Below are 49728 nucleotides of genomic sequence, written 5' to 3'. Positions count from 1 at the left end.
TTCAACTGTGGTAAATAGTGCAATAAAAATAAATAAAAGCCCCAGTACTATAATAGTTAAACTATCAAAAAGTATATTTTTAAGTTCTAGATTGTTTTTCTGCATCTTTAGCCTCCAATCAGAAAAGTTAAAAATCCAGATAATTATAGCTCAAAAAAATATCAGCTTTAATTATCTTCTTAAATATTATCTCATTAAATTAGTAAATATTGCTGCAATTTCTGGATCAAATTGAGTTCCGGAACAGCTTTGGATTTCATTTAGGGCTTCTGCTTGCGAAATAGCGCTGCTGTATGGTCTTTCATTGGTCATTACATCATATGCATCAATAATTGTTATAATCCTTGCCAAGTATGGAATTTCTGCTTCACTTAATCCTCTAGGATAACCATTACCATCCCATCTTTCATGATGGGCCAAGATTTCTTCAGCAACTCCAGAAAATTCCTGGGAAGCAGAAGCAATTCTATAACCCTTTTCAGGATGTTCCCGCATAATCTTCCATTCTTTTCCTGATAGCTTATCTGTTTTGACCAATATTTCTTCTGGAATAGTAACTTTTCCGATATCATGAATTTTTGCTAAAAGTGCAAGCCGATTAAGTTCTGAATTCGATAAATTTAATTCTTCTCCTAGCTGAAGAGCTAATTTTTCCATTCTTAAAGCATGTTCTTTACTTTCTTTAGTTTTTGTACCCAAGGTATTTAATATATTTTCTATAACATTACTCTTGCTGCTCCTGCTTTCTGAAAGCTTATTTTGATACATCCTATCATCTGCATTTTTCAATACTTGATTTAAGGACTGCTGGGGTGCGTTTTTAGTTGCAGCACCAAGGCTAATAGAAAGAGGTAATTCTTCATTTTCTGCTGCTTTAAAAGCTGCTTTTATTCTTTTCAATACTTTTTCTGCTGCTTCTTTGCTGGTTTGAGGAAGCAGAATTAAGAACTCATCACCCCCATAACGAGCTAAAATATCTTCTTCTCTAATAAAAGTATTTAGCAGTTGAGCAGTTTCAATCAAAAGCTGATCACCTTCTTTATGGCCAAAACTATCGTTGATGAGTTTTAAGCCATTTACATCTGCCATGATAATACTTATTGGCAGCTGCCTTTCTGTATCTAATCTTTTCATCTCTTCTTCTAAAAATCTACGATTATATAATCCGGTTAAAATATCTCGATATGATAAATATTCAATTTTTTCTTCCTGCATTTTGCGTTCAGTGATATCTACCTGCATAGACAAAATGCCTTTTTCTCCATCAGGAAGAATTATACTTGTTTCTTTTAAATGTGTATAAAGAAAATCCCCATTTTTAGTAGGAGTTTTAATATCAAATTCAAGGTCTTCACCATTAAGGATTTTTTGAATATTATTTTGCGCAATTTCTCTATTCTCTTCTAGAACAAATTTGTCAAAAATATTGCTGGACTCTAGTTCTTCTTTTGTGTAATCAGTTAATTCACATATAGCTTCATTAACTTCTAAAATATTACCTTTTTGATCTTCAATTATTATAGCTATTGGTGCAGATTCAAATATTGTACGATAACGTTTTTCACTCTGTTCTAAAGCTTTTTCCTGCTTTTTTCTTTCTGTGATATCATAAGACAAACCATCAACTCTAATCAGTTCATTTTTATTGTTTTTTATGGGAATGATATAATTTTTAGTCCAGATAACTTCTCCATTTTGTTTATAGACCCTATATTCTTCTTCTGCTATTGATTTTTCTTTATAGCTTTCTTTTGAAGTTTCTACCTTTATTTTATCTTCAGGATGAATTATTTTAAACCAAAAATTAGAATTATTATACCAATCTTCAAGTGGATAACCATATAATTTTTCAGTTGAAGGTGAAGCTTCAATTAATTTTTCATTTTTTATGTCAACTGACCAATAAGCTATACCAAAATTTTGAAAAATATTTTTAAGTTTTTGATCTTTTTGTCTTTCAACAGTTATATCCTCAGCAGAGCAAACAAGAAATTCAACTTCTCCTTTTGCATTTAATTTTGGTATTCTGCTAATTGATAGTAATCTTTCTTCACCTCTATGATTTCTAACCCATCTTTCTTGTTTTACTTTCTTTTTTTCTGCAAAAACTCTTTTATTGTTTTCTATGAAGTTATTTGCCTCAGTCTCAGAAAAGAAATTACTTATTTTTTTATTTTCAACTTCTTCTTTTTTAGCACCAATAAAGTCAGCATGAGCTTGGTTAACCTCTCCATATTGATCAATATCTGTTAAGTACCAAATTTGAATATCAATATTATTTAAAAGTTTCCTCTGTTTATTGTTAATTATATCTATTTCATCTTTAGCTTTTTGTTTGTGATAGCTAATCAAATAAGTGAAAACAGCTGTTGATAAATAGACAAAATAATATAAGAGGCGATATTGAGGTGATAATTCTTGAGCCATTGTCAAAGTTATGCCAATAAAAACAGCTGAAAATAAATTACAGTATAATAAAATCTTCTTACCTGCAAAAAACAAATTAGCAATTACAAGTACCGCAATTAAAGTTGCAGCAAGATTATAAGAGAATGAATTCAAATAGCTAATATAAGCCAAATGCATAATCCCTGCATAAATTAAAATATAACTTAGCTCTTCTATCTTTGTTTTTATCCATTCATTAAAAAAAGATAAAAGAAAAACAGTTAAAAAGATTAAAATTATAATTCCTCTCTGCATTAAAGAAATTGGATCATCTATATTGGCAGAGTTATAGAAAAATAAGCCAAAAACAAAATAAAAGTAGGGAACTATAAGCATAATTATTCTATAAAATTTAAGTTTTTTATTTTTCTCCTCTTTTTTTTCTGCTTCAGTTAATCTTATTTCTTTATTCATCTTAATATCCTTTCGGGCTACTATTAATTATTTTATTATAGTAAAAATTCAAAAAATTAAATTCAATCTAAAGCAAAGTGCTTATTATTATAGTTTTGACATAAAAAGCTCATTTCCTGCCATCAGAAGCCTTTTTAATGATAAAAAAGAAAATGGCGGCAAATGCCACCATTTAAATATTTATTAGATTTTATTAAGCTTTAATCTATTATTTCCACAAGAACTACCCTTCTATTTAAAGCTCTTCCACTCTCAGTTTTATTTGTGCTTTCTGGTGCTAAAGGACCAATTCCAGCAGGTACCAAACGATTAGTAGATATTTGATGATTATCAATTAAAAAATCAACAACTGATTTGGCTCTTTTTTCAGATAAATTTATATTATATTCTAATGATCCCAGATCATCTGTATGACCAACCACATATAATCTTAGTTCTGGATTTTCAAGCAGTAGTTCAGCTATTTCAGCCAATACAGCATGAGAATCTACTAAAATCTGAGCACTGTCAAATTCAAAATTAATTCCATAAATTGCTACTTTACCGCTTCTACTGAGATCATCCTCCATATTCTCAACACTTACTAATCCTTCTTCCATTGGTGCTAGCTCTACAACATCAAGCTGGATTTTAGCTTTAGCACCAGTAGAAGGAGCCATAGCAAAACGATTTGCTGTATGAACATATAAAGCTACGTAAATATCACCTTCTGCCCTGTCCATTCGAGCAGCTAAATATCTAGGGTTTTCTGGTGCATCTAAGTAAGTATGTCTATTATATCCTCTGGCAAAATCTAATTCATATGGATATTTTCTACCATGCCAGTCACCATAATATCTAATCTCATCACCACTACTTTGATATATTATTTCAAAACCAGCACTTTTTAATTCCATCTCATAATTGCGAAATATTTCTAAAGAAGATCGCTCTTCCGGAGCTAAATAAGTAATTTTAGTAACCACTCCTTCAAGCTTTTTATGTTCAGCAGGAAAACGCTTATTACTACCTCTTACTACTTCATGTTCTGCTAAGGCTTCACCTTCATTTATTGACTCAGTAATAATAGCATCTAAAGCTAAAATATATTCATCATAAGAAACCCTCTCATAACCGATGATATAAGAACCACTAAAACGAGAAATCAAAGGATGATCACTACTGCCTTCAACATCTTCTCCGGCAAAAGCCACACCTGTCAAGATTAGACTAAAAAATAATAAAATCATCAGACTAAAAACAATTTTTTTATGCATAACTATCCCCCCTGTTATATTATCATTATGTCTTAAATTTCGACATAAAGATATAAAGTCCTGCAAGATGGGGTTTGAGATAGTTTTGCTATTTTTAAGGCAATTCTTCTGAAAATAATCTGCAAAGAACTTTTGCTACACCATCCTCGTTGTTATTAGGTGCAATCAAATCTGCTCTTGCCTTTAAATCATTAGAGTTTGTGTTAGCCATTGCTACCGAGGTTCCTGCAAGTTCTAAAAGCTCAAGGTCATTATTACCATCTCCAAAAGCAATTGTATTTTCTAAACTTGTTTTGAATCTTTGAGATAAAAATTTTAATGCAGTACCCTTAGATGTAGCAGCTGCATTAATCTCTAAATTAAAATTACCCGAAGTAGTAATTTTAACTTTGCCTTTAAATTTATCACTAAGTTCTGAATAAGCTTTTTTTAATTTATTTTCATTTCCCATAACATATAATTTTTGAATAATTAGCTCTTTTTGTCCAACAAATTTTTCCATATCTTTCTTTACACTTATAGAAAATAATTTGTAATTATTAATTAATCTAAAAATACTATCTACTGAAAATAATTCTTTAATTCCATCTATTAATAGAAGGTTTTTTAGTATTTTGTATTTATTTTTAGCAAAAATTTTGTCAGCAGAACTCAAATAATAGCTAAGACCATTATATTTTTCTAAATTTTTAATGAGTGGAGCTAATAAGCTCTGATCTATAGAATTATTAAAAATAACATTCCCTTCAAAATCAACAATATAGCTGCCATTGGTTGTTATGTAAGCAAGCCCTTCAATATTACTTGTTAATTCTAATGCTTCCTTATAATTTCTACCAGTTGCAATAAAAACTGCATAATTTAATTCTATTAACTTTCTTAACATGGCTTGATTTTTTTTCGATATTGTAGAGCGTGAATTTAATAATGTTCCATCAAGATCTATTAAAATCATTTTTTTGAAATTCTTCATTTCTCTTAGACTCCTCATTGAAGCTACTTGTGATTTAATTATTTATATAAATAATTAAAAAACTATTAATAACTCAAACTTCACACAAATTATTTTGTGCAAAGTTTGAGTGTAATTGTCATATGATTTATTGTGAATATACTTTAAAGATGCTTTCCATTACTTTCTATAACATCTTTATACCAATGAAAACTCTTCTTTTTTATTCTGCGCATATCTTTTAAGTCAAATTCATCACGATTAACATAAATAAAACCGTAACGTTTATTAATACCTTGATGAGTACTTACTAGATCAATTGCTGACCAAGGACAATATCCGAATAATTCAACTCCATCAGTGATAGCTAACTGAGCCTGTTTAATATGTTTTTTTAAATAATCAATTCTATAATTATCATTAATTTTGTCATTTTCTTCTAATTTATCATAAGCCCCAAGACCATTTTCTGTAACAATCAATGGCAGGTTATATCTACTATAGATTTCTCTTAAGGTTGTTCTAAATCCTATTGGATCAATTTCCCAACCAAACTCTGTTTTTTCAAGGTGTTCATTTTGATGACGTCTATATAAACCTTTTTCATTATCTACAACCTGTTGATCACCTTCATAATTGCTTTCTTTTTTTTCATCTTTAAAATCACCTTCTACTGAAGCACTTGTATAGTAATTAAAAGCTATAAAATCAGGCTTGCCTGCTTTCAAAATCTCCATATCTCCATCTTTTATTTCTGGAATTATGCCTTTTTCTTCCATAAAGCTCCAAGCAGTTGCATTATATCTTCCGAAAACAGCAGCATCTAAATACAGCCAATTTCTTATAGAAGAATAATTATTAGCGGCTAGCACATCTTCTGGTTTAGATGAAGCAGGATAAACAGTAGAAATGTTTGGTGCTGGACCTATTTTTGCAGATTCAAGCTTTTTATGACAGAGATCAAATACCATTGACTGGGCTACTAGCATATGATGATTAGACTGATATAAACCTTTTTTTACATTATCTGGATCACCTTCTAATAATCCTAAAGCATCACCATGCAGGATCATCATATTTTGTTCATTAATAGTCAGCCAATATTGAACACGATCTCCAAATTCATCAAATAAAACTTCTGCATAATTAACAAAAGCATCAACTGTTTCCCTGTTTTCCCAACCCCCTTTTTTCTGTAGAGCAAGTGGTAAATCAAAATGATACATTGTAACTAATGGTTCAATATCATATTTTAAAAGTTCATCAATTAGATTACTGTAAAACTCTATTCCTTTTTGATTGATTTCCCCAGTTCCTTCAGGAATAATTCTAGTCCAGGCTATTGAAAATCTATAAGTTTTAAAACCCATTTCTGCCATTAAAGCTACATCTTTTTTATAGTTATGGTAATGGTCACTTGCAACTTTAAAATCTGTTACATCTTCTGGGTGGTTCCCGACATCCATTACTGAAAGACCTTTACCATCTTCATCCCATGCGCCTTCTACTTGATAAGCAGAAGTGGAAGCTCCCCACAGAAAATCATCTGGGAAGTCTTTTAATTCTTTACGAATCATAATATTCCTCCTCAAGTAATATTTAATCAAATTTTTAAATTTGAATTATCTTTGAAACTGAGGCAAATAATCTATATTCTCAGTAATTATATCATCTAATAACTCTTTAACAATACTTCCTTCAACTAGAGGATGAATTGTTAGTGCTTGATAGGCAGCATTATAATCCCCGTGTACTCCTGCTTCAATAGTTAAGGTTTCATATTCATTAACTACCTGCAGTAATCCTTTAACTTGTGGTGGAAGAGCTTCTACATTTAGTGGATATGCACCATCTGCTCCTATATAAGAGGTTCTTTCTATAACTGAATCATCAGGCAAACAGTTAACTGTTCCGTTATTTTTAACATTTACATAATGGAGTGTTCCTTTATCATTATAGATTGCACTTATTAAATCACAAGCTGCATCTGAGTAATATTGGCCTCCCCTTGACTCTAATTCTTCTGGTTTTTGTTTTAGGTCTTGATCTTTATATATTTCAAAAAGATCTTTTTCTAAACCTTTAACTACCTCACCTCTGGTACCTTCACTTTTTGCAGCTTCAATTTCTTCCTGCAGCATCATATCTGTTAAATAGTAATATCTATGATAAGGACAGGGAAGCATTCCTAAAGACTGAAGTAACTCTTTACTCCATTTATAATCAGGAATATTTTCAACATCAGAAAAGTCACCTTCTGCTAATTTATCTAGAAGCTCTGATATCTTGTTTTCACCATTTAAATAAGCTTTTCTACCCCAGACTAAATGATTTAAACCTACAAAATCCATTTTGAGATCTTTTTCATCACTTTCTAAAATCTCTGCTGCCATTTTATGCATAACTACTGGCACATTACATAAACCTAATACTTTAATATCACTGTACTTACTTAATGTTTCTGTAATTATTCCACTAGGATTTGTAAAATTTATCAGCCAAGCATCTGGTGCAAGCTCTTCCATATCTTTTGCAATATCTAAGATTACCGGGATAGTTCTTAAGGCTTTAGCCATTCCTCCTGCACCTGTGGTTTCTTGACCTATAACATTATGTCTTAAAGGTATTTTTTCGTCTCTAATTCTGGCATCTAATAAACCTACCCTAAATTGAGTTGTTACAAAATCTGCATCTTTTATTGCTTCTCTTCTATCTAAGGTTAAATGAACTTCCATATCAATTCCAGCTTCTTCGACCATTCTTTTAGCAAGACTACCTACAATATCTAATTTCCATTTTCCTGCTTCAATATCAACCAAATATAATTCTTTAACAGGTAGTTCATCATGCCTTTTTATAAAACCTTCTATAATTTCTGGAGTGTAACTACTTCCCCCTCCAATTGTAGCAACTTTTATTCCTTTTTTATCTTTCAATTTATTTCTACCTCCTAATTAATTACGCAGCTTTTGTAACTGTTTTTGTGTTTCAATCATTTCTTCTACTAGATCTTTGGCTAATAAAGCATTCATAAGGTGGTCTTGAGCATGAACCATTAAAATACCTGTCTCTTTTTTACCACCCTTTGCTTCATCTGTTAATAAACTTGTCTGCTCATCATGAGCTTTATTTAAACTTTCATCAGCTTCACTTAGCTTCTTTTCAGCCAACTGAAAATCTCCATTTCGAGCATGGCTTAGTGCTTCAAAAATTAAAGCTTTACCATCACCTGCATTTGATATTATTGTAAAAACCAACTGTTCATAATTCATTGTTTATCCTCCTACAATTTTATATTCTTTTGCTTATGCTGCATCAGCTTCTGCTTGAGCAGCTCTTTCTTCTTCTAGTTTCTTGTTATCTAATACTTTCATAAATGGATAATATATCAATCCTGCTACTGTCATTGTTATCAACTGCAATATAATTGCTCTCCAGTCACCTGTTGCCAGAAAACCACTAATCAGTGGTGGTGTGGTCCATGGAATTAAAGTATATGGTCTTGCTACTAGTTCAAGTCCCATTGCAATATAAGTTATAGTAGCTGCTGATAATGGAGCTAATATAAATGGTATTAACATAACAGGATTCATAACTATGGGAAGCCCAAAAATAATTGGTTCATTTATATTGAAAAGACCAGGACCTAAAGAAGTTTTACCTATAGCTTTAAATTGTTTTGATTTCGCTGCAAAAATTAATAATAATGCTAAAACAAAGGTTGAACCCGAACCTCCCATATGGACAAAAATTTCAATAAAAGGCTGATTAACAATATTAGGTAAAACTTCCATCCCTGCTGCCATAGCATTAGTATTCTGATCTAATAATGTTAAAAGTACTGGGCCAGCAGTTCCAACCACAAGACTGGAACCATGAATACCAACAAACCAAAAAACACTAATTGCCAAGAGCATAACCGCAACTCCAGGAAAAGTTCCACCTAATCTTAAAAGTGGTGCTGTTACTATATTGTTAATTAATTCAGGTATAGCATAAGTAGTAAAGGCTAAAGAAATTTGATTAAAAGCCCAGAGTGATGACAAAATAACGAACCCTGGTATTAAAGCTGTAAATGATCTAGCCACATTAGGTGGTACAGAAGCAGGCATTTTAATTACTAATTTTCTCTTGACGACTAATCGCTGAACTTCTACTGAATATAATGCAGCTAAAATTGCTATAAATAAACCATCAGAACCCATCCAATTAGATGGAATATTTCCATTTTCAGTTGCAGGAATTAATAATATAAAGGCTGCAAGACCTAAAACTGCTGATTCTAAGGGGTTCATATCATATTTCTTACTTAATGAATAAGCAATAGTAAATGCAGCAAAAAGCCCCATCATTCCAAAGGTTGCTCCCTCAATCATCAATATCCTACCTACATATGGATCAACAAGTTCCTGTAATGCAGGTATTGGTGGGAAGGCAACAATTAAAGCTACAGACCCAATTATAAGCATAGGTAAAATTGCAATTAACCCATCACGAACGGCTTGTAAATGTCTTTGCTCTCCGACTTTTCCTGCTACAGGAAGAAATTTTTCTTCTAAAAAGTTAAATAGTTTATTACTCATTTTTTTCACCCTTTTCATTTTTTTGATTTAATTATTTAATATTAAATTAACTATTATTTTATAAGCTTAATTGCCTGTTCCAGAGCTTTTTCACCATCAACCATTCCATAAGCAACTGAATCAACTACATCAAGTGCTGTTCCTTTTTCTTCAGCTAATTTTTTAAATGTTTTTTCTTTATATTTAATTTGAGGTCCTAATAATACAACATCATAATCTTCAACTACATCTTTAAACTTTCCAACCGCTTCTGCTTGAATAGAAATTTCCATTTCTCTTTTTTCAGCTGCTTCTTTCATCTTTTCTACCAACATACTTGTACTCATTCCTGCATTACAGACTAATAAAATATTCATCAAGTTTCCCCCTAGTATTTTAATTTAAATTATTTAAAAGTTTTTATTAAATTTTTTAGTTTTTTTAAAGCTTCTTCTTCATCACTTCCAGTTGCTTTAACTTTAATTGAGTCTCCGTAAGAAGCACCAAGAGTCATCAGTGACATAATACTTTTCCCATTTACAGTTTGTCCTTTTTTTTCAACTTCGATATTGGCTTCAAAACTCTGAGATGCTGCTACAAATTGTGATGCTGGTCTTGCATGAAGACCTGATTTGTTTTCAAGTTTCATTTCAAGAACTTTCAAACTAACTCCCCCCTTTATTCAATAATATTATTTTATTTCTTTCACCTATTATATTATGCATAAAGGATGCCAAAGTATTATTTTTTTTATTATTTTTTCTTTAATAACTGTTTAACCCCTGTCATAACAAGGTTTATTAAAAATAAAAAAATATCTATTTGGGCAAAAATAAATGCTTTTAAACACAAAAAAATAGTGTGCAATTATTTTTGCACACTATTAAAATAATTATTAAATTTTTTAGTTGTTTTTAAACATTTCAAGTATATATGCATATTCATCTTCTGTTATTTGGATATTATATTTCTCTTCTAATTTTTTTATTATACTTTTTATTTCTCTAAACTTCAGTCTGTTTTCTTTTTTATATTCTCCTAAGTTATCAAATTTAACTGTTCTACCTCCAGCCATCAGATTATCAATCATATACACCATATGCAATAAAATACCAATTTCAACCCCGGAGTCTATGCTTTTATTTAAATTTTCTTTAATTTCCTTGATTATTGTCCTAATATCTTCTATAATTTCAAAGCTTTCCAACTGTTTTAAATACTTATTTATTGATTTTTTTATTTTATAATACATTTCTTCATTTTCAACTAACTTTTTTATTTTTTCTATTCCATCATCAATTAAGATCTCAGAAGCTGAAAAAGAAGGGATACTATCTATTTTATTATTGATATTAGTGATAATAGATATTATTTTAAAATCTTTTTTTAATTTCTCTATATTTTTTTCGAATTCTTTTTCTTCAAGCAAATTCAAATTAATGAATTTGATCTCTAAAGAACTTTCAATTTCTTTTTCTAATATTTCTTTTATCTCTACTGCTGCTCCATCTCCAGTAAAACAGGCTGTAATAATAGCAAATTTTTTCTGGTATTCTTTTCGGGTGGTTACACTTTTTTCAGGCCTTATATCAAAGTCTTGCTGATAACTTTCTGCACTTATTTTATTTACAGAGCGAATTATATCTTCAATGCTTTCTCCTAAAACTGCTTTTCGGCAGGCCTCTAAAACCTGAGGAGTACTAGCCATTGTAATAGTTTTTGTTTTTATACCAGTTTCATTATTGATCATCTCTGCAAAAGTGTTTAAAGAACCCATATCTACCATTAAAACTATACCACTACCATTATCAAGTTTTTGAGCCTCACTTTTAGCCTTGTGATACACCTCTTGTGGATTCATTTCCAAAGGCATGTTGATAGAAACTGCATGCTTTTCTCCAATTAAATTATTTGCTACCTCTGCAATACTGCTTGCCGTTGAACTGCCGTGCATAATAACTATAATTCCGACTTTATTAATTTTATCTTCTCCATTAAAATTATAGGGCCTTTCAGTTAAAAACATTGTTAGATAACCAATTTCATCAAGAGGAGTTTCTATATTAAATTCTTTATCAATTATAGAAGCTATCTCCATAGCTGTAATAAATTCTTGAGGATAGTTGATTCTAATTTCATTTAATTGAGGATGATATATTTCTTCGCCATCTTTAATTCTAGCTATACTTCTTTTTAAATGTAAAGCCAATCCATAGTAAATTTTTTCATCATAATCCCTATTTAATCTATTTCTAGCAAGAGTCAAAATTTGTTCTATAATTGTAACAATATTTTCACCAACGATCTTGTTGATTTTGCTTTTTTTGAAGTTTTTTGTGATATTCCCAATATATTTCTGGAAGTGTTTTTCTATATCAATATTTAAAATTTCACTAATTTCTTCTCTTTTCATCCCACTTTTTTCTAAAGAATTTATTTTCTCTTCAATATTATCATAAAAATAATATTCTTCTCCTGAATCTAATTTATCTTTTTTGAAATTATTAATTTTTTGCGTTTGATCTGTAGTAAAAGATATTAAATTACCTTTATCAGCTATTAAATCATTTATTTCTTCTCTCTTTTCAGGCAAATTCATTATTCCCTTTTTGACATGATAGGGAAGTTCTTCCTGACCAATTTTTAAAATATCACACTTTTTAGTTTCTTGAGCTTTATAATTTAAAAAAGCTTTTGCACAGGCAAGTTGAATATCACTCTTTAATTGACCAATATTATTTGGACAATCATAAAGCAGAAAAGATTTTAAAGCATTTTTATAAATATAGATATCTTTATTAACCCTTTGTACTTCATTTTTTATAAATTCGTCAATCAATTTATATCTTTCCATTAAAGTTCTAGCTTCGAGAGGAGGTAGTTCAATAACCATTGGAATTCTTCTCTGAAATGTCTTTAATAAATATGAACCAGGTGTTTCTGTGGTAGCAGCAATTATTTTAAGCTCAGCAAATATTTTTTGATTTGTTTCTCCTAAGGGCTTGAAAAAGCCATTGTCTATGAAAGTAAATAACATTTCCTGGCCTTGAGGAGGGAGACGATGTACTTCATCTAAAAATATAATTCCTCCATCTGCCTTTTTCAATAACCCAATTTTATCTTTATCTGCACCAGTATAAGCTCCTTTTTTAACTCCAAAAAGCTGACCCATTAAAAGCTGTGGATTATCTGCATAATCTGCACAATTAAACTGAATAAAAGGAGCATCTGACTCAATTACCCTTTCATTTGCAGCAAAATTATACATCAACTTTGCAAACATAGATTTACCTACACCAGTTTCACCCAATAATAATGTATGCAATCCTTTAGGAGGATATAATATTGCTGCTTTCGCCTGCTGAACCGGAATCTTCAAACTGCTTTGAGCACCAATCACATCTTCCAAACTATTAATCTTTGTATTTATAACTTCATTACTTGCTTTATTTTTCGTCTTATAGATTACAGGTCTCCCATTGCTTTTAACTATTTTATCTTCTTTTAATAATTTATTTAAATAACGACTTGCATTTGAGCGAGAAATATTTGCTTTTTCTGCGATTTCTTGAGCTGTTAGACCTTTATTATCTTTTTTTTCTGATAATTCCATAAATAGCTTAAATATCTTATCTTTTTTCTTAATCTTCTGCACCTCCAAAGATATATTGTAATTTAGTATATCATTTTTGGAGTTAGATTTCATTATAAATCAAAAAAAGAGGGGATTACTCCCCTCATAATGTTATCTATTAAACTAAATTTATCGTTAAGCAAGATCATCTCTTGCACTATAATTTCTAAAAATATAATAACCGGCTGCCATGGTTAATAAACCAATTAAACCGATAGCCCATGCACCTAAACCTGTAGCTCTGACTAATATCCATGTTAAAGGGTTAGCTCCATCAATAAGACTGGAAATCATTGCTGCTCCTTCTGGAAAATCAAAGTTTGCTGCGTGAGCTGCGGCAGTATGTAATTCTGCCAATCCAGTGGAAATATATAAACCAACTGCAATTACCAGAGTACCAATTATAGTAGAACGAAAGATATTACCCTTGGTAATTGGAATAATCATTACTACAAGAAAAGGCAGTGAAGCTAAATCACCAAAAGGAAGAACTGAATTCCCTGGTAAAATAACAGCTAATAATATAGTTATGGGAACCAAAATTAATGCTGTGGAAATTGCAGAAGCATGACCAATGGCTATTGCAGAATCAAGTCCAATATAAATTTCGCGATCTTCAAATTTTTCTTTCATAAAGTTTTTAGCTGCTTCAGAAAGTGGTGTCAAACCCTCCATTAAAATCTTTACCATCCTTGGGAATAAGAGCATAACTGCCGCCATTGTAACTCCTAAATTAAGAACTTCTTGTGCACCATAGCCGGCTAAAATACCTAATGCTAATCCTAAAATTAAACCCATAATTATTGGTTGACCGAATATACCAAATTTATCCTGGATAGTTTCAGGATCAGCATCTATCTCTCTAAGTCCCGGAATTTTATCCATTAAATTATTTAATGGTATTGCTATTGGAACATAAGCTGCAGAAAAACCATGTGGAAGAGAGATATTGGGGATATCATAAAAATCCTGTACCATAGGTGCTGTCCAATCTGCCATTACAAGAACTATTGCTGCATTTATACCAGCCGCTACTAATCCCCAAACTAAACTATCTGTTAATCTTGCAACTAAGGCACCAGTAAAAGCAAAATGCCAAAAATTCCATATATCAACATTAACAGTTTTAGTTAATTTAAATAAAATCATAATTATATTAACACCCAAAGCTATGGGTATAATTAAAGCACCAACCTGGCTACCAAAAGCAATTGCCGCTGAAGCTGGCCAGCCAACATCTATAATTCCTAGTTCAATTCCAAATCTCTCAACCATTGCCTCTGCTGCCGGCCCTAAATTACCTACCAAAAGATCAAGAATTAAATTAATACCAATAAAACCTACTCCAATCAGTAATCCAGAATGAAAAGCCTTGCCTATTTTTTGACCAAATAGAATTCCTAAGATGAATATTACTATCGGTAGCATTACACTTGCACCTAGATTGGTTAAAATCTCAAAAAATCCTGCTAAAACTTCTAATATTTCAATCATTTTTTTAAGGCTCCTCCTTTTTTATTCAATTATTCTTTTAGTTTAGCTATTATTTTCTCTTCTACTTCTTCTTCTCCTATACCACTTATCATAGCAGTTGCATTAATTACCGGAAGATCAACTTTATAAGAAAAAGCAGTAGTTGTCACTAGAAAATCATAATTACTATTTTCTATTTCCCTTTTAGCTTCTGTAACTTTTGCTTGATTAATATCTACTTTTACCCCTGCTTTTTTAGCTAAATTTTTTATTTTTTCGTTTACCACTGTTGAAGTTGCAATCCCTGTACCACAAACTATCAAAACCTTTTTTTTCATTTACTATACCTCCCCAAATTATTGATTCAATAGAGCTAAATAACTTTTTTCACCTCCCTATTTAGTAAAACTGTTTTATCATCTAAAGTTATTTTTGATATGCTTAAATACTTCTTCTTTAGAACTAGCTTTTTGTAAATCCCCCAAAAAATTTGGGTCTTTAAAGGCAGAAGTTAAATTACTGATCACTCCAACCTGGTTTTCTTTTTCTTTAATTGCCAGCATAAAAATTATATTTACATCAATTTTTTCTGAAGCATCATCCATTCTATAAAATTCAACCGGTTTTTTTAATACTGCTACAGCAATCGCAGCTTTATTCACATGCTCACTATCGGTATGTGGAATAGCTACATTTCCACCAACTGTTATTAGACCTGTGGGAAAGCTTTCTTCTCTGCTAATAATACCATCATAAAAATTTTTTTTAACATATCCTTTTTCATATAAGAGTTCACTTAGCTTTAATAAAATATCCTCTTTTTTAATTGCTTTTTCAGAAAAAATGATTAAGTTTTTATCAATCATATCTTCTAACTTTACTTTTTGAGTCTTTGCCATTCCTTTTAAACCTCCTCAGCCAAAAAATTATTATTTTTATTGTTTTTCAGAAATACTTCCTAAGAATATATCTCTAATATCTTTTTTAGATTTAGCTCTTTTTAAACTTTCTAACAATTTATTATCATCTATAATACGAAGATAGTTTTTGAAAAATATTTCTGCTTCTTTTTTTGATTTAAGAGCTATCATAAAAATAATCTTTACTTTCCTCTCATCCCACTGGACGTCTTGAGCTAAATTGGCAATTATAACTTTTGAAGAATTAATATACTTTTTCTCAGCATGAGGAAGAGCTATTCCCTTACCCATCTCCGTAGATGTTAGTTTTTCTCTCTTTAAGACAGAATTTTCGAAACCCACTTTTACAATCCCTCTTTTTAACATTTCTTTGCTGAGAAATTTTATTATCTCTTCTTTAGAATTTAAATTTAAGCTGCAGAATATCAAATCTTCATCTATTAAATTATCTAAAATATCATTTCTTGAATGATTTTGCTTTTTATTTTCTTTAATTAAACCATTCATTTCCTGCTGAATAAATTCAATATCCTCATCTGTACAAAGAGGACTGATTTTGATTATTGGCACTATATATTCTTTGTTCAATGGAATCGTACTGATTATTAGATCAATATCAGCAAAAGAAAAATCATCTAATTTATGAGCAGCTATCACTCCTTCTATCTGAAGTCCAGATAATCTCCTTTTTAATCTTTCTGCTAATAGTTGAGCTGTTCCACCTCCACTTCCACAAACAACGAGAACTTTTCGGTTTTTGGTTAATCTTTCTAATGCAGCGCCTAAATGGAGAGCTATATAACCAATTTCTTCTTCACTCACCTGAATCCCTAAATGCTTTTCATAAACTATACTGCTGCTCCAAGCTGCGGCAAAAACATCTGGATAATTATCTTTAATTTCTTCTAATATTGGATTTCTTAAACTTAAACCATATTCTAACCTATTTAAAACTGCTCTAAAGTGTAAAATTAAACCCATCAAAACTTCTCTATCTCTGCTTAAATCAACTTCTAAAACCTTTGCTGCAGTATCTATTATTTCTTTAGCCATATTAACAATTTTAGAATTACTTTCTTCCACTATATCTTCTAATTTAGCTTCTTTAATACTTTGTTGATATTTAGCACCTAAAATATGAAGGGAAATATAGGCAATCTCCGCTTCAGGAATAGGAACAGAAAACTTATCTTCCAATTTTTTAGCTATAAAGGCTGCTATTTCAAATTCTTCTTTCTTTTTTAGCTTATTAAACTGTTCTTTATTCATTTCTATATCTTTGCCTTGCTCTAGTCGTTCTAAACTAATGGCAAGATGGACAATCAAACCAATTAATGTCTCATCTGTGAATAAAAAATTAGCCTCTCTTTCAGCTTCAAGCAATATATCTTCAATTTTTTTAAAATCTATATTAGCAAATAATAGTTTAAGATCTTGATAGGTGTTTAAATCAATTCTACTTTCTTCTAGATTAGAAATTTCATCTTCTCCTAAAATATGTTTTAATTCTTCACTACCCTTTAACAAAGTTAATAAATCTGCTACCGCTTTGCGCCAATTTTTTTCTTCTCCTTTAATCTTGAGACCATATCGTCTTTTTCTTTCTAATTTCAAATTATATTTATTTAGCCATGCTTCAACTTTATCTAAATCCTTATATACAGTAGTTCTGCTTAAATAAAGTTTGTCAGCTAATTTTTGGATGGTATAATTTTTATCAGATTGAAGCAACCATTTTAATATAAGCTGTCTTCTTTTTTCCGGAGAATAAGGATCTCTATAATCCAAAGACTTAGAAAATTTTTGTTTAAGCATTTTTCTTTTTTCTTCAGATATTTTCAGACTAACACCTACACCTGGTTTTATGGAAAGAACAACATCTTCTTTTTCTTTTAACCAAGCCTGTAATTTTTTTAAGTCACTACGGATTGTCCTGGCTGAAACCGAAAGCTTTTCGGCCAATTCAGCTGTAGTAAAGGCTTGCTTTGATTCTAATAAAACAATTAATAAATTTGTAGTTCTTTGTCCTAATATTCTTAAAATTTTTACCACCTTCTTTTTAAAGTCAATTAGAGATATCTTCATTGACTTAAGTTTATAATAAAACATTCTTTTATTAAACTCAATCAACCTTTTTGCCGTTTCAATGTGGAAATATTGTACTAGTGAAGTAAAAACAACAATCCCTACATAAAAAAATGCAGGGATTGTTGTTTAGACATAAATACAAATTATTATTATAGATTTACTTTTTTAAGCCGATAAACTTCATTACTAAACTTTTCCGCTTTAATTACAAAGTCAAATTTATCAATGTTAAGACAATAATTAAAATCCTCTTCTGGCATATCTGACTGAGTGCTGCTATTAAAGAATTTATCTCCTGCAGGACTGTAAAGCTTTTTCCTTAATTGCTCTTGATTTAAATTTTCTTTGCCTTCTAATTTGTTTTTCAAATATTGGGCCAGAGCCATATCTTCTTCTGCAGTTTTTTCTGCATTAACGCCCATGGCCACCAGTGAAATCTTTTCAAAATCTTTCTTTTCAATATAATTTGCTGCAGCTGAGACATTAACAAAACTTCCAGTTATAATTTCTTCAGCTTGAGCAGCATTAATAATACCCTTTGTACCTGCACTTGTGGTTAAAATTATATTTTTCCCTTTGAAGTTTTGCTTAGAAATTAAATAAGGTGAGTTCCCATAATCAAAACCAGCTAATTTAATCCCATTTCTTTCTCCAACTAAAACATTATTTTCAATCTTTTCAGCTAACTTTCTAGCTTCATCTACTTCAGAAACCGTGTATATAGCCTGAGCACCATTAGCAAAAAGATAAGCAGATGTAGAAAAAGCTCTAAAAACATCAATTATAACTGCTAATCCCTCTGCCTTTTTTGCACCTTCTATGAATTGATATATATTAATTTTCATATGTTCCTCCTTTAGATTGTATTATACAAAACTAAGCAACAATTCTCAAAGATAACAGCAGTTATTTAAAGATAAAGTGAATATATAATTGCAACTGCTAGAGAAATAAATGGTGCTATCATTGTCACAATAAAATAATCAAAATATGTATCTTTAAACTTTAGTCCTGTATAAGCAAGCATTGCCAAATAAGCACTATTGTGAGGTAAAGTATCTAAACCAGTAGAAGCTATCAGAATAACCCTGTGTAAGTTTTCCGGATCAACAAATTGAGTAATATTTTCACCTACTGTACTGATTGTCAAAAGCATACCTCCTGAAGCACTACCTAATAAACCGGCAGCAATATTTGTAATTATGCCTACTAGAAGATAGGGATGTAAAGGAAGGGTTAATAAGTTTCCCAAAAAATTTTTAAATACATCCAGAGATGAAATAACCTGACCAAATCCCATTGCAGAAGCGGCAAACATTAGTGGAGCTACAGCATTAGAGATACTGCTGTTTAATACCTTAAGTAATTTTATCTTGTTAATGTTTTTGATTATCGAAACAAGGACTCCCAGTAATAATGCAATTACAGGTGGTTTTGCTAAAACTGCCAAGAAAATAAAAACTGTTAGCAATGGTAATACAGAAAGCACAAAACTTTTGAATTTTTTTGGATCTGCTTTTTTGAAAATACCGCTCTGAGAAGCATAATATTGCTCCCCTAATAATTTTTTTGTTCTGAATATTAAATAATAGACCGCAAAAGCAGAAGCAATAGTAATACTTATAATTCCTACCCCTAAACCAGCGACAGCAGATGTAGAAAGAAAATCCATCATAATCAAATTATGAATCTGAGGGCTACCAGGCATCGGCATCCCGATAATTAAACTACCACCAACTATAGAAGCTAATATCAGTGATTTAGATAAATTAACTTCTTCAAAAACTGATTTTGCAATAGGATAAATGGTAAAAATTAAAACAAAAGCAGAAATCCCTCCATAGGTTAAAACAGCACTTGCAAAAAATATGCCGACTGCAGCATATCTATGAGAAATAACATCTAGAACAAATTCTCCAATTGCAGCTGCATCTCCAGAATCCTCCATTGTTTTACCTAAAATTGCACTGAGCAAAAAAATCAGTAGATAATCCTGAACAAAGTTAGCAAAGCCTGCTAAATATTGGCTGTTTAATAGCTCGAGTATATTTATATTATTCAGCAAAGCTATTACAGAAGCAGAAATCGGAGCGACAATTACAATATTCACTTTTAAAACAATTAGAGTAATTAAAATTATAAATCCTATTAAAATACTTAACAAAATAACTCTCCTTCCAGACTTTAGAATATTTAGCTTAGAAACATAGCTTTATTTTAACCTTCATCAGCATTTTTGTCAATTTGAAAGCTTTTTATAATATCTTAAAGGACTATATTGTCGTATCTTGAATTATTAAAATAAAGCACAGTGATTAAATAAAGTTTTTGCCCAAGTTGAAAGAAGGTGAAATATTTCATATTATGATGCTAATAATAGATAATTATGATTCATTCACTTATAATTTAGTAGAATATTTTAAAATATTAAAGCAGCAAGTAAAAGTTGCTAGAAATGATGCCATTATTATCCCTGAAATCATTGACCTCGATCCTGAGACGATTGTTATTTCACCAGGGCCATGCACACCAAAAGAAGCAGGTATTTCCAAAAAGATTGTCAGAGAATTAAAAGCTGATTATCCCATTCTTGGTATCTGTCTTGGTCACCTAGCTATAGCAGAGACTTTTGGGGCAGACATTATAAAAGCAGTTGTTAATAAGTCTAATCTACCTGCAGAATTAGAAGTCAGTGCTCGGAGTGAGCAGGGAGAAATAATGGGTATTCGGCACAAAAATTATCTTGTAGCTGGTGTTCAGTTTCATCCAGAAGCTGTTTTAACCGAACAAGGTTTAAAATTATTAAATAATTTTTTAAAGGCAGGTAAAGAATATGCTAATTAAAAAACTCCAAATTAAGGGAGGTTAATCCTGCTCCATTTGCAGCTTATCTTGATTTTGGAGATTACCAGATTCTTTCTTCTTCCCCGGAAAGATTTATAAGGTCTAAAAATAACAAACTTTTCACACGGCCAATTAAAGGAACTAGGCCAAGAGGTAAAAACAAAGTAGAAGATTTGAAATTAAAAGTAGATTGTATAAAAAATATTTTCCCCGGTGGTTCAATTACAGGTGCACCTAAAATTAGAGCCATGGAAATCATAGATGAATTAGAGCCTACTCAAAGAAATATTTATACAGGATCAATAGGCTATCTTGATTTTAATGGTAATATGGATCTTAATATAGTCATCAGAACTATGCTAACAAAGAATAAAAAAGTCTATTTTCAAGTAGGTGGAGGAATCGTTTGGGATTCTAATGCTGCAGCTGAATATCAAGAATCATTAGATAAAGGTAAAGCACTAGTGGAAGCACTCAAAAGATAATAGAAGGTGAAAATATGTATTATATTTTTAATGCTGAGCATATTCAGCGTCTGCGCCAAAGTTCTGCCGCATTAAATATTGACTTAAATTATTCTGATCAAGAAATCAAATATTATCTTAAAAAATTAATTGAAAAAAATGCTTTTAATGGAGCTATAAAAATATTATTGGCTAAAAATATTAATTCCAGCGATTTAATTATCACAATGAAAGAAAAAAATATCAACCTGAAGATTATCAAAAAGGCTTTAATTTAAAAATAAGCCAAGTTTTAAGAAATTCAACTTCAAAAATAATCAAACATAAAACAACTAATTATCTTGAAAATATATTGGAATTCAGAAAGGCTAAGGCTGAAGGTTTTGATGAAGTAATATTTTTCAATGAAAAGGGTTATTTAGCTGAAGGGGCAATTTCTAATATATTTATTGTAAATGAGCAAAAAATATATACACCAGGACTAGAAAATGGTTTATTAAATGGAATCTTAAGAAAAAAAGTGTTATCACAAAACTATTATCAAGTAGAAGAAAGAAATATTGGGCTTGATTTAATTAATGAAGCTGATGAAATTTTTATCACAAATTCATTATTAAAAATTATGCCTGTTAGAGCTATTGCAAATACTCAATTTAAAAACAGCAATTTTAAGTTTAGAGAAAGAATAGCTAAAATCATATAATTGAAAGGAGATAATTAATGCAATATTTATTAGACACAGCAGAAATAGAAAGTATAAAAAAAGCTTTTGAGCTTTATCCATTAGATGGGGTAACCACAAATCCCAGTATAATTGCCAAAGAAAACAAGGATTTTATTTCTTTATTAAATCAAATACGCAATATTATTGGTGAGGATAAAATGCTGCATGTTCAGGTATTAGCTAAAAATGCTGAACAGATGATAAAAGAAGCTAAATACCTTAAAAATAAAATTGGTGGTAATATTTATATTAAAATACCTGTCACTGCTCAGGGTATCAAAGCTATCAAAAGCTTAAAACCTCATAACTACCAAATCACTGCTACTGCAATTTTCACTCCTCAGCAGGCTTTAATGGCAGCTAAAGCAGGGGCTGATTTTGTTGCTCCTTATGTTAATAGAATCTCAAATACAAATGTCAGTGGAATTAAAGTAGTAAGAGAAATTATCCACTTATTAAAAGAAAATAATTTAAAAACAAAGGTTTTAGCTGCTTCATTTAAGAATATCCAGCAGATCCATGAAGTTACTCTTAATGGAGCTCAAGCTATTACAGCTCCAGTAGAGTTAACTGAAAAGCTTCTGGAACATTCCGGGACCAGCAATAGTGTTGAAGAGTTTATAAAAGATTGGGAAACTATATATGGAAAAGGAAATTTAACATATGATATATAATTTCATTTAAAATATTGCTATTTATACAGACAAAACCGCATCTTTGGCTTATCAGTCAAAATGCGGTTTTTGCATTAATTTATAATTTTAAAATCATTAATTAATATTTTATCAATAAAATTAAGGGACTAATACCTCATCTATTACATGGATTACTCCATTACTAGCTTCAATATCAGTTGCAATTACTTGAGAATCATTGATAAACACATTGCCATCCTCAACAGTAACTCTTAGATTTTCACCAAGCAGGGTTGGTACTTCTGCGCCATCAAGGGTTACTACATCTTCCGCCATTACTTTTCCTGATACTACATGGTAAAGCAGAACATCTGCTAAAGCCTCTTTATCTGCTAGCAAGCTTTCTAATACTCCCTCAGGTAGATTGGCAAAGGCTTCATCTGTAGGAGCGAAAACTGTAAATGGTCCCTCACCTTTTAAAGCGAAAACAAGATCTGCTTCAATAACAGCAGTAACTAAAGTGTTAAAGTCATCTGCTTCTAAAGCAACTTCAAGTACATCGGATCTATTTATATGACCATGGGCAAAAACAGCTGAAGTAAAGACCAAACTCATCAAAACTGCCAGGACAAGGACCCCAACTAAAACAGAAGCATTTCTAAAAAATAATTTTTTCATTACAAAAACCTCCTTGATAATATTTACTTTTTGCGATATTTTAATTTAATATTATTTTATCACTATTTTTGACAAAAAGCAATAGTCATTGTTACTATTTGTAAAATTGTATCGTGCTTTGCATTTTATAATTTTTTCATTTTCTCTCCTTTCCTTAAAGTTCTATAATTAGATAATTGGCTAAAACAAAAAAATATCCTGCTAAATTTTTAGCAGGGTTTAATATAAAAATTATTACTTTAATTTAATTTAAAGCTATGGAAAACAGAAAAACTCTTTTGCTATTTAATCTGTCAGCAAAAGAGCTTTAGGACTACATCTATTAGGAGAGAAGGAATTTATTTATTAATTATTTGATTGATTTTTTTTATTTCCTTAAGAGGAGCTTTGAAATTTCTGTTTTCATCTAAAAGCCCATTTTTTTCTTGTTCAACATCAGTTAACTGTGTGTAACAGTAGCCTTCAAAATAATCAACCATTTTAATTTCTTCCAGCATAATATTTATTCTTTCAATTAATTCTGTTTGATCTTTTACTCCTTTACCATAACCCCAGCCCTCTTTATTTTGAAAAGCAAGACCTCCAAATTCACTAAAAATTATAGGCTGATTCTGGTAAGTATAATTGTCAGCCATTAAATACTTGCCATCATTAAAGACTTCTTTGTTATCTACTAAATTAATTTTGTTATCTTTATAAATTTCAATGATTTCTTTATCATTACCTCTTCCTTCATAATCATGGATAGTTATAATATCTGAGATAGTGTGTTCCCAGCCATCATTACAAATAATAGGGCGCTCGGGATCAATACTTTTGGTTAAATAATAAACTCCTTCTGTAAATTGCTGCTCTTTTCTGCTAGTTTTTATTGATTCTATTCCCCATGATTCATTAAAAGGGACCCAGGTTATAATAGAAGGATGATTATAAAGTTCTTTGACAATTCTTAACCATTGACTGCTGAATTCATCCACTACCTGATCAGCATATTCATAAGTTGAGCCAATTTCAGCCCAAATCACTAAACCCATTTTATCCGCCCAGTAATAAAAGCGGTTATCTTCTATTTTTTGATGTTTTCTGGCTCCATTAAAACCCATTTCTTTGATTAATTCAATATCTTTTTTTATTGCCTGATCAGAAGGAGGTGTTGCAATAGTATTTGGCCAATAACCCTGATCAAGTATTAATTTTTGATAAAAAGGTTTGTTGTTTAATAATATTTTGCCATCTTCAATCGAAATTTTCCTCATTCCAAAATAAGAGCTTACATTATCTATTTTTTGCTCATCTTTCAATAAATAATAATTAATCTCATACAGATTTGGGTTTTCTGGACTCCATAATTTAATTTCATTATTTTTATCACTTACATTTATTTTGAAGTTATAGCTATCCTTATTGATATCAAATTTAAAACTTTGAATAACTTTATCTTCAAACTTAATCTCAGTTAACAACTTATATCCAGCTTCTTCTAAATCACTAGTTTCAAAATTATATCTTAGCTCTATTTCCTGAGAATCTATATCAGGAGTTAATTTAACATCTTTTAAATAAGCTTCTTTAGCTACATATTCTAACCAGACTGTCTGCCAGATTCCAGTTGTTCTGGTATACCAGCACAAAAAGTTATCCTTTTTATAACTCTGTTTGCCGCGGGGCTGCAATTTGCTCATAGTATCTTCTATTTTTATCACCAGATTATTTTCAGCCTGGTAATTAAGATAGTCACTGAGATCAAAGCAAAAAGCATCATATCCTCCAACATGACTGCCGATAAAATTGCCATTCAACCAGACCTTAGTAATATAATCAGCTGCACCAAAGTTTAAAATGACTTTTTTATCTTTCTTTGCTTCAACTACAAAAGTTCTCTGATACCAGATGCAGCTATGTTCTTTACGATCTTCAATTCCACTTGCCTTACTTTCAAAAGTAAAGGGAACTAATATTTTTTTATCAAAACTTTCTTTTTTAAACCATCTTTCTTTTTCCCCCTGATTATTATCATCAAAAGCAAAGTTCCATTCTCCATTTAAATTCTGCCATTCTTTTCTCTTAAATTGTGGCCTTGGATATTCAGGCCGTGGTATATTTTTCTCCATTTGTCTCCTCCTGTCATCTGATTTTAACCTTTGATTCCTGTAAATTTAATACCTTTAATAATCTGTTTTTGGAAAAACAAAAATATTACTATTGCTGGCAAAGATGCTAGCATATTTACTGTCATTGGTATAGTATAATCTGGAGTATAAGCATCAGTAAAAGTTGGCACTCCTAATGGCAGAGTAAACATAGATTGTTCCATTACTGCAATAAAAGGCCAGAGGAACTCATTCCAGGTTTGAATAAAGGTAAAAATAGCTATTGCAGCTATTGCAGCTTTTGAGAGTGGCATAAAAATATTCCAGTAAATCCTAAACAATCCACATCCATCTATTCTTGCACTATCAATCAGATCTCGTGGTACTGCATCGAAAAATTCTTTTAAAATAATTACCCCTAAGGGAATTGCAACCCTGGGCAGAACTAAAGCAGGATAAGTATTAATCAAACCTAAATTCCCTACAATATCAAATAATGCTACCACATTTGCCTCTGTAGGAACCATCAAACCTGCCATTGCAAACACAAATAATACATTTTTGAATTTAAAATCAATTACCGAAAAAGCAAAAGCAGCTAAAGAACTCAAGAATATTACTAACAAAGTAGCACTAGAAGCGACAATAAAACTGTTGAGCATCCACCTAAATATTGGTGCTCTTTGAATTACTGAAAAATAATTTGCTAAAGAATATGGAGGTGTAAACCAATCTATTATTCTACTTACTCTAAAACCTTCAGATTTTAAAGAAACAAATAACATCCAAATAATTGGCAGTAAAAAGCAGACTGCTATGCCATAAGAAACCATATATTTTAAAGCTTTTTTTGTTGGTGAAATTTCTTTTTTCATTGAACATCACTTCGCTTTCTTCTAATAACGATTTGAGCTACCGAAATAATAATTAAAATCACAAAAATTGTAAAGGACATTGTAGCTCCATAGCCAAGACTGTTCTGTCTAAAACTAGTTTCATAGATATACTGAATAATTGGTCTGGTTGCTGTACCAGGTCCCCCACCTGTAATCAACCAAATCTGGGCAAAAACCTTGTAGGAAAATATAATCTGCAATAATACTATTACCCAGGTAATTGGTTTTAATTGAGGTAAGGTGATATATAAAAACTGCTCTAATGGTGTTGCTCCATCAACAGAAGCTGCTTCATAATATGATTCTGGTATATCTTGTAATGCTGCCAGATATAAAATCATATTAAAACCAACTGTCCACCATAGAGTTGCAAATACTACTACAAACCAGGCTAAAAGATCTCGGCTCAACCACTGAATGCCATTAGAAATAACTCCGATGTCTTCTAAAAACATATTAATAAAACCATTGTTAGTCTGAAATAAATATACCATTATTGAAGAAATTACCGCCACAGATAAAACATATGGTAGAAAAAATGAAATTTTTAAAAATAATTTGCCTCTTATTTTCTGATTACAAATTAATGCTAAGACCAATCCTGCTAAAACTATAGTAGGTGTGCTTACTAAAACAAAGATCATAGTATTGCCAAATGAACTCCAAAAAGATGAATCTTGAAACATTTCAATATAATTACTGAAGCCTACAAAGTGCATTTTTCTAACTATTGTCCACCGATGCAAACTCATCCAAAAACCTCGAATAATGGGAAATACCAAAAAAACTAAATAAACTATCATAAAGGGCAGAATAAAAGGTAAAGCTTTAATGAAGTTCTTCTTTTTATTGCTATTAAATTCCAATTATATCGAACCTCCTTTAAGAATTTTATTTTAATAGCGGGAAAAATTTCCCGCTATTAATTAAGTGTAAATTTATCTTGTTAAAGTTCTTTCGATTCTTCTGACAGCTTCTGTGAAAGCCTCTTCTGCTGTAGTTCTATCTCTCCAGTACTCACTTAAGGCTGTAGTAATCTCACTTCTAATTCCCCAGGTATTATTACCTGCACTATCAAAACTTGCAAAGTCAGCTGCTTCTACATAATCCATTCTGTAAGGCATATTTTGAAATGATTCATTCTCAATAATTATTTTTTTGCTTGGTATATGTCCAGCTCTTGCCCACATTTCACCATTATCAGTTAACCATTTGGCAAAAGTTAAAGCTGCTTTTTCTTTAATTGGATCACTATCATTATATGGTAAAACTAAGCTGTGAGAATCTGCCCAAACTGCCTGATTTTCAAATACTTTAGGCATTGGAACAACACCAAAATCAAGTTCTTCAGTATTTTCTAAAGTTCCAGTAATCCAAACCCCTGTTAAAAGTACTGCTGTATCTTGATTTCTAAAAAGATTAACACTTTCATCATATTCAGCATTAACTGGTGTAAAGTCATTATCATAAATTGACTTCATATATTCTGCAGCTTGAATCGCTTTATCCATATCAATAGTCAGCTCATCATCTGAGACTATTGGACTACCACCTAACTGACTATAAAGACCCCACCATAATCGATAGTGTCCATCAGCAGTAAAGTTAGTCCAGTATGACATTGGATAACGAGCTGTAGATTCAGCTTGAATTTTGCTTAGAAATTCCATAAATCCTTCAGGAGTTTCATCAATTATTGGTTCACCATTTTCAGCTAATAAGTCTGCTTCCTCTAATAAAGTTTTGTTGTAATATAAAACTTGGGGGTGAGTATCCAGTGGTACCCCATAATATCCATCATTAACTAGGGCTCCATCTAAAATATTTTGGTTGAAATCTGACCAATTAAGACCTATCTCTTCTGCAGTATCATCTAATTCAATGACCAATCCTTCATTTGCCATTTCTTCTAACCTTGAAATATGTGTAATTGCAATATCTGGTCCAAATCCACTAGCTATAGCAGTAATTAAACCTGTGTAGTATTCACTAAATTCAAGTCTGGTCTGTTTTACAACAATTTCATCCTGACTATCATTAAAGCTTTCGATCATAGCATCCATAAAGTCGGCATCGCCACCACCAAATAGATTCCAAAATTCAACTTCTACTACTCCATCTCCTCCACTATCTCCACCACTAAAAAAAGCATTGACACTAAATGATAAGGCAATAATTAGGAACAACACCAAAACAACTCGTAGCATTTTTTTAGATAACATCTAAAAACCTCCCTTTAATTTTTGAAAACAGAATTATTTTACAATATTGCGAATATTTATCTTTTTTGACCCCTCCTTCTTTTATTTCATATATTTATATTTTAGTTTAATAAAAGTTGAATTAAAATCCATAAAAATATTCTGGAAAATCTCTCTATTTTTTATTTCGCCATTAATGTTAAATCTCCTGCTTTTATTTTAATTATTTTTGATTTGTTTTATTGTTTATTAAAGTTATATCTATATCTAAGCATAATATCTTGTTTATAGTTGCCAAATTCTCTCCCAAATAAATTAATCCCCCCCACATTTCTGGCATCTTCTTTTACTCCAATTTTAACTTTTATAAAATCATTTTCTTCTATATTGATATCAGCTAAATTTACATCAGATATTTTATTACCATCTATATAAGTCCCATCTTCAGTAACTTTCCAAATTTTTAGTAAGCCATGCTGAGTTTGATCAAAGTACCACCAATCTGGGTTTAGTATACCTCTTTTTTCACCAAAATCACCTGGTGAAGTCCAAACACCTATTTCTATTCCATTAATCCAGATAGAAATATCAGAAGGCCAATCCTCATTATAATCTGAGGTTTCTGAACAAATCTCCATACTTAACTCTAATTTAATTGCCTGAGAGCCTTTTGGCAGATCATTAGGAAATAGATATTTGACATAACCACTGCCAAACCAAAGGATTTGAGCATTAGTGTGATTTGGATTCAAAAAAGATTTGACATCATCCAGTTCTCCAATCACCCCTTTTGCTGAGGCAAGCCCACAGGTAGGCTTTACTTCAAAGTCTTTATAATTTCCGATCGGCATAGAAGTTTCGATTAAATTCTTATCTTTTAAATCTCTTGAACCAGGTAGGTTAATCAGTATTTTATCATAAGTTAAGCTGCAAATTTTCTGTGAACCATGATTGCCCGGTTTATATTCAGTTTCGATCAGTCCAGCCTCTTCAAGTTTTTTAATATTTACTGTTACAGAAGATGCAGGCATATTTATATATTCAGAAATCTGATTTAAATTCATAGCTTCATTCTGTAAAACTTCTATAATTTTCATTCTTGATTCAGATCCCAATGCTTTAAAAACATCAATTATCTGTTCTTCATCTTTTAATTCAAGTATATTACCTTTCATTTTAACCCCTCCAGTGTATTTATTTTAACAATTATTAAACTAAAAAGCAATAATTAAAAATAAATCTTAGAGGGAATATTGCATTAAGCAGATTTTAAATATTTTTATAATTTTTCAATGCCCACGGTTTTGAGGAATTTGTTAAAACCACTTATTCCCTTTTGATCATTCTTATATACTCCAGCTCTTTCTAAAACCTGAGTAAATTTCTTAGCTGTTTCTTTTTCCAGAAGCTTTTCTGCTTCTTCAAACTCTAGTTCTCTGCCATAAGCAGCTTCCAGCTCTTTAAGCCAGTTTAGATGTTTTTCCATCCCCTCTTTTAACTTTAACTCTTCTATACTTAAGCTTGAGCTTAAATATTCAGCTATTAGATTAAGCTCTTTTTTTAAGCGCCCCGGTAAAATAGCCCTTCCCATAACTTCGATTAAACCGATATTTTCTTTTTTAATATGGTGTAACTTTTTATGTGGATGAAAAATACCATCAGGATATTCTTCATTACAGCGGTTATTGCGCAGAACCAAATCAAGTTCATATTGTTCTTCTTCACCTGCATATTGTCTTTTGCGGGCAATAGGGGTTACAGTATTATGGGCAATCTCTTTACCATCCTCTTGGCTGTAAGCTTTAATATTTAAACTATGATCTGTGTATTGACGCCACTTTTTTAATATTTTATCAGCCAAGTTGATAAGATCTTCCCTTGCTTTTGACCTTAACCTAATTACAGATAAAGGCCATCTTAACCTGCTGATCTCAACATCCATAAAGCTGGGATCTTCATAATATGCTGTGCTTTCTGCTTCTTCCATCGGGAATATATGTCTGCCTCCCTGAAAATGGTCATGGCTTAAAATTGAGCCACCCACTAAAGGTAGATCTGCATTAGAACCAATAAAATAATGGGGAATCTGTTCTAAAAAGTCCATCAATACAGCAAAAGTCTTTTTGTTGATATTCATCGGCTTATGTTCTCGGTGAAAAACTATGCAGTGCTCATTATAATAAACATAGGGTGAATACTGTAAAAACCAGTTCTCATTTTGTAATTTTAAGGGGATTACCCGATGATTCTGCCTGGCAGGATGATTTAAAGAGCCTGCAAAACCGACATTTTCCAAACATAAATAACATTTAGGATAATTACTCTGTGGTGCTGCTTTAGCTTTGGCAATCTCTGCCGGATCTTTTTCTGGTTTAGAAAGATTGATGGTGATCTCTATTTGGCCATAACTACTGTCTGCACTCCAGTTTAAATTCTTAGCTGTTCTCTCAAGCCTAATATAATTGCTTTTTTGAGCAAAAGTATAATATTGCTCAGCTGCAGCTTTAATATCATACTCTTCAGCAGTATTATAAAAACGGGCAGCTATTTCTGACTGTCTGGGAGTTAAAGCTCCCATAATTTTAGTATCTAAGAGATCTCTCTCACTAATATTATTATTGATCAATGCCTTTGCCGCTGCAAAATCAAGCAGCCCATCCAAAATAGCTTGGGGATTAGCAGGTAGTTCAAGTTCTGATTCGGGATCTAATGCTTCTGCTGGTGCTTCTTTGATTTCTAAAATAGCTCTGATTTCATTTCTGGCAGCTATTTTATCCCACTCAGCTAATAAGTTATTTTTTTCTCCATAAGCCAACAGTTTTTCAATGAGTTGATTTGCTTTTTCTTCTTTCACTAATAAACCTCCCTCAAAAATCATTCTTCCAATTTTTATCTTATTGGCTAAAAAAACATTTAAAGCTTCCTTGCTCCAGGGGCTGGATCTGTTATATAAATATCTGCTTTTATCCCACTACTTTGGTAATACGCTTTTTTAATATTTTCTGCAAAATCGTTTACAAATTCTTTTTTTACTAAATTGACTGTGCAACCTCCAAAACCAGCTCCGGTCATTCGAGCTCCTTTAACTCCTTTTTCTCGTGAAGCCAACTCCACTAATAAATCAAGTTCTTTTGAGCTAACCTCATAGTCAGCACTTAAACTCTGATGGGATTCATAAAGCAATTTACCAAATTCTTTCATATCATTTTTTTCTAAAGCTTTTTTAGCATCCAATACTCTCTGGTTTTCACTTATTACATGGTGAGCCCGTTTATAAACATTTTTTTTAAGTTCAGCTTTATATTTTTCTAGACTTTCTAAATCTAGATCACGCAGAGCTGTTATATTTTCATCAATTTTTTGCTTAAAAAACTCTACTGCCTGATTACATTCTTTTCTTCTCTTATTATATTCTGAATCAACCAAGCCTCTTTCTACTTTTGAATTGCAAATTACAATCTGATAATTTTCATTAGCAAAAGGTACCAATTGATATTGATTAGTTCTACAGTCAATTAATAGAGCATTATCTTTTTGGCCAAGACGAGAAATATATTGATCCATGATTCCACACTGTACATTAACAAAATTATTTTCTGCTCTCTGGGCCAGTAATGCCAATTCAACAGCTTCTAAATTAATATTATGTAGATCACTAATTGCTAAAGCTGTAACTACCTCTAAAGCAGCCGAAGAACTTAAACCTGAACCTTGAGGAATATTACCGGTAAAAAGCAAATTAAATCCCTGCAGCTTATTTCCTAATTTCTGCAGCTCATCTATTATTCCTTTAATGTAATTTACCCAGATGTTTTCTTTATCATAAAACAGCTTATCTACCTTAAACTCGATTACTTTATCATAATCAAGCGAAAAAGCTTTTACCTTTTTGTCATTTCTAAGCTGAATAACCATTCTGATATCCTTTTCTATAGCCATTGGCATTACAAATCCATCATTATAATCTGTATGTTCACCAATTAAATTCACTCTACCTGGTGCAGCATAAACTCCTTTATCTAAAGATGTATCTTTAAATGTATTTTGATAATTTTCTAATAAAAGTTCTTTATTCATCACTAAAACCTCCTGATTTATGCCATTCCCAGGCGGTAGAAATTATCTTTTCTAAATCTTGATAGGCCGGCTTCCAGTTAAGATCACTTTTAATCTTTTCGGAGCTCGCAATTAAAACTGCAGGATCTCCAGCTCTTCGCTCACTAACTTCTACCTCAAAATCCTTTTGAGTAACCTTTTTGACAGCTGCAATAACCTCTTTAACCGAATAACCATTACCACAACCAAGATTATATATATCACTATCTTTACCAGCCGCTAATGCTTCAAGAGCTAAAAGATGAGCATCAGCTAAGTCATTAACATGAATATAATCTCTTATACAGCTGCCATCTTTAGTTGGATAATCATCACCAAAAATATAAATTTTATCTCTAATTCCGAGGGCAGTCTGCAGGACAATTGGGATTAAATGTGTTTCTGGGTCATGAGCTTCTCCAATTTGTCCTTCTGGATCTGCTCCAGCCGCATTAAAATAACGCAGAGAAATAAATTTTAAACCATGGATTTGATCATATCTTTTTAAAATTTTCTCAAAAAATAGCTTGCTTTCTCCATAGACATTTTCCGGTTGAGTTGGATGATTTTCTGGAATTGGGATTGATTCTGGCTCTCCATAAACTGCTGCCGTTGAAGAAAAAACAAAATACTTGACATTATTTTCAACCATTAGCTCCAATAAATTTAAGGCTTTAGCCACATTATTATGATAATATTTGCCTGGATCCTCCATTGATTCACCAACAAGGCTATCTGCTGCCAAATGAATTACTCCTTCAATTTCATGTTCAGCAAAAATTGATTTTAAAAGCTCTTTATTGCCAATATCACCTTCAATAAATTCTCCACCCAAAACTGCTTTTTCGTGTCCTTTTTTTAAATTATCGATAGTAACAGTGTCGTGTCCCGCTTCTAGAAGTCTTTTGAGAACATGGCTCCCTATATAACCTGCTCCTCCAGTAAGCAAAATTTTCATTGCATTTCTCCTCCTCTAATGATGGGTTTAATCTACTTTAAAAAAATTATTAAGAACTTTTTCTGCTGCTCCAACTGCACCAGCATATTCTCCATAATGAGCAGTCGTAATATTTAAATTTTCTACAGCTAAAATAAGTGCCTTATCACTAACATTATTTTTTAATTCTGCTAAAAAAACTTCTGAATAAGCAGCAAACAAGCCTCCAATTACTACTGCTTCAGGGTTTAAAAGATTTACTAAATCTGCTATACCCCTGGAAAAATATTCTGATATTTCTTTGATAGTCTCCACAGCTTTACTGCTGCCTTTTTTATAATCTTTAACTAATTTCTCTATACTTAGCTCTTTTCTTTCCAACTTCGAATCTAATTTATTATAATATCTGTTTAAAATTCTTGCTTCTGCAATTAGACTTTCTAAACAGCCTTTTTTGCCACATTCACAAACAGGAGCATCATCGGTAATTTTAATATGACCAAATTCTCCTGCTGCATTATTAACTCCATAGTGAAGTTTAGCAGCAAAAACAAGGGCTGCCCCAACCCCTGAACCAGTATTGATAAAGATAAAATCTTTTTTACCCTGCCAGATTTCTCCTTCAGCCATCATCCTAACATCATTGTCAATAAATACTGGATAATCATAATTTTCTGCAATAATCGCTTCAATTTCTACCTTACCCCAGCCAAAATGAGGTGTGAAAAGTGAAACTCCTTTTTCAGGATCAACTAAACCATGAATTCCAACTGCTATTCCGGTAATTTTGGCCTCATCTTCTACAGTAGAGATAAATTTATCGATTAAAGCAAAGCTTTTCTTTGTGTATTCTTCCAGACTATTATCAGAAGGAATTATCTCTTTTTTGGCTAAAATCTCTGCTTCAAGATTTAAAAGAACAGCTTTAAGCTTAGAAATTCCCCATTCAAGGCCAATCACATATCCACCATCAGGATTTAAATCCAGCAGAATAGGTCTTCTACCTCCACTTGATTTTCCTGCTCTAACTTCTTTAACTAATTTTAATTCCAATAACTCATTAACTATATTTGTTACAGAAGCTCTAGACAGATTAACTTTTTTAGCAATATCTGCTCTAGATATCCCCTGATGATCTTTGATTAAAGTTAAAACATTTTTCATATTTAAATTTTTCATGTTTTTAAAACTACCTTTTTTCATTACTCTAACACTTCCTTGCTTTGTTAATTTATTTAATTAACTAAGTGAATTATAGCATTTAATATTCTGAATGTAAAGAAAAAAATAAAAACCCCCTGGAAAAATCCAGAGGGCTGTTATAACTATCTATTAATATTTAAACTTTTTCTATTCAACTACAACATCTACATCAACAATATTACCATCCTGTACCTGCCAGATACCAATTGCACCAGCTCTGTCTCCAACTTCATCAAAGATAACTGGTCCGGAAGCACCTTCAAAATTAATCGTTTGGCCAGCAGCTATTAATTCTTTGGCTTTATCCCACTCATCTATATTGACTGTTTCTCCTTCAGGATCAAGCACTTCTCTGATAGCATCTCTAATTGCTGGGCCATCTACTGTTCCAGCTTTTTCAATTCCAAGTGCGATAACAAATACAGCATCAAAACTGGAATCTATATAAGGTAGTGGTGGTAACTCTCCATATTCTTCTTCATACATAGCAGCAAATGTTTCTGGTCCTCTACCACCAGGTAAAGATGTAGGAGCTGTACCATATTTCCCTTCTAAGAAATCTTCGATTCCCTCTGCAATTGTAGGTGATTTTAGACCATCAGTGAATACAAACTCTTCAAAAAATCCATTTTGTAGAGCCTGTCTGATTATTGTGATTCCACCATCATCTGTATATGCAACCAGCAGTAAAGCATCAGGATTATCAGAAGCCGCATTCATCAACTCACTTCTATAAGAAACCTGATCTGCTTCAAAGGCAATAGATGCTGTTACTTCTCCACCGCGAGCTTCAAACTGATCGATTACAGCATCATTTAAACCCTGTCCGTAATCATTATTAACATACATAATTGCAATTGATTCAAAACCCTGATCAAAAGCAAAATCACCGGCTACAACTCCCTGTAAGGCATCAGAAGGAGCTGTTCTAAAGAAATACCCATCATCTTCAACTGTTGTTAAAACTGGAGTAGTTGCGGATGGTGAAATCTGAACAACCTGATTAGGGCCAGTAACACTTTCTACTATAGGAACTGTTACTCCACTTGACATGGGGCCAACCATTGCCTGTACACCATTAATGTTTACCAGCCTCTGGGCTGCATCAACACCAACCTGAGCCTGAGTTTGAGTATCCACATTGACCAATTCTAACTCCATACCATTAAGTAATCCACCCTGCTCATTAATAATTTTTTGAGCAAGCAAAGTACCATTACGAGCATCCTGGCCATAAGCTGCCAGACCACCTGTAATCGGCAAGGCAGTACCTACTCTAACACTTTCCTGAGCCAAAACACCAAGTGATGAAAGAACAAAAACCATAACTAACGATAAGATCAATAAAAACTTAACTTTACTTTTCATTGTTTTTTCCTCCTCTTCTTCTCGCTTCTCATTTTTTAAATTTTACTCATTTGAGCAAAAGTTTATGCTTTAAATTTCCTCTCTGGAAATAACCCATCCGGCATATTAAGCAGGATTATTTCTAAAAAGACTCCAATTAATATAACTCTAAAAGCTGCTGCCTGGGTAACATATTGTGCTGGCAGCATAGATGTTATTGTTTCAGTACCGGTCCAAATACCCCAAGTAATAACAGCACCAATTAAAACACCAAAGTTATTAGCACTTCCACCGATGATTAACATTATCCAAACTATAAAGGTTGTCTGCATCGGCATAAAGGCTTCCGGAGAAATAAAGCCGGTAAAGTGAGCATATAATGCTCCACCAACTCCCATCATAAAGGCTCCAAAGACAAGGGCCTCCATCCTGTATCTAAAAACATTTTTTCCTGAGGCTTTAGCTACTTCTTCATCTTCTCTAATTGCTCTTAAAACTCTTCCCCAGGGTGATTTAATACCTTTTTCACTTAAGTAATAAAATATAGCGATTACAATTAAGACCAAAGCCAAAAAGCTGAGATTATAATATTGCCCAAAGATATCTCTAAATGGTTTTGGAATAGATGATATACCCCTGACTCCATAACTCAACCAGGCTTCATTAGTAAATATCAATCTAATTATTTCCGCAATACCAATGGTTGAAATACCTAAATAATCTTCCCTTAATCTCAAAGTAGGAATTCCAATTAGAAAAGCTAAGATAGCAGAAAAGATCCCTGCTGCAAGCAAAGAAATAATAATAGGTGTATTAAAACCACCTAAATGATTTGGGCTTGGACTCTTTGTTAAAATTGCTGCTGTATAAGCTCCTACTGCCCAAAAACCAGCAATCCCAATATTAAAAAGCCCTGCAAATCCTCTCTGCATATTTAAACCTAAAGCCATAATTGCGTAAATACCAGCAAAAGTTAAAAAGAAAATCAAATAAGATAAAAGTCCAGATATGGTCATCACTTACACCTTCTTTCCCATTAGACCAGAAGGTTTAACTAATAACATCAAAATCATTATTGCAAATGCAACTGCTGGTTTATAAGAAGCAGCAATAAACATCGTTGAGATCTCTTGTGATATTCCAATCGCAAGTCCTCCCACAATTGCACCATAAGGATTACCAATCCCTCCAAGTATAACCGCTGCAAACATCGGCAGCAGTAAATTCCAGCCCATTTCGGGAATCAGATGGGTATCCATAGCTAAAAATATTCCTGCAGATGAGGTTAAAATACCACTCATAAACCAGGTCCAGAATATAACCCTTTCTGTATTAATACCTGTTATTTTAGCTAAAGCGGTATTATCTGACATTGCTCTCATTGCTTTACCCAACTTTGTTTTGCTTAAAAAGAGGTGAACTGCAGTCACAAAAATTACTGATAAAATTAAAATCATAATCTGAGTTCTAGTGATCCTTAATAAACCATCAAAAAATACCAGCGGCATCTCTATACCTCGCTCTAAAAACTTAAGTTGAGGGCCCCAGCTCATCAAGATCAAGTTTCTGATAATTAAAGCTGCCCCAACAGCTGAAATCATAATTGTTACTGAATCACGGCCTTCTAGTTTTTTATATAATATTTTATCTAATAAATTGGCAGTTGCTGCTGTTAATAAACCAGCAATAACAAATGAAAACGGTAGGGGTAGGGCTAATTGAACTGTAAACAAATAAGCCAAATATGCCCCTAAGGTCATCAAATCACCATGGGCAAAGTGACCAAAATTTAAAATTCCATAGATTAAAGTAAGTCCTATTCCTCCTAAAGCAATAATTGAACCATAAATCAATCCATTTAATAACAACTGTAGAACCATAGCACTATCCTCCCAAAAAGAGCTGCGCGACTTCTTCATTTTCTAATAATGCTCTTCCACTATCTTCATATTTTTTTACTCCAGCTGCCAGAACATAGCCTCTATCTGACATTTCCAGAGCTTTTTTTGCATTTTGTTCTACCATTAAAATAGTAACACCTGTTTCGTTAATGGCCTTGACTTTATCCAGTATAAGCTGAATATACATTGGAGCAAGTCCAGCAGTTGGTTCATCTAATAACAAAAGCTTTGGCTTCATAATTAATGCTCGACCAAAAGCAACCATCTGCCTCTGTCCTCCACTTAAAGTTCCTGCTCTTTTTTTCTTTTTAGCTAAAAGAGGTGGGAAAAGATCATATACTAGATCAAGTCTGTCTTTCAATTTTTTTCGGCTTATATAACCACCTAACTCAAGATTTTCATGAACAGTTAAGGAGGGGAAAATATTATCTGTCTGGGGAACAAAAGAGAGACCTTTTTTAATCATCTCATCAGTAGCAGCATTATTTAATATTTCATTTTGAAATGTTATTTGACCATCCATAATATCAACTAATGAAAATATTGATTTTAAAAAGGTAGATTTACCTGAACCATTTGGTCCAACTATAGAAACTATTTCTCCTTTATTCACAGTTAAAGAAAGCCCATGAATTATCTCTATTTCTCCATAGCCTGCCCTTATATTATTAACTTCTAGCAATTTAACCACCCCTTAAGCTGTTTTCTCTCCCAAATATGCCTTTAATACTTCTGGATTGCTTTTTATTTCTGCTGGTGTTCCTTCTACCAGATATCTGCCATCACTCATAACAATAACCTTATCACAGATATTCATTATTAAGTCCATATTATGTTCGATTAATAATATGGTTTTACCTCTTTCTTTGAGCTTAATAATATTTTCTGCAATTTTATTCATTAGGGTTGGATTGACACCTGCACCTGGTTCATCAAGTAATATTAACTCCGGATCTGCCATAAGTGCTCTACCCATCTCCAGCAATTTTTTTTGCCCTCCAGAAAGATTAGCTGCAAGTTCATCTTCTAAATGGGTTAATTCTAGAAACTCAAGGGTCTGATATGCTTTTTGGTAGTTAGCTGCTTCTTCTTTTTTAACCCTAGATCGGTTAAACCAGCTATTAAATAAATTTTCACCACTCTGACCATTGGGAACCAACATTAAATTCTCAATTACTGTCATCTTTTTTAAAGCTCTCGGAATCTGAAAGGTCCTAGCCAAACCAAGTCTGGCTATTTGATAAGCAGGATAATCATTAACTTTTTGATCTGCTAAATAAACCTCTCCTTTATCCAAGTTCAAAGCTCCAGCAATAATGTTAAAGGTGGTCGTTTTCCCTGCACCATTAGGTCCAATTAAACCTGTAATAGTGTTTTTTTCAATCTTAAAACTTAATTCATCCACTGCTCTAAAACCATCAAATTCTTTAACAACATTTTCTACTTTTAACATAAAAGCTCACTCCTTTCTACTCCTAAATACTATACTCCTTCTCTAAAAGAGCTTTATGTTATATTATATTAATTAATCTTACAACTCTTTTATATCTGCTGTCAAGAAAGTATGCAGCTATAAGGAAGGTTAATACCTGTATACAAGTATACCCCCGCCTGATTACTATCATGACGGGGGTATTATAAATGCAATTTAATTAAAATCTACAACTTTAAAACTAAGCCTTTTATTTTGACTGGCCTTAAGAGAAAAAGCTCCCACTTCTTTTCCAGCTTCATCTCTACCTAATAGTTCCCAGCTGCCAAGGCTAAACTTAAAGCTGATAATCTCATCTCTTTTTAACTTCAGTACTGCTTTATAGCTATTTTTTTTAACCTTCTTCATCTTAATTTCCTGGGGATCAGAAATAGCTAAATATATATCAGCACCTGGAAAATCGTTTTCAGTTTTGAGAAATATTTTAATTTTAACCTTTTCACTTAGTTTTTTAATTACCTCAATATTTTTTGCTGCCTGCATAGAAAATGCTTTAAACTCTATCTGGGCTCTACCTTTTTTGCGCGGCAGGAGATTACCTTTTTGATCAATATCTAATACCTCAGGATTATTAGAGCTAAATTCACCTTCTAATATAGTGTGTTTAAAACCTGTCTTATAATAGAGAATTGGATTAAGTTTAAAATCCGGTCCTTTGAGACCTATTTTTTCTCTACCATTAATTTCAAGTTTTTCTTTTTGGCCTATACTGCCAAAAAAATAAAGGAGGGGACAGTAAACCCTGTTGGCCCAAGCCTCTTCACTGTGAACCGCATCTGGAGCAAGGTAATAAAAAATTTCTACCGGAGTATTTTTTCTTATTGCTAGTAGTTTATCAATTTCTCTGTCTGCTAAAGCCATAAATGACCCTTCTGAATCTCCTGTGTCAAGCCATATTTTACTTTGTAATTCTGAAAAATCATATTTGTTAAGCTTTTGCAGAGGAGAACTATTTCCCCACCAAAAAGATGGTGACATTAATGCTAGTTTAGCAAAGAGATCGGGTCTTTTTAAGCCCATGTTAAATGTTATTAAGCCACCCATTGATGAACCCATCAAAGCAGTATTATCTGCTCCTAGTTTAACTCTAAAGTTTTCTTTAATAAACGGTATTAATTCTTCTATAATAAAGGCCTGATATTGTTCTCCTCTCCCTTTTACAGGCTCCCCTTTAAATGAACCATCTTCATGAGCATATTCACTTAATCTTTTTTCTTCCATATTATCTACTGCAACAATTATTATTTCTTCGATCAAATTATGTTTAATCAAAGCATCAGTTGTCTTATGAAGCTGCCATGATTGTCCAGAATATGAATTCTCAGCCGAAAATACATTTTGGCCGTCATGAATATATAGTACCGGATATTCTCTCTCAGCAAAATCATCATAGGAAGGTGGTAAATAAACCCTTATATTTCTGGAGTTATCAAGTATATGTGAATAAAAATCATTAATTAATATTATCTCTCTATTATCTATTAACATTATTTATTATTAACCCCTTTTTCTTTAAATTAAAAAAACACCCTGAACTTTTTACTGGCTCAGGGCTTTTATTGACTGTAATTATTTATATAATATTATCTTCTTTCAGTTTTTCTAAAAAATAAGGCATCTGTTCTCTCCAGGCAGGCCAGTCATGATCAACATCATAACCCCAATAATCAAACCAAGCTGGCAGCCCTTTTTCAGCAAATATTGTATCTAAAAGCCTGGTATCTTTTAGTGTCTCTTCTTCCCAGCGCCCCTGCCCGGCTGCGATAATGAGATTATTTTTTCTATAATGATTTAAATACCACTGATCATCTAGTTCTTTTAAATAATCTACTGGTGAATTTAAATATACCTCTTTATCCATATATCCACCTGTAAAAAATCTTGCATCATAAATACCACTTAAAGCAACTGCTGTATCAAAGGCATCAGGATGTTGGAGATAGAAATTAAGAGCATGATAAGCTCCCATACTACAACCAGAGGTTATTAAACCTCCCTGCCAATCAGAATGATATTTAATCAAGGGTAAGAGCTCATCAATTATATATTTGTCATAATTATTGTGAACCACTGCCATATCATGCGGATGCATCCCATGATTTAGCCAGGAATCAGAATCCACACTGCTAACCGTATAAACAGTAATATTACCACCTTCTATATAGGGCCAGATCGCATCTATCATTTGAAAGTCTTCATATTCATGAAAACTACCTCCTGAAGAAGGAAAAACAAGCATGGGTTTTCCCGCATGTCCATAAATCTTAAAAGGCATATCTCTATTTAAATGTGAACTATAAAAATTTCTGTATTCTATTTTCAATTAACTTCCTCCTAAACTTTTTCAATCGCATATTGGACTATTTCTTTACCCTTTTCTAAGTCTTTTGTTCTCAACACAAAACCATAATCACCTAGAGCAGGTGCCAAAATAGGTGCTATTGGCTCATGAAAAGAAATATATTCACCATAGCTGTTTAAAATATCTTCTATAGAGTTTTTATAATCTATAAAGTTCTTTCTACCTACAAAAAAACAGTTGTATTTTCTGCTTACATCATCATCAAAATTGTTATTAACAACTACATTACCATACTGCCTATAGATATTGATATCATTGGCATAATTAAACATATCAAGGGTCAAACCACCAGGAGGCCTTACATTAACCTCAAGGGCTATAATCCGACCATCATCCATTTTGAAATATTCAAAATGGAAAAATCTTTCTTTTAAATCAAAAGCATTAACTGTTTTCATTCCTACTTCTACAATATCTTCTGGCAGTTGACGAGGAATATAATAGAACATATCAAGGCCTTCATTTACCGTTTCCATAATTCCATCTTTATAAACCATCGAAGAAGAAAAAACGACATTACCTTCTTTATCAACAAGACCATCAAAGGTATGAATCTCACCCTGAATATATTCTTCCATAATATAATCTACATCTACTTTATTCTCAAAAAAATGATATAAATCTTCTTCATTATTTAGCTTATAGGTATCAGCTGCTCCTACACCCTTATCTGGTTTAACAACAACCGGATAGCCAACTTCCTGAATAAAGTCTTTTGCCTGCTCAATACTCTCTACTACCTTACCTCTAGCTACATTAATTCCGGCATTTCTGAATACCTCTTTCATCTTAGACTTATATTTCATGTCTTCAATATCAGCTAATTTTAAACCTTCTACATTAAAGTCAGTTCTCAGTCTGGCATCGGTTTCCAGCCAATATTCATTATTGGCTTCTATTCTGTCTATCTTCCCATATTTATGGGTAAAATAGCCACAAGCTCTAATCAATTGCGAATAATTTTCTAGATCATCAACCCTGTAATATTCTGTTAAAGCTTCTTTTAACTCATCTCTCAATCCTTCATACTCTAAATCACCTATACCCAGTACTTTAGCTCCTGCCTCTTTTAGGCCTATACAGAGCTTATAAAAATTGCTGGGGAAATATGGTGATATAAAAACAAAGTTCATAAAAATACCTCCATTTCTTAATATAGTTACGTCAAACTAGAAATAATTATTATTAGTATAAATTAAATTCTATCATTAATTTTAATAATTGTAAATAAAATCTCCCAGATAATCCCAATAGCATCTATAGATTCTATTTATCTGTAAATCTACCATCATCTTTCATAGAAGAAAGCTTAGCAACATTTTTTTCTAGCCAGCCGATTTTGACATTTTCTCTTCTATCAAATTCTGGCACATAAGGCTTAATATCGAGCAGAGGTGTTTTATCCAGTATATCTACATCTTTGATATAGATAATATTATCTTCAATTTTTTCTAGTTGAACAACAGATAGCCCAATAGAGTTCGGTCGACTCGGAGCTCTAATAGAGAATATTCCGTGCGGCTTATCTTCCATAAATGGTTTAACAGTTAAGGCTGCTTTCCCAGCTTTATGACAGTGATACAACAATATTAAATGCGAAAAACCAGCTAGATCTTTTAGCCCCTGCTTATATTCAGCTAATAATTCTATTCTTCCTTTAGCAGAGTCTTTTGCAGTTGGCTGAATAGGTGTTCCTTCTGCTTCTTTAAAATTAGATCTAATTTTTCCTATTTCCTTATAAGTTATTTCCATAAATTTTTAACCTCACTTTTAATTTTTATCTTAATTCTCAATCAAATTTAATGAACTCAACCTGTGATTCATTTAAGAGCTTTTCTGCAAATTTATCTGCATAAGAATTTTTATAATAAATCTTTTTAATTCCGGCATTTATCAAGATTTTTGTGCAAATTACACAAGGTTGATTAGTGCAATAAACTGTTGATCCTTCAGTTTTAACCCCATGAAAAGCAGCCTGAGCAACTAAATTTTGTTCAGCATGAACACCCCGACAAATCTCATGTCTCTCTCCACTAGGAATCTCCAGTTCTGTTCTCAAACAACCTGTTTCTTCACAATGACTTATAGCTTTTGGAGCTCCATTATATCCAGTAGCTAAAACTTTTCTGTCTTTTACTAAAACTGCACCTACCCTGCGCCTAAGACAGGTTGCTCTTTTGGCAACTAATTCAGCCATTTCCATAAAATATTCATTCCAGTTCGGCCTCTCCAAATAAATCACTCCCTCCTTTATATTTCTTTGCTCTGCCAACTCCCCTTATTAAACCAGACCATTAAGATTGCTAGACCAATAATTTTTGCCAGTAAAATCCCCCACCAAATACCCTGTCTGCCAAAATTAAATTGATAGGCTAATAAATAAGATAAAGGTATCTGAAATATCCAAAGAGTTAAAAGCCTGAAAAAAGTCTGCTGAATTGTTTTCCCAGCTCCATTTAAAGCTCCACTTAGTACTATCTGAGCTCCTAAAAAAGCAAAAGCAAAAGCTGAAATTCTGAGATACTCAGCTCCAATATTTATCACAGAAATGTCTTCAGTAAATAATGAAACTAAATTCGGTGATATAAATAAAAATAACACTGCCACAACTAGCATAGAGCCAAAAGTAACTGCTGTTCCCAACCAGGATACCTTATTAGCTTCAGAGGGTTGTTCAGCCCCCAAATGCTGGCCAACCATGATTCCTGTAGCTCTGCCCATACCAAAAGCAGGCATCCTTATTACAGCAGTGATCCGATTAGCTATCCCCCAGGCAGCTAAGGTTATTGTTCCAAACCCTGCAACAATTGAAGTCATAACAGTTAAAGCTACTGCCATAGCAGAATCTCCTAAAGCTGCTGGAGTTCCAATTTTAAAAATCTTTTTTATCATTGCTAAATCTGGATAAAAATCTTTAAGACTTAATTTGATTGCAGATAAATCCCAGAACATAATGTAAATTCCAACTAATCCGGCAGCCAGCCTTGACAAAACAGTTGCTAAGGCAGCACCGCCTATGCCCATTTCAGGGAAAACACTCCAACCAAAAATTAAAAAAGGATCTAAAATAATATTTAAAACCACTGTAAACATTTTAATTTTCATTGGAGTAATTGTATCTCCAATTCCTTCTAAAACTGATGAAAAAATATAATAAATGAAAATTATCGGAATACCGGAAACATAGATCCTAAAATATTCTAAAGCCAGGGGGAGAACTTCCTCTTCAGCTCCAATTAATATAAACATGGTTTCACTAAAATACAAAGCTGCAGCTGTAAAAAATATAGAAATAAGAATTGCAACTACAAATATCTGTCCGGTTGCTCTGCTTGCCATCTTGGGCTTTTCTGCCCCAGTATACTGAGAAACTAAGGCTACTCCAGCCACTGAAAAACCGGCTCCCATCGAATAAACTATGAATAAGAGAGGAAAGGAAAGCGAAATAGCTGCTAGATATTCTGGCCCAAGCCTTCCTACCCAAAATGTATCAGCTAATTGATACATTAAATGCATTCCCTGCCCAATTACTATCGGCCAAGATAATTTCAATAAAGTTGGCAATATAGGCTCTCCGATTATCTGTTGTTGATTATTTCTAGGAGATTTCAAAATATCAATCCTTCCTCTAATTAAATAACTGAAATATCTATTCTAAATAAGAATTTAAACCTTATTTCTTAGCTTAAAAGCGCTTATATTATTTTATCAAGCTCAGACAAATAAAGCAATTAAAGCTTAAAAGCATATTAAAGCAAAAAAAATATATGTATACAATTATATAAATTCAAATTATATTGCTTTTTTCTTTTAAAAGTATATATAATTATATTTATTAAAAATACCTAGATAAGAAAGGAGCCAAGTATCATGGATAATAAAAAGCCGCTCGATGAATTCCAAAATGCAAAAAGCTCTGAAGAAAGAATTAAAATTCTTATGAAAAAATTAAAAAAATTACAAGAAGTACAGGCTTATTATGGTAGCAAAAATTTTAAAAACTCCCTTTACAAAGAGAAAAACTCTTCATCAAGGGAGTCCTAATAATATCATTTTTGGGTCATTCTCAAAAGTTCCAGCTATCTTTATCAGCACCATTTATAGTCCAACTTGGATTAAGCAGCATCATTGTTAATGTAAATTCTTTTGTTTTTTTCATCTTATATTGACACCTCTCCTCTTTTTTTATTAGACTCAACCTTATAACCTCTTGCCTGCATTTCTGCTTCAGCCATTTTGAAAATTAATCTTTGAATTTCTTTAAACATCTTTTGACCCTCCTCGGGGCAAGCCCACGAGGTTTGCGAGCAGACTTTCACTCTATCACCTCTTATTGTTTTATAATCTTATAGGCTAATTATATTATTAAATACATTATAAACAATCTGAGCTAAATTAATGTATAATAACTTACAATTTTTAAAGTTTTTATTTTTTAATTTTAACTCCAGAGCGACCCTTTTTTGAACTGCCTTTTCAATTTTTCTTGGGCTTGAATATCTCTGGGAAGATTATCTATTATTTCTCCTTTTTTAAAATCATATAAATAATTTTGACAATAATTTTTTATTATATTGTAGGCCCATGAGATTTCTCTGATTTTTTCTTCACAATCTTTTTGCTTTTCTTTACAACTATCTGGATGCCATTTTTTAGCCAGACTTCTGTATTTATTTTTAATATCTAACAGTGATTCCTTGTTTTTTAGCTTCAATATTTCTGCAGCTTTTATTATATTTTCTGGAGTCAGTTGATCATCATGCATAGCTATTTCCTCCTTTGAGCTTTATATTAATTATAATTTCTGGCCAAATAATTAGCTATTAGTTAAACTACAATTTCGAAGAAAAAAAACAGCCAGCTTTAAGCTGACTGAAGATTAAATATTTTAGCGAAGCTCCAAATCTCTCACTTCAAATTGTGCCTTTTCATCAATATCCAAGCTTTGGTATTCATAAAATACTACTATTAGAAAATCTTCGAAATCAGCCAGTTTAATTTCAGCTGATTCAAGTTCATATTCTGATAAATCATCAGATCTTACTCAAATTATATCCAAATCATTACCACCAATATTTTGACTGAGCCTGTTTACCTCACCAAATTGACTAATCTGAGCTATTTCTTCATCAAGCCCACTCTCTGCATAAATCGAAAAAACAGCAGCTATATACTAAACTTAAGCTGCCATTTAAAAGCCAAATTATTCTTCTTCCAACATGATTTTAGAAAGAACTAATGGCTCAATATATTCACCATCTTTATAAGCTCTCATATTACTACCTGAAATTTCATCGATTAAAGCTATTTCTTTGTCTGCTCCAACTCTACCAAACTCAAATTTGATATCATATAACTCTATACCTTTTTTCTTGAGTTCTTCTTTAACAACAGCTGCTATATTTTTTGTCAGCATCTTTAATTCTTTATATTCATCTTTAGACAATATATCGAGCATAGCAAGAGCGTCTTTGTTAATAAGAGGGTCACCACGTTCATCATCTTTTAAGGTAACTTCTACATAAGCATCAAGTTGTTCCCCTTCTTCAACATATTTACCATAACGACCCAAAAAACTTCCAACTGCTCTATAGCGACAAATAACTTCAAGCCCTTCTCCAAAGACTTCAGCAGATTTAACAGTCATAGTTGCTTTTTCAATATCTGCCTCTATATAATGAGTTGGTATTTCTTTTTCTTCTAACTTTTCAAAGAAAAATTTGCTAAGTCTAAGTCCTGCCTTACCTGCCCCATCTATAGATAAAGCAACTGAGTTAGCTCCTGGATCAAAAACTCCAGCTTCCCCTGTTAGATCATCTTTAAATTTAAGCAAATAGTTACCGTCTTCTAATTTATATACATCTTTTGTTTTTCCTTCATAGATCATTTCCACTGCTTATTTCCCCCTCTAATTATTCTATTAATAAACAATACCATCATATTCTAAGTTGTTTTCCTCACTAGTTTCTATTTCTACAGTTAATTTAATAGGTAAGGCTATAATAGTTTGGAATTGATTGCTAATCCAACCTGTATCTGAATGAATTGATAATGGTAATATCTCTTTAGACAGCCTTTTTAGCCTAACCCTTTGCTCATCAATAACTAATTCACCTAGATAAATTTCATTTTCAACTTCAATTTCAAATTTCTCAGTCCTACTGCTTCCATCTAATTGATATCTTTGAACCTCCTGATTATTAATTTTTATAACTGCATACTTTTCTCCATTAATACTATCTCCAGCAAATATAATAAAAGATATTATTGACAAAATTGACATTGCAATAATTAAAACTATTAAGATCTTATCATATAAAGTTAAAATTTTAAATATACTCATTTCTGCTCCTTAATATTTTCGGTTTTCTTTTCTCTTTCTATTATACACAGATATTACTAGCTACTGCAAACTGATATTTGTATAAAGAAGAATTAGCATATATAATATAATTAGTTAAGAAATTAGATATAATTGATTTAGCAGGGAGGTTTTTATGAATTTATTTACTTATTTACCTACAGCAATAATTATCTTAAATATTATTTTTATTATCCTGCTTATATTTTTTGAAAGAAGAGATCCAACCGCAACCTGGGGATGGTTATTGATTTTAACTTTAATCCCGGTGCTTGGTTTCATATTATATCTTTTTCTGGGATTGACTCCTAAAAAAAGAAAAACATTTAGAAAAAAGCAATACATAGATGAATTAAAAAACATGCCTGAAGAAAGAAAAAATGCGCTTCTGGCAGAAATTAAATCCAATTTTCGCAAACTTGAAAGAAGTATAATAAGACTTGGCTTTGAAGCAAAAACAACTGCACTTGTTGGCTATAATAACCTGAAAATTTATACTAATGGCAGTGATAAATTCAATGACCTTTTTGCTGACATTGAAAATGCCCAAAAATTTATTCATGTCAATTATTATATTATTCAGGATGACAAACTTGGTGATAAATTAATTAATCTTTTAGCTAAAAAAGCCGCTCAAGGTGTAGAAGTTAGGCTGCTTTATGATAAAATGGGATGCCGTAATCTCTCAGTTCATTCCCTAAATATCCTGGAAGATGCAGGAGCAGAAACAGCTCCATTTGCACCTTTTATTCTGGATATTAATTATAGAAATCACAGAAAAAATGTTATAATCGATGGTCAAATAGGCTATCTTGGCGGAATAAATGTTGGTGAGGAATATATTGGTCATACTAAAAAATTTGCAGATTGGAGAGACACCCATTTAAGAATTAAAGGGAAAAATGTAGACAGTATGCAGCATAGATTTTTATTGGACTGGAATTTTGCTTTTGGAGAAGAACTCTTTAATGAAAAAAAATACTTTCCACCTAAAAATATAACTGAAGGTTCTCCAGTCCAAATAGTAAGCAGTGGACCAGATTCAAAAGAACAAATAATTAAATCTATTTTTCTTAAAATGATATATGGAGCTGAAAAAAGTATTTCTATTCAAACTCCTTATTTTATACCAGACCAACCGGTGCTGGAAGCTTTAAAAACTGCTGCTCGTTCTGGTATTGATGTTAAGATAATGATTCCCGATAGAGCAGATCATCCCTTTGTTTATGGGGCTAATCATTCATTTGTAGGCAGCCTTTTAGAATCTGGAGCCCGCTGTTTCCGTTATACAAAAGGCTTTTTGCACAGCAAAACGATATCCATTGATGAACGCATTCTTTCAATCGGCACTACAAACATGGATACACGCAGTTTTAAGCTAAATTTCGAAATAAATGCCTTTATTTATGACAAAAAAGTTGCCGAAAAACATGAAAAAACATTTAATAATGATTTGAAATATTCAGATGAAATAACGATGGAAGGTTATCAAAACAGAAGTTGGACTTTAAAGATAAGCGAATCAATTTCTAGACTACTTTCTCCAATTTTATAGCTCAAAATTATAGCTTTAATTAATTAAGCCCGCCAATTGAACTGAGATTAGTCAAAGGCGGGCATTTAAACTTCCCTCATCTAATTAATTTCTACTGCTCTGTATATGGTTTAATAAACATACTAAATTGCAATAATAAATTGAACTAATTTCAAACTGTAATAATTTTACTTGTATAAAATTAGTTTTAGTTGAT

At 31.9% G+C, this 49728-nt stretch carries 44 protein-coding genes and 2 pseudogenes; 6 read left to right on the top strand and 40 right to left on the bottom strand.

Annotated elements, in window-relative coordinates:
- Nucleotides 1-186: 186 nt before the first annotated feature.
- From LJ207_RS10530 to LJ207_RS10455, 16 genes are all read right to left on the bottom strand, one after another.
- A complete protein-coding gene (locus LJ207_RS10530; protein ID WP_229346462.1) occupies nucleotides 187-2862 on the bottom strand; it encodes a PAS domain S-box protein in 2676 nt (891 codons plus the stop codon).
- Nucleotides 2863-3062: 200 nt separating this feature from the next.
- On the bottom strand, nucleotides 3063-4118 hold the full coding sequence (locus LJ207_RS10525) for an OmpA family protein (protein WP_229346461.1): 1056 nt from the start codon (nucleotides 4116-4118) through the stop codon (nucleotides 3063-3065).
- Between the two features lie 94 nt (nucleotides 4119-4212).
- Entirely contained in the window at nucleotides 4213-5091 is an 879-nt protein-coding gene (locus LJ207_RS10520) for an HAD family hydrolase (RefSeq protein WP_229346460.1), read from the bottom strand.
- A 143-nt stretch (nucleotides 5092-5234) separates the two neighbouring features.
- A complete protein-coding gene (locus LJ207_RS10515) occupies nucleotides 5235-6647 on the bottom strand; it encodes a glycoside hydrolase family 1 protein (RefSeq protein WP_229346459.1) in 1413 nt (470 codons plus the stop codon).
- Nucleotides 6648-6692: 45 nt separating this feature from the next.
- Entirely contained in the window at nucleotides 6693-8006 is a 1314-nt protein-coding gene (locus LJ207_RS10510) for a 6-phospho-beta-glucosidase (RefSeq protein WP_229346458.1), read from the bottom strand.
- Between the two features lie 18 nt (nucleotides 8007-8024).
- Nucleotides 8025-8342 (bottom strand): PTS lactose/cellobiose transporter subunit IIA, encoded by a 318-nt coding sequence (locus LJ207_RS10505; protein WP_229346457.1) that lies wholly within the window; start codon nucleotides 8340-8342, stop codon nucleotides 8025-8027.
- A gap of 33 nt (nucleotides 8343-8375) precedes the next feature.
- On the bottom strand, nucleotides 8376-9653 hold the full coding sequence (locus LJ207_RS10500; RefSeq protein WP_229346456.1) for a PTS sugar transporter subunit IIC: 1278 nt from the start codon (nucleotides 9651-9653) through the stop codon (nucleotides 8376-8378).
- 53 nt (nucleotides 9654-9706) lie between these two features.
- Complete coding sequence (locus tag LJ207_RS10495; protein ID WP_229346455.1) at nucleotides 9707-10009, bottom strand: PTS sugar transporter subunit IIB; 303 nt, start codon at nucleotides 10007-10009, stop codon at nucleotides 9707-9709.
- Nucleotides 10010-10038: 29 nt separating this feature from the next.
- Complete coding sequence (locus LJ207_RS10490) at nucleotides 10039-10296, bottom strand: HPr family phosphocarrier protein (RefSeq protein WP_229346454.1); 258 nt, start codon at nucleotides 10294-10296, stop codon at nucleotides 10039-10041.
- 240 nt (nucleotides 10297-10536) lie between these two features.
- A complete protein-coding gene (locus LJ207_RS10485; RefSeq protein ID WP_229346453.1) occupies nucleotides 10537-13287 on the bottom strand; it encodes a sigma-54-dependent transcriptional regulator in 2751 nt (916 codons plus the stop codon).
- A gap of 114 nt (nucleotides 13288-13401) precedes the next feature.
- The gene (locus tag LJ207_RS10480; protein ID WP_229346452.1) at nucleotides 13402-14760 is read right to left on the bottom strand and encodes a PTS galactitol transporter subunit IIC; all 1359 of its coding nucleotides are present in this window, start codon (nucleotides 14758-14760) and stop codon (nucleotides 13402-13404) included.
- Between the two features lie 29 nt (nucleotides 14761-14789).
- Nucleotides 14790-15077 carry a PTS sugar transporter subunit IIB gene (locus LJ207_RS10475; protein WP_229346451.1) on the bottom strand — a complete coding sequence of 96 codons (288 nt, stop codon included), beginning with the start codon at nucleotides 15075-15077 and terminating at the stop codon, nucleotides 14790-14792.
- Nucleotides 15078-15155: 78 nt separating this feature from the next.
- Nucleotides 15156-15638 (bottom strand): PTS sugar transporter subunit IIA, encoded by a 483-nt coding sequence (locus LJ207_RS10470; RefSeq protein WP_229346450.1) that lies wholly within the window; start codon nucleotides 15636-15638, stop codon nucleotides 15156-15158.
- Between the two features lie 36 nt (nucleotides 15639-15674).
- Nucleotides 15675-17768 carry a BglG family transcription antiterminator gene (locus LJ207_RS10465; RefSeq protein WP_229346449.1) on the bottom strand — a complete coding sequence of 698 codons (2094 nt, stop codon included), beginning with the start codon at nucleotides 17766-17768 and terminating at the stop codon, nucleotides 15675-15677.
- A 128-nt stretch (nucleotides 17769-17896) separates the two neighbouring features.
- The gene (locus LJ207_RS10460; protein ID WP_229346448.1) at nucleotides 17897-18592 is read right to left on the bottom strand and encodes a 2-phosphosulfolactate phosphatase; all 696 of its coding nucleotides are present in this window, start codon (nucleotides 18590-18592) and stop codon (nucleotides 17897-17899) included.
- A 65-nt stretch (nucleotides 18593-18657) separates the two neighbouring features.
- The gene (locus LJ207_RS10455; protein ID WP_229346447.1) at nucleotides 18658-19911 is read right to left on the bottom strand and encodes a GntP family permease; all 1254 of its coding nucleotides are present in this window, start codon (nucleotides 19909-19911) and stop codon (nucleotides 18658-18660) included.
- A 200-nt stretch (nucleotides 19912-20111) separates the two neighbouring features.
- Between LJ207_RS10455 and LJ207_RS10450 the strand changes: the two genes are divergently transcribed.
- The 4 genes and pseudogenes from LJ207_RS10450 (at nucleotide 20112) to LJ207_RS10430 (ending at nucleotide 22453) form a co-directional block, all read left to right on the top strand.
- On the top strand, nucleotides 20112-20591 hold the full coding sequence (locus LJ207_RS10450) for an anthranilate synthase component II (protein WP_229346446.1): 480 nt from the start codon (nucleotides 20112-20114) through the stop codon (nucleotides 20589-20591).
- A gap of 8 nt (nucleotides 20592-20599) precedes the next feature.
- Nucleotides 20600-21076, top strand: a pseudogene (locus LJ207_RS10440) (chorismate-binding protein); the annotation flags it as partial.
- 14 nt (nucleotides 21077-21090) lie between these two features.
- Nucleotides 21091-21758 (top strand): annotated as a pseudogene (locus LJ207_RS12580) (aminotransferase class IV).
- Nucleotides 21759-21775: 17 nt separating this feature from the next.
- Entirely contained in the window at nucleotides 21776-22453 is a 678-nt protein-coding gene (locus tag LJ207_RS10430; protein ID WP_229346444.1) for a fructose-6-phosphate aldolase, read from the top strand.
- A gap of 120 nt (nucleotides 22454-22573) precedes the next feature.
- On the opposite strand, the gene LJ207_RS10425 is transcribed toward LJ207_RS10430, so the two are convergent.
- From LJ207_RS10425 to LJ207_RS10325, 21 genes are all read right to left on the bottom strand, one after another.
- Nucleotides 22574-23092, bottom strand: coding sequence for a fasciclin domain-containing protein (locus LJ207_RS10425; protein WP_229346443.1), 519 nt, complete (start codon nucleotides 23090-23092; stop codon nucleotides 22574-22576).
- Between the two features lie 338 nt (nucleotides 23093-23430).
- Complete coding sequence (locus tag LJ207_RS10420; protein WP_229346442.1) at nucleotides 23431-25203, bottom strand: glycoside hydrolase family 2 protein; 1773 nt, start codon at nucleotides 25201-25203, stop codon at nucleotides 23431-23433.
- Nucleotides 25204-25226: 23 nt separating this feature from the next.
- Complete coding sequence (locus LJ207_RS10415; RefSeq protein WP_229346441.1) at nucleotides 25227-26057, bottom strand: carbohydrate ABC transporter permease; 831 nt, start codon at nucleotides 26055-26057, stop codon at nucleotides 25227-25229.
- The gene (locus LJ207_RS10410) at nucleotides 26054-26944 is read right to left on the bottom strand and encodes a carbohydrate ABC transporter permease (RefSeq protein WP_229346440.1); all 891 of its coding nucleotides are present in this window, start codon (nucleotides 26942-26944) and stop codon (nucleotides 26054-26056) included. The genes LJ207_RS10415 and LJ207_RS10410 overlap by 4 nt, the downstream gene beginning before the upstream one ends.
- A 72-nt stretch (nucleotides 26945-27016) precedes the next feature.
- Nucleotides 27017-28300 carry an ABC transporter substrate-binding protein gene (locus LJ207_RS10405; RefSeq protein WP_229346439.1) on the bottom strand — a complete coding sequence of 428 codons (1284 nt, stop codon included), beginning with the start codon at nucleotides 28298-28300 and terminating at the stop codon, nucleotides 27017-27019.
- A gap of 218 nt (nucleotides 28301-28518) precedes the next feature.
- The gene (locus LJ207_RS10400) at nucleotides 28519-29454 is read right to left on the bottom strand and encodes an ArsR/SmtB family transcription factor (RefSeq protein WP_229346438.1); all 936 of its coding nucleotides are present in this window, start codon (nucleotides 29452-29454) and stop codon (nucleotides 28519-28521) included.
- A 104-nt stretch (nucleotides 29455-29558) separates the two neighbouring features.
- Nucleotides 29559-31133, bottom strand: coding sequence for a UDP-glucose--hexose-1-phosphate uridylyltransferase (locus tag LJ207_RS10395; RefSeq protein ID WP_229346437.1), 1575 nt, complete (start codon nucleotides 31131-31133; stop codon nucleotides 29559-29561).
- Nucleotides 31134-31192: 59 nt separating this feature from the next.
- Nucleotides 31193-32356: a galactokinase gene (locus LJ207_RS10390; RefSeq protein ID WP_229346436.1), complete on the bottom strand. Its 1164-nt coding sequence runs from the start codon at nucleotides 32354-32356 to the stop codon at nucleotides 31193-31195.
- The gene (galE, locus tag LJ207_RS10385; RefSeq protein WP_229346435.1) at nucleotides 32349-33332 is read right to left on the bottom strand and encodes a UDP-glucose 4-epimerase GalE; all 984 of its coding nucleotides are present in this window, start codon (nucleotides 33330-33332) and stop codon (nucleotides 32349-32351) included. The genes LJ207_RS10390 and galE overlap by 8 nt, the downstream gene beginning before the upstream one ends.
- A 27-nt stretch (nucleotides 33333-33359) precedes the next feature.
- A complete protein-coding gene (locus LJ207_RS10380) occupies nucleotides 33360-34514 on the bottom strand; it encodes an ROK family transcriptional regulator (RefSeq protein WP_229346434.1) in 1155 nt (384 codons plus the stop codon).
- 147 nt (nucleotides 34515-34661) lie between these two features.
- Nucleotides 34662-35882 carry an ABC transporter substrate-binding protein gene (locus LJ207_RS10375; RefSeq protein WP_229346433.1) on the bottom strand — a complete coding sequence of 407 codons (1221 nt, stop codon included), beginning with the start codon at nucleotides 35880-35882 and terminating at the stop codon, nucleotides 34662-34664.
- A 62-nt stretch (nucleotides 35883-35944) separates the two neighbouring features.
- On the bottom strand, nucleotides 35945-36877 hold the full coding sequence (locus tag LJ207_RS10370; protein ID WP_229346432.1) for a branched-chain amino acid ABC transporter permease: 933 nt from the start codon (nucleotides 36875-36877) through the stop codon (nucleotides 35945-35947).
- Between the two features lie 3 nt (nucleotides 36878-36880).
- Nucleotides 36881-37741: a branched-chain amino acid ABC transporter permease gene (locus tag LJ207_RS10365; RefSeq protein ID WP_229346431.1), complete on the bottom strand. Its 861-nt coding sequence runs from the start codon at nucleotides 37739-37741 to the stop codon at nucleotides 36881-36883.
- A 4-nt stretch (nucleotides 37742-37745) separates the two neighbouring features.
- The gene (locus LJ207_RS10360) at nucleotides 37746-38453 is read right to left on the bottom strand and encodes an ABC transporter ATP-binding protein (RefSeq protein WP_229346430.1); all 708 of its coding nucleotides are present in this window, start codon (nucleotides 38451-38453) and stop codon (nucleotides 37746-37748) included.
- 3 nt (nucleotides 38454-38456) lie between these two features.
- Entirely contained in the window at nucleotides 38457-39215 is a 759-nt protein-coding gene (locus LJ207_RS10355; protein WP_229346429.1) for an ABC transporter ATP-binding protein, read from the bottom strand.
- Between the two features lie 195 nt (nucleotides 39216-39410).
- A complete protein-coding gene (locus LJ207_RS10350) occupies nucleotides 39411-40742 on the bottom strand; it encodes an alpha/beta hydrolase (protein WP_229346428.1) in 1332 nt (443 codons plus the stop codon).
- A gap of 85 nt (nucleotides 40743-40827) precedes the next feature.
- Entirely contained in the window at nucleotides 40828-41577 is a 750-nt protein-coding gene (locus LJ207_RS10345) for an esterase family protein (protein ID WP_229346427.1), read from the bottom strand.
- Between the two features lie 11 nt (nucleotides 41578-41588).
- Nucleotides 41589-42749 (bottom strand): ATP-grasp domain-containing protein, encoded by a 1161-nt coding sequence (locus LJ207_RS10340; protein ID WP_229346426.1) that lies wholly within the window; start codon nucleotides 42747-42749, stop codon nucleotides 41589-41591.
- A 133-nt stretch (nucleotides 42750-42882) separates the two neighbouring features.
- Nucleotides 42883-43368 carry a tRNA (N6-threonylcarbamoyladenosine(37)-N6)-methyltransferase TrmO gene (gene tsaA / locus LJ207_RS10335; RefSeq protein WP_229346425.1) on the bottom strand — a complete coding sequence of 162 codons (486 nt, stop codon included), beginning with the start codon at nucleotides 43366-43368 and terminating at the stop codon, nucleotides 42883-42885.
- A 37-nt stretch (nucleotides 43369-43405) separates the two neighbouring features.
- Nucleotides 43406-43849 (bottom strand): deoxycytidylate deaminase, encoded by a 444-nt coding sequence (locus LJ207_RS10330; protein WP_255666868.1) that lies wholly within the window; start codon nucleotides 43847-43849, stop codon nucleotides 43406-43408.
- Between the two features lie 17 nt (nucleotides 43850-43866).
- On the bottom strand, nucleotides 43867-45180 hold the full coding sequence (locus tag LJ207_RS10325) for an MATE family efflux transporter (protein WP_229346423.1): 1314 nt from the start codon (nucleotides 45178-45180) through the stop codon (nucleotides 43867-43869).
- A 306-nt stretch (nucleotides 45181-45486) separates the two neighbouring features.
- On the opposite strand from LJ207_RS10325, the gene LJ207_RS10320 reads away from it, so the two are divergent.
- Nucleotides 45487-45660: a hypothetical protein gene (locus LJ207_RS10320; RefSeq protein ID WP_229346422.1), complete on the top strand. Its 174-nt coding sequence runs from the start codon at nucleotides 45487-45489 to the stop codon at nucleotides 45658-45660.
- A 397-nt stretch (nucleotides 45661-46057) separates the two neighbouring features.
- Here LJ207_RS10320 and LJ207_RS10315 read toward each other — a convergent pair whose 3' ends face one another.
- From LJ207_RS10315 to LJ207_RS10305, 3 genes are all read right to left on the bottom strand, one after another.
- Complete coding sequence (locus LJ207_RS10315; RefSeq protein ID WP_229346421.1) at nucleotides 46058-46381, bottom strand: DnaJ domain-containing protein; 324 nt, start codon at nucleotides 46379-46381, stop codon at nucleotides 46058-46060.
- Nucleotides 46382-46819: 438 nt separating this feature from the next.
- On the bottom strand, nucleotides 46820-47509 hold the full coding sequence (locus LJ207_RS10310) for a phosphoribosylaminoimidazolesuccinocarboxamide synthase (RefSeq protein WP_369414182.1): 690 nt from the start codon (nucleotides 47507-47509) through the stop codon (nucleotides 46820-46822).
- A gap of 27 nt (nucleotides 47510-47536) precedes the next feature.
- Entirely contained in the window at nucleotides 47537-47959 is a 423-nt protein-coding gene (locus LJ207_RS10305; protein WP_229346420.1) for a NusG domain II-containing protein, read from the bottom strand.
- A gap of 154 nt (nucleotides 47960-48113) precedes the next feature.
- Between LJ207_RS10305 and cls the strand changes: the two genes are divergently transcribed.
- Nucleotides 48114-49532, top strand: a complete 1419-nt coding sequence (cls, locus tag LJ207_RS10300; RefSeq protein ID WP_229346419.1) for a cardiolipin synthase — start codon at nucleotides 48114-48116, stop codon at nucleotides 49530-49532.
- The last annotated feature ends 196 nt before the right edge of the window (nucleotides 49533-49728 follow it).

The organism is Halanaerobium polyolivorans, assembly GCF_020711195.1.
Taxonomy (GTDB): Bacteria; Bacillota; Halanaerobiia; order Halanaerobiales; family Halanaerobiaceae; genus Halanaerobium; species Halanaerobium polyolivorans.
Note: the sequence above shows the minus strand (reverse complement) of the source record. Positions and strands in the feature narration are given on the sequence as shown.

Excerpts from the sequence above, each read along its gene's own strand:
- LJ207_RS10530 (WP_229346462.1), bottom strand. The coding sequence starts at position 2,862 with ATGAATAAAGAAATAAGATTAACTGAAGCAGAAAAAAAAGAGGAGAAA.
- LJ207_RS10465 (WP_229346449.1), bottom strand. The coding sequence starts at position 17,768 with ATGTTTTATTATAAACTTAAGTCAATGAAGATATCTCTAATTGACTTT.
- LJ207_RS10390 (WP_229346436.1), bottom strand. The coding sequence starts at position 32,356 with ATGAATAAAGAACTTTTATTAGAAAATTATCAAAATACATTTAAAGAT.
- LJ207_RS10520 (WP_229346460.1), bottom strand. The coding sequence starts at position 5,091 with ATGAAGAATTTCAAAAAAATGATTTTAATAGATCTTGATGGAACATTA.
- LJ207_RS10460 (WP_229346448.1), bottom strand. The coding sequence starts at position 18,592 with ATGAAAATTAATATATATCAATTCATAGAAGGTGCAAAAAAGGCAGAG.
- LJ207_RS10505 (WP_229346457.1), bottom strand. The coding sequence starts at position 8,342 with ATGAATTATGAACAGTTGGTTTTTACAATAATATCAAATGCAGGTGAT.
- LJ207_RS10525 (WP_229346461.1), bottom strand. The coding sequence starts at position 4,118 with ATGCATAAAAAAATTGTTTTTAGTCTGATGATTTTATTATTTTTTAGT.
- LJ207_RS10380 (WP_229346434.1), bottom strand. The coding sequence starts at position 34,514 with ATGAAAAAAGGTAGTTTTAAAAACATGAAAAATTTAAATATGAAAAAT.
- LJ207_RS10400 (WP_229346438.1), bottom strand. The coding sequence starts at position 29,454 with ATGAAAGGTAATATACTTGAATTAAAAGATGAAGAACAGATAATTGAT.
- LJ207_RS10305 (WP_229346420.1), bottom strand. The coding sequence starts at position 47,959 with ATGAGTATATTTAAAATTTTAACTTTATATGATAAGATCTTAATAGTT.
- LJ207_RS10365 (WP_229346431.1), bottom strand. The coding sequence starts at position 37,741 with ATGGTTCTACAGTTGTTATTAAATGGATTGATTTATGGTTCAATTATT.
- LJ207_RS10425 (WP_229346443.1), bottom strand. The coding sequence starts at position 23,092 with ATGAAAAAATTATTTTTTAGAAATGCTTCTGTTTTAGTTGGGGTCCTT.
- LJ207_RS10470 (WP_229346450.1), bottom strand. The coding sequence starts at position 15,638 with ATGGCAAAGACTCAAAAAGTAAAGTTAGAAGATATGATTGATAAAAAC.
- LJ207_RS10515 (WP_229346459.1), bottom strand. The coding sequence starts at position 6,647 with ATGATTCGTAAAGAATTAAAAGACTTCCCAGATGATTTTCTGTGGGGA.
- LJ207_RS10420 (WP_229346442.1), bottom strand. The coding sequence starts at position 25,203 with ATGGAGAAAAATATACCACGGCCTGAATATCCAAGGCCACAATTTAAG.
- galE (WP_229346435.1), bottom strand. The coding sequence starts at position 33,332 with ATGAAAATTTTGCTTACTGGAGGAGCAGGTTATATAGGGAGCCATGTT.
- LJ207_RS10320 (WP_229346422.1), top strand. The coding sequence starts at position 45,487 with ATGGATAATAAAAAGCCGCTCGATGAATTCCAAAATGCAAAAAGCTCT.
- LJ207_RS10340 (WP_229346426.1), bottom strand. The coding sequence starts at position 42,749 with ATGAACTTTGTTTTTATATCACCATATTTCCCCAGCAATTTTTATAAG.
- LJ207_RS10430 (WP_229346444.1), top strand. The coding sequence starts at position 21,776 with ATGCAATATTTATTAGACACAGCAGAAATAGAAAGTATAAAAAAAGCT.
- LJ207_RS10375 (WP_229346433.1), bottom strand. The coding sequence starts at position 35,882 with ATGAAAAGTAAAGTTAAGTTTTTATTGATCTTATCGTTAGTTATGGTT.
- LJ207_RS10495 (WP_229346455.1), bottom strand. The coding sequence starts at position 10,009 with ATGAATATTTTATTAGTCTGTAATGCAGGAATGAGTACAAGTATGTTG.
- LJ207_RS10355 (WP_229346429.1), bottom strand. The coding sequence starts at position 39,215 with ATGTTAAAAGTAGAAAATGTTGTTAAAGAATTTGATGGTTTTAGAGCA.
- LJ207_RS10405 (WP_229346439.1), bottom strand. The coding sequence starts at position 28,300 with ATGTTATCTAAAAAAATGCTACGAGTTGTTTTGGTGTTGTTCCTAATT.
- LJ207_RS10450 (WP_229346446.1), top strand. The coding sequence starts at position 20,112 with ATGATGCTAATAATAGATAATTATGATTCATTCACTTATAATTTAGTA.
- LJ207_RS10500 (WP_229346456.1), bottom strand. The coding sequence starts at position 9,653 with ATGAGTAATAAACTATTTAACTTTTTAGAAGAAAAATTTCTTCCTGTA.
- LJ207_RS10475 (WP_229346451.1), bottom strand. The coding sequence starts at position 15,077 with ATGAAAAAAAAGGTTTTGATAGTTTGTGGTACAGGGATTGCAACTTCA.
- LJ207_RS10370 (WP_229346432.1), bottom strand. The coding sequence starts at position 36,877 with ATGACCATATCTGGACTTTTATCTTATTTGATTTTCTTTTTAACTTTT.
- tsaA (WP_229346425.1), bottom strand. The coding sequence starts at position 43,368 with ATGGAAATAACTTATAAGGAAATAGGAAAAATTAGATCTAATTTTAAA.
- LJ207_RS10415 (WP_229346441.1), bottom strand. The coding sequence starts at position 26,057 with ATGAAAAAAGAAATTTCACCAACAAAAAAAGCTTTAAAATATATGGTT.
- cls (WP_229346419.1), top strand. The coding sequence starts at position 48,114 with ATGAATTTATTTACTTATTTACCTACAGCAATAATTATCTTAAATATT.
- LJ207_RS10315 (WP_229346421.1), bottom strand. The coding sequence starts at position 46,381 with ATGCATGATGATCAACTGACTCCAGAAAATATAATAAAAGCTGCAGAA.
- LJ207_RS10480 (WP_229346452.1), bottom strand. The coding sequence starts at position 14,760 with ATGATTGAAATATTAGAAGTTTTAGCAGGATTTTTTGAGATTTTAACC.
- LJ207_RS10350 (WP_229346428.1), bottom strand. The coding sequence starts at position 40,742 with ATGTTAATAGATAATAGAGAGATAATATTAATTAATGATTTTTATTCA.